Raw genomic sequence first — 57,671 nt, 5'->3', positions numbered from 1 at the left:
TGGACACCCCGTTCTGGGACAAGCGCGGCGGCACCCCCGAGGCGGCGCCGTCGATGACCGCCGAGCAGGTCGCCGACACGATCGTCTTCGCCGTCAACCAGCCCGCGGGCGTGGACATCAACCACATCACCCTGCGGCCGGCCGGGCAGGCCGGCTGACGCCGCGCTCCCGGCAACCGTACGAGAAGGGTCCCCCGGCCCGCGCCGCGTGGCTACGCGGTGCGGGCCGGGGGACCCTTCCGTCGTCCGCGTGGCCGCGCGGCGTCAGGCGGAGAGGTGGGCACACCCGGGAAGGACCACCCCGGACCGCTCGAAGCCGGCCACGGTGGGTGCCCCCATCAGGGCCATGACCTCCTCGAACTCCCCCGTCAGCAGCCGCAGGACGTCCGCGGCGCCCTCCGCGCCGGAGTGGGCTAGCCCCCACAGGACCGGGCGTCCGACCATCACCGCGTCCGCGCCCAGGCACAGGGCCTTGGCGATGTCGGCGCCGTGCCGGACGCCGCCGTCCAGGACCACCGCGCACCGCCCCGCGACGGCGTCCACGATCTCGGCGAGGGCGTCGGGGGCGCTGCGGGAGAAGTCCAGCTGGCGGCCGCCGTGGTTGGAGACGACCAGCCCCGAGACGCCGTGCTTGACGGCCAGTTCGGCGTCCTCACCGGTGAGCACGCCCTTCAGCACCACGGGCAGGGAGGTCACTTCGCGCAGCCAGGCGAGGTCCTCCCAGGTGATCGAGGCGTCGAACTGCTCCCTGGAGTGCCGGGCGATGGCCGACTCCCCGTCCCGGCCGCCGTGCGAGGCGGCCATCACGTCGTGCGCCACGTTGACCGCCCGGATGCCCGGGGGCACCGCGAACCCGTTGGCGGCGTCACGGGGGCGATACGCCACCCTGGGCGCGTCGACGGTGAGGACCAGCGCGCGGAAACCGGCGGTCTCGGCCCTGCGGATCAGGTCCACCAGGAGGTCGCGGCGCTTGAGCCAGTACAGCTGCAGCCACAGCGGACCGGTGGCCGCGGCGGCGATGTCCTCCAGTGTCCGGCTCGCGAACATGCTGACCGTGAACAGGGCGCCGGTCCCACCCGCGGCCCGCGCCGTCGCCACCTCGCCCTCCTCGTGGGCGAGTCGGTGGTACGCCATGGGGGCGATGCCCAGGGGGGCCGCGAGGTCCGCCCCGAGCAGCTCGGTGCGGGGGTCGCAGTGGGAGACGTCGACGAGACAGCGCGGCCGCAGCCGGATCCGGTCGAGGGCCTCCCGTCCGGCCGTGAGCATCGACTCGGTGCCGCTGCCGCCCTCGAAGAAGTCCCACACCGGTCTCGGCAGCCGCTCCTTGGCCGCTGCCTCGTACTCGCGCAGCGCCAGCACCACATCTTCTCCGTTCGCCGTACTGGTCAAGGGGGTTGGGGACACCGGACGTCAGACGGCGGTGCCGGTGCTCAGCGCGGTGATGAAGGCGGCCAGTCTGGCCATGCCCTCGATGATGGACTCCGGGCTCTGCGCGCTGCACGACAGGCGCAGCTGGTGGGTGCCGCCGCCGTCCAGGTGGAAGTCGCTCATCGGAGTCCACAGCACGCCGTAGCTGCGCGCGGACAGCTCCAGGGCCTTGTGGTCGGCGGCGAAGGGCACGGTGACGACGGTGAAGAAGCCGCCGTCCGGGCGGTTCCAGGAGATGCCGAGCTCGGCCCGGCGCTCCGCGGGGAAGTGCCGCTCCAGCTCGTCGAGGAGCGTGTCCATGTTCGTGCGGTAGTACGCGATGGCCCCGGCGTTCGCCTCGCGCAGGCGGCAGCCGTTCTCGACGAGCAGTCCGCCGATGACGGCCTGGCTGACGGCCGAGGTGTTGACGGTGGTCATGCTCTTGATCTTGGACAGCTCGTCGGCGAGCAGTGAGCGCCGGCCGCCCGGGCCGATGACCTCCTGGTCGGCGATGACGTAGCCCACCCGGGCTCCGGGCAGCGCCGTCTTGGCGAAGGAGCCCAGGTGCACCACGCGGCGGCCCGTGTCGAGGGCCTTGAGCGTGGGGCGGGCCGAGCCGGTCCGTACGAAGAAGCCGTAGGGGTCGTCCTCCAGGACGAGCAGGTCCTCCTCCTGGGCCGTCCGCAGCAGGCGCTCGCGGTCCGGGAGGCTCATGCTGGTGCCGGACGGGTTGGCGAAGTCCGGGACGACGTAGAAGGCCCGAGGGCGTTCGCCGGCTTCCCTGGCGGCGCGCACGGCAGCCGACACGGCCTCCGGGTCAGGACCGGCGGGGCCCTCGGGCACGGGCCGCACGCGGATGCCCAGGAGCCGGGCCACGCCGGTGATGCCCACGTAGCACGGCGAGCTGACCAGCAGCGTGTCCTCGGGAGCGGCGAAGAGCGCCCGCAGGACGAGGAGCATGGCCTCCTGACAGCCGGTCGTCACGACGACGGCCTCCGCGGGGACCTCGATCCCCTCGTCGTGGGCGACCGTCCGGGCGATCAGCTCGTGGATGATCCCGTTGGTGCGGCCGTACTGGAACAGCTGGGTGCGCACCCGGTCGCGCGACCAGCCCAGGGTCTGTTCCAGGTGGCTGGTGTACGTGTGCAGGTGGCGCGCGAGGTCCTCGGGCTCGAAGTCGCCCTCGGTGGGCCGGCCGGGCGCGAAGGAGATGGCCTGGGGGAAGCGGCCGACGACCTCGTTGAGGAAGTTCATGGCGTCGAGGACCGGGTCGCTCAGCGATCCGTGCAGCTCGTCGAGCGACAGGGCCCGCGGGGACGGCAGGGCGGCTTGGGTCACCGCTCAGACTCCTCTCGGCGCGGCCGCGTAGGCCGTACTCAGGGTGGGGGCCGTGGTGCGTGCGGGAATCCGGGCCCGGCCCTGTATCCCGCGGACCAGGGCCGTGGTGAGCCGGTCCGTGTGGACGCGCTGCTGCTCCGGCTCCTGGGCGGTGCCCAGGCCGTGCAGGGCGTCGACCACCTGGTGCAGGTCCCGGGCGAAACCGGCGAGGACGTCGGCGACGGCCACGGCGTTGGAGCCGAGGATGTCGGTCCACAGGTCGGCGTTGCCCGCGGCGAGGCGGGTGATGTCCTGCAGTCCCTGCCCGGCGAGCCCCAGCTGGGACGCGTCGCCGTCCAGTAACTGCCCCGCGATCAGACTCGACACCAGGTGCGGGGCGTGCGAGGTGAGTGCCACCGCGCGGTCGTGCTCGGCGTGGGCCATCACCACCGGCCGGCCGCCGCACAACTCGGCGAGGTGCCGGGCGCGTTCGACGGTCTGCGCCCGGGTGTGCGCGGAGGGGGTGAGCACCCAGGGCCGTCCGTGGAACAGGTCGGCCCGGGCGGCGAGCGGGCCGGACTGCTCCCGGCCGCCCATGGGATGCCCGCCCACGAAACGGGTCAGGTCGCAGCCGGCCTGGTCCGCTTCCCGCTGGGGCAGTTCCTTGATGCTGGCGGCGTCGGTGAAGTCATGGGCGAGCTGCCGCAGTTGGTGTTCCTTCAGTGCCGTCGCGACGTGCCGCGGAGGTACCGCGATGACGGCCATGTCGACCGGGCCACGAGGTGTTCCCGCGATGCCGGCCCCGAGGTCCTCGGCGGTGCGCGCCGTTTCCGGGTTCGCGTCGATCAGGTACGTGGTCACGCCCCGGCCCCGAAGGGCCAGGGCGATCGAGGTACCGATCAGGCCGGTTCCGACCACTGCGGCACTGCGCATCAGTGGTGGCTCCACAGGAGGGGCAGGTACTCGGGGTCGCTGTAGTCGGGGGTGCCCTCGGCGGTGCGCCGCACGAGCACGTCGTGGTTGTAGTGGACCTGGGTACCGTCCGAGCGGAAGAAGTCGCGGTAGCGGTTCTCGCCGTCCTGCAGGTGGAAGGAGATGGCGCGGCGCGGGCGGTCGCTGACGTTCGCACCGCTGCCGTGGTAGGTGCGGCAGTGGTGGAAGTTGACGTGGCCCTTGGGGATGAAGACCGGGATCTTCTTGACCTCGACCCCGTTGTAGGCCGCGTTGTCCTCCAGCATCTGCTCCAGCTCGGAGCGGTCCCGCTCGGCGAAGTGCAGGGAGGTGGCGTCGTTGTCGGCCGTCTCCTTCCACAGGTGGCTGCCGTCGACCATCGTGATGGTGCCCATCTCCTCACCGCAGTCGTGGAAGGGGATGAACGCGGTCAGCATCCGCTCGGAGGTCGACGTGGACCAGTAGTGGCGGTCGAAGTGCCAGGGCACGATGTTCGACTGCTCCTGCGCCACCGGGGGCTTGTAGATGAGCGTCGACTGGAACACCCGGATCTGCTCGGCCTCGGCCAGGCGCGCGGCGACGGCGCCCAGCAGCGGCTTGCGCAGGATGCGGCCTATGGTGTCGTCCTCGTAGTGGATGTAGTCGTTGTGCCGCTGGATGTCGCCCTTCTCCGGCTCCCAGTAGGCCAGCTTGGGCGGGCGCACCGGCAGGGTGCGGTCGCGGTGGCCGGCGTAGAAGCGCTCGCTGGCGGCCTCCAGCTGCTCGATCTCCTCGTCGGTGAACAGCTTCTTCGACAGGTACCAGCCGTGCTCGGCGTAGAAGACGACGTCCTCGTCGGTCGGGAGCAGCGCGCGCTCCTCGTCGGTGAGGGTGAACTTCTGGGTGTCCTCGATGGTCATGCTCTTCCTTACAGGTGCGTGGTTCGGTGCGGGGACGGCGCGCTGAGCCGGGTCAGGAGACGACCTTCTCGCGGGCGACCGCCTCGTAGAGCGCCTTGATGTTGCCGCTGCCGAAGGTGCGGGCGCCGTGCCGGTCGATGACCTCCCAGAAGTACGTCTTCCGTACGTGCTGGGACTGGGTGAAGATCTGGAACACCTGGCCCCAGTGGTCCTCGTCGATCAGGACGTTGGTCCGGCGCAGGTCCTCGACCTGGAGGTTCGGGCGCTCGAAGCGCTCCTGGAGCTGTTCGTAGTACGAGCCCGGGGTCTGCAGGAAGGTGACGCCCCGCTTCTCCAGGGTCTGCACGGTGCCCACGATGTCGTCGCAGAGCAGCGCCAGGTGCTGCACGCCGGCGCCGCCGTGGCGGGCGAGGAAGGTGTCGATCTGGCCGGGCTCGCGGTCGGTGACCGGCTCGATCAGGGTGAAGGTCACCTTGCCGGACGGGCTCTGGACGACCTTGGAGTCCATGGCCTGGGTGCCGACCTCGATGAACTCCTCGAAGATCTGCGAGAAGCCGAAGACCTTCTCGTAGAACTCGACCGTGGGGCCCAGCAGGCCGGCGGGCAGGCAGATCGCCGCGTGGTCCACGGTGCTGAGCAGCTCCTCGCCCGCCTCGGGGTCGGCGGCGATGATGTCCATCACGCCCGGCAGGAACTGCTCGCGGTCGCCGGTGCGCTGGACGAACCGATGGGCCACGTCGCCGAAGCCCAGCACCGCGGCGGTGACCACCTCGGTGCCGTCCTTGCTGTGGACGGTGGGCTGTTCGACGGCGGTGGCGCCCCGCTCGACGGCCATCTCGAAGGCCTTGGCGGCGTCGCTGACCTCGAAGGCGATGTTGGCGACACCGTCACCGTGCTGCATCACGTAGGACGCGGCCGGGTGAGAGGGGTTGAGGGCGGAGGTGAGGACCACCTCGATGCCGCCCTGGCGCAGCAGCAGCGAGCGGTGGTCGGCCTGGCCGGTCTCGGGACCGGCCTGGCCGCAGAGACGGAAACCGAAAGCGGTGCAGAGGTAGAACGCGGACTGCTGGGCATCTCCGACGTAGAACTCGACGTGGTCTACGGCCCCGATATCCATGTAAAACCCTTCCGTTTTCATGTTCGAGCAGGAGAAAGTCGAGATGTTTCCGCGAGTGACGGGCGGGTGAATCGAGAGATTCGGCCGCGTGTGTCCCGCTAGAGAGTGGAGAACTCGTTCAGCGGCGACCAGACACCGTAGTCGCCCCGACGGTAGAGAAGCGGCTCACGGGGGAAGATTTCAGCACCTTCCACCCGGCCTATGACAAGCCAATGGTCGCTCACTTCGATCGCATTTTCAACCCTGCATTCCGCAAAGCCGAGAGAAACTTCGAAAAGCAGCGGCGCGCCTTCGGCAATAGCCGAGGGGCGCCATTCGACATGTGCGAACTTGTCCGTGGCCTTGCTCGCGAAGACCTGGGAGGCGTCGCGCCCGGACGAGGAGAGGAAGTTCACCGCGAACGCCTGCGACGAGAGGATCGCCGGCAGTGTGCGGGACTCCTTGCCGACAGACACCAGCAGCGTCGACGCCGCCGCCGACACGGCACAGACGGCGTTGCTGGTGAAGCCGTACGGCTCGCCCTGTCCATCCGTTGCCGTCACGATGGCGATCGGGGTCGGGAACGAGCCGAATAGTTCGCTGAAGCGTACAGAACCGACGTCCATCAAGTCCCTCCGCGGAACAGCTCGTGAATCGTTTTCGGGCAGGCCGAAGAAACCAACGGCCCGTGTTGGTATTTCTGGAACCGCCGTCGCCTCTTTGCGGTGGCGGTTATTCCACGGTCGCCGGCACGAGATCCGCCTCACGTGCGGCGATCGCGCGGCCGAAAGCCCGGATCGTCAGCGGCAGCATGAGCGCACCGAACGCGGTGAGCGCCACGGCCAGTATCAGGACGAGTTGCTGCGGTCCCAGATTGGAACCGGAGCCGGCCACCAGAATTCCCGCGATGGGCATGGCCAGCATATTGAGCAGATAGAACGGCCCCATCACCTTGCCGAGGTGTTCCTGGGGAAGGACCTTGATGCGCTGCGTCCGGTTGAAGACGTTGAAGTACGTCACTCCGACCATGGCCGCCACGAACGCCGGGGCGTACAGCACCATGGAGGAGGCGAAGCCGATGAGCAGCAGACAGGAGCAGAGCAGGGCGAGGCCGAAGATCCCGAGCGTCCGCACGTCGACGTACCGGAGCAGGAACGGGATGACCAGGAGGTTGACGATCCCCAGCACGCCGATGCAGATGTTCAGCAGGGCGAACGACGACTCCGGGGCGCCGAACACACCCGTGACGAGTGCGGCGTTGGCGGCGAGCACCACGGCGAAGACCAGGTTGATCGAGAAGTTGAGCGAGGCCAGCAGGACCAGCGGCCGGCTGCGGACCAGCAGGGACCAGCCCAGCCGGAGTTCGGCGACGATCTCCGCGGCTCCTCCGCTGCTCGGGGTGCGCAGCCCGCGCGGCAGCGGCAGCCAGCAGACGGCGGCGATGGCGAAGACCGCCGCTGCGGCGCCGAGCAGCCAGACCTTGTCGATGAAGGCCACGCCCAGCATCGCCAGGGCGGGGCCGACGGCCATCGCCGAGACCTCCATGCTCTGCACCAGGCCCTGGATCTTGGCCACCTCGGTGCCCTTGGCCAGCTGGGGCACGACCTTCTCCACGGACATGCGCACCGGCGCCATCAGCAGCGAGAGCAGTGGCGCGGCCGTCATCAGGATGGGCGTCAGCAGTGAGGGCGCGGCCAGACAGCCGATGAGGGCGCCGCCGAGGACGACGGCCCGGCCCGCGGTGACGATGGAGAACAGCCGCGCCCCGCCGTCACGGTCGGCGAGGAGACCGGCGAAGGGGTACGCGAGGAGGGCCGGGAGCCACTCGATCGCGTAGGCGAGGCCGAGGGCGGACACGTCCTTGGTGTCCTGGAAGATGAGCAGCGGGACGGCGAACATCACCATCTGCTCGGCGACGACGCCGAGCAGGACACCGCAGGCGAAGAGACGCTGGTGCAGCGCGGATCGTGTGGTCATAAGGTCGTTCGCTCCCTTGTGCTCGGCCGGTTCCGGCCCGGCCCGAGGCTCCTCACTGCGTCACCGGAACGGTCTCGATGCGGAATCCGTCGATGATCTTCCGGATGTCCTCCTCGACGGCCGGCTCGTCGCCGGTGAAGATGAACCGCCCGCTGTGCACCGCGTCATAGCTGCCGCCGGGCTCCATCACCTCGCCGGGTGCGGGCACCAGCTCCCGCCAGATCGTGGCGAAGCGGTCCCGCATGGAGGTCACCGAGACGACCTCGGCCGGCAGTCCGGCGGGCTTCGGGATGATCAGCCAGCCGCCGGACGGGTCGCCCGTCTGCGGCGGGACCGTCGCCCGTCCCTCGCACAGGGCGTCCAGCCAGAGCTCGAAGAGGTTGACCCCGAAGAGCTTGTCCATGAGGTACGGCACCTCGGCCCCGCCGATGCGGCCCGCGATCTCCAGGAACACCAGGTCCCCGTCGGGCGTGACGAAGAGTTCCAGGTGGAACGGCATGGAGGTCATGCCCAGACCCGACACGCAGCGCCGGGCGAAGTCGTGCACGCGGGTGCGCAGCGGGGAGTCCTGGACGACGACCGAGCCGAGCGGCTGCCCGCCGGCCTCGAAGGCCAGACAGTCGTTGATGTAGCGGGACACCGCCATGAACGGGATGCCGGCGTTCTCGTCCGCGAATCCGTCGACGTGGTAGATCGCGCCTTCGACGAACTCCTCGAGCTCGTGGTCGCCGAGGTCGACCTCCGCCAGCAGCGCGGTGAGCGCGGCCTCGTCCTCGACCCGGTGCACGCCCATGCTCGCGGCCCCCGACACCGGCTTGAGGATCAGCGGGAACCCGGTGGCGCGGGCGAACTCCAGCGCGGACTCGGCGCTGGTGCAGGCGTCGAAGCGGGGCACGCGGACGCCCGCCTTGGCGACGAGCTCCTTCATCCGCAGCTTGTTGCGGTAGACCGCGACGTCCTCCGGTCGGGGCCCGGGGATGCCGAGTGCCGCGCGGACCTCGGCCGCGACGCCGAGGGTGAACTCGGAGACGGCGATCAGCCGGTCGACCGGGCCGACCTCGTCGGCGACCCTGCGGACCGCGTCGCGCAGCGCCTCGAAGTCGTTGACGTCCTCGATCTGGACGGTGCTCGCGATCCGCTCGGGAGCGGCGAGGATCCCGGTGGCGCCGACCGCGTCGACGACGTAGCTGACGCGGTGCCGCTCATGGTCGATGAGTTCCTCGAAGCGGCCCATCGAGAAGTCCCAGCGCGGCCCTTCCGTGAACCGGGGCCAGCGGTTGACGACGACGATGTGCATGGCTCACTCCTCCGTCGCCACGGGAACCGTCTTGATCGACAGGGTTCGCCGGACGAACTCGATGGCTTCTTCCAGTTCCTCGCGCGAGTCCGCGGCGAGCACCGCGTACCCGGTGCGCTGCAGGGAGGAGGAGGTCCGCTGGACGGTGTCGCCGGCCTTCACCTTGGCGGTGGCGTCCACGACGGCGGGGTGCGCGCGGACCTCGTCGAGACCGTCGACGGCGATCACCTCGCCGGGGTCGGAGATCACGAAGAGGCTGGCGGAGAACTTCACCGGGCCCTCGGGCGGCGGCGGCAGCTCGTCACCGACGACGAGCCGCAGCACCAGCTCGAACCAGTCCATCCCGTACGCCAGGGAGCACAGCTCCATGATGTAGTCGCCGGGCGTGCGGACCGCGACCTCCATCACCGAGGGGCCGGAACTCGTCATCCGGAATTCCAGGTGCACGATGCCGGTGCGCATCCCGATGGCGGCGATGACGGACCGGCCCAGTTCGGCGACCTGCTCGGCCTCGGCGGGCGGCAGGGAGACCGCCGCCCGGTGCTCCAGTTCGACGAAGTGGGGCGCGCCCGTGGTGGTCTTGGCGGTCAGGTTCGCGAACCAGACCTCGCCGTCGCGGACCAGGGCCTCCCAGCTGTACTCGGGGCCCTCGACCGCGGTCTCCACCAGCAGGGGCCGCTCCGAGGCGCGTCGCGATGCCGCGGCGTCGAAGGCGGCGGCGTCGGCGACGAGTTCGACGCCGTCGCTGCCGGCCGACGACAGCGGCTTGATCACCACGGGGAGGCGGGCCTTGGCCCACTCGGCCGCCCCGGCCAACTCGTTGGTGAGGAGGTAGTCGGGCTGGCCGATGCCGTGGGCGCGGAAGCGCCCGCGCTGCAGTGCCTTGTTCCGCGAGACCACGGCCGCCCCCAGGGACGGTCCGGGCAGGCCGTGGGTCTCCTGGGCGAGGGCTGCGCCCAGGACGTGGCACTCGGTGAACCCGAAGATCCCGGCGGGGCGGCTGCGCAGGGCGGCGGCGTGGGCGGTCTCCGCCCACAGCTCGTCCAGCGAGCCGTACTGGCCCTGGCTCGGCTCCACGGCGTCGACCAGGCCCTCGATGCCCGCGGCCCAGTCCTGCGACTCGATACCGCGGACCCGCAGACCGAGCCGGCGGGCGGCCGCCACGTACGGGCGGCCCATGATCCCGACGCCGACGAGCAGCAGTTCGCGCTCCTCCCGCCCGCTCATGATCCCTGCTCCTCGAGGCGGCGGATCAGGGGAGCGACGTGGGTGAAGAAGTTCCGCATCTCGTCGCGGGTCGGCCAGCCGGAGAAGATGAACTCGCTGATGCCCGCGGCCTTGTAGCTGTGGATGTAGCGGGCGACCTCCTCGTGGCTGCCGACGATGCACAGCGCCGGACCGCCGCGGTAGGCCACCGCGCCGGTCCAGATGTAGGGCGAGAGCCACTCGTCCGTGGCGCTTTCCGCCAGCTGGTACGAGGACTTGACCGCCTCGGAGTCGGTGGTGTTCACCCACTGGCGGATCCACGCCGTGTGGTCCTCGTCCGGGTTGCGCATGAGGTTGGCGAGCTCCGCCACGGCCTCCTCCCGCGTGTCGCGGGACAGCACGTGCATGCGGGTGCCCACGCGGCGGCCGGCGTCGAGGAGCGGCTTGCTCGCCTTGGCCATGCCCTCGGGGGTGTCGCCGTAGCGCAGCCAGCAGTCGCCGGAGGCGATCGCCGTCTGCTGGGCGACGGCGGAGGCGCCGCTGATGTAGATCTCCGGGCGGCCGCCGTCCTTGTGACCGAGGCCGAGCGAGGCGTCCTTGAGGGTGTAGTGCTGCCCGTCGTAGCTCATGGGCGACTCGCCCTCCCAGAGGCCGCGGATGACCTCGAGGAACTCGTTGCACCGGGCGTAGCGCTCGTCGTGGCTGAGGAAGTCGCCGTAACCGGCCTGCTCCGCCGGGGAGATGCCGGAGACGATGTTGAGGGACATGCGCCCGTCCGTCATCCAGGACAGGGTGTTGACGACCTGTGCGAACAAGGTCGGCGACATCAGGCCCGGGCGGTAGGCCAGCATGAACTTGATCCGGTCCGTCACCTGCGAGAGGGCGCCGAGCACCGGCAGCGGGTCGGGCAGGTAGTTGGAGATGCCGAACAGCAGGCTGTCGACGCCGAGTTCTTCGGCTTCCTGGACGAAGTCCCTGACCTCGCCCATGTCCAGCTTGCCGATCTTGTACGTGTCCGTGGGCGTCGCCTGTCCCGTGTCGGGCGGCGAGCACCAGTGGAGGCGGAGGGGTTCCATCGTGTTGTGTCCTTCCGTTGCGGGCACCGGGCACGCGTCCGCATGTCAGGTGCCCGTCACACGTTGAGGTTTCAGACGCCGAGCACGCGGACGCGGTCGCCGATCTCCGACCAGCGCTCGTGGGCCTCTTCGGGTGAGTCGGCGGTGAAGACGACGGCGGCGATCCGGCAGCTGTAGTCCGCCTCGTCCGTCTTGATCCCGGCGCCGGGCTCGACGAGGACGTGGCTCGCCACCACCCAGGGTTCCGCGGCGAGTTCGTCCCAGCCGTCGAGCCGCGCGTACGAACCCGCCCCGCCGGCCGTCAGGAAGCGGATGCCGGCCGCCTTGGCGACGGGCTCGCGGTACGCCCCCGAGTCCTCCGGGTCGGCGCCGGTGATGTCCGCGAGGACCTTGCCCGGCAGTTTGAGGCCGGTGGCCATTTCCATCAGCTCGGTGATCTTGTCACCGGGCAGCCGCGCGGCCACCTCCATGAGGACCGGGCGGCCGTCGCTGAGGCGCAGTTCGCAGTGGAACGGGCCGGTCGTGATGCCCACGGCCTCGACGACACGGGTGGCGTACGACGCCAGCTCGTGGCGCGTGGCCTCGCCCAGCGGGGCGGGCGTGAGGTGTCCGAGTTCCAGGAACCGGGGCTCGGGGCCGAGCAGCTTCCGGGTCACCGCGACGACGACCACTTCGCCGTCGCGCACATATCCGTCGGCGCTGTACTCCGTACCGGGAACGTATTGCTCGAGGATCGCGTCGCGGGTGAGCGCCCGGTCGAATTCGAGCCCTTCCTCGGCGTGCATCGCGGCGAGCGCCGCGCGCGCCTCCTCGACGCTGTCGACACGCGACACGTGCACACTGCCGCCGGAATCGACGGGCTTGATGACCGCGGGGAATCCGACGTGCGCACAGGCCTCTTCGAGCTCTGCGGGTGCGCTCACGACCACGAACTTCGGAACTTCCAGGCCGGCATCGGCCACTGCTTGGCGCATTTTCCCCTTGTGCCGGACCTGGTCGACGGCTGTGGGGCTCAGAGCGGGCAGTCCGAGACGTGCCGACAATCGCGCGGCACCGGGTACGTAGTATTCACCGCCGGCCACCACGGCATGAATCGCGTTTCGCTCATGGGATTCCACGACTGCTGCCTCTAGGGCAGTGTTGTCATTGGTGTCCACCGTGATTATCTCGGTGGCGAGCGAGCGTACCGCGTCGGCGATTAAGCGGCCCCCTTTCTCACAGGAGGCGATGACGACATCCCAGCCGACGGAACGGGCATGTGTGACGTAGGCGTTCGCTGAGAACGCCGGCTGCACCACTAAGACACGACAAGACACAGAAGTTCCTCGAAATCTCACTCTGAGGTCGGCGATGGTTCATCTGGAGAGCGCTCGGACCGCGTCACGGCATGGCGAATTCAGCGACCGGACCAGGGCATGAGTAATGCCAGAAGGCGCGACAGGTCGTGGCCGCCGCAGTGGTCACTGAAAGTTGACGGGCGAACTTCCGCACGGGATCCGTGGGTCAGTCAGCCGTGGAATCACCTCGGGCAGGGCCCCTCAGGCACAGCAAATCCCAAGATAGAGAGAAGAACACAAGCAGCCGCCCCCCGCGTCGCTACCAGTCAAAAATTTCCCCGCAATGATCAAGATCCTAGGCGACAGCACGGTTCCAGTCAACCATTCCAGAATAGTTTGCTCATCTGCGGCGACTGGCACCCCTATGTCCGTTTTGGCAAAACATGATCGTGATTTACCGCCCGGCGCCGTCCGCGCCATTCCTGCCTTTGCCTGGAGTGGAAAGGCGCACCGTATGCGCGGTCCTTACGGCGCGTGCGCCAGGTGGCGCCCGGGGAGGAGCCAAGATCGGATTTCCGCGCCCCGCCGCACACACCGCCTCCCGGTGGTCCGCCTCCGGTGCGGGCGGCGGCGGGATGACCGCCACCCGGATTCGGCACTCGTACTAGGATCGGGCTGCCTTGCAGGCAGGGCCGTTGGGGCATTCTCGGGAAGGTGCCTACGGCATCTTTTCCGGAGGGAGCGGTGATGGCGGAGAGTCCGGCCGACGAGCGCAGGAGCGGCGGTCCAGGGGCCCCTCAGTTGCGGCTCGACGAGTTGCTGGAGGGCCTGCAGGCGCAGGTGGCCCAGGTGCGCGCGACGCGGGACCGGGTGCACACGCTGCTGGACGCGGTCCTGGCGATCGGCTCCGACCTGGATCTCGACGTGGTGCTGCGGCGCATCACGGAGTCCGCGGTGGCCCTGGTCGACGCCGAGTACGGGGCGCTGGGCGTCCTGGGCGGGGAGGGGCGGATCAAGCAGTTCATCACGGTCGGTATGGACGAGCGGACCATCAAGGAGATCGGGCACTATCCCGAGGGTCACGGCATCCTGGGGCTGCTGATCAGGGAGCCGGAGGCGCTCCGGCTGGCCGACCTCGGCGCGCACCCCGACTCGGTGGGCTTCCCCGAGGGGCACCCCCCGATGACGACGTTCCTGGGCGCTCCGGTGCGGGTGCGCGACCGGGTCTTCGGCAACCTGTACCTGACCGACAAGCGGGGCGGCGCACAGTTCGACGACGAGGACCAGGCCGTGCTCTGCACGCTGGCCGCCGCGGCCGGTGTGGCCATCGACAACGCGCGGCTGTACGAGGACACGCGCCGCAGGGAGCAGTGGCTGGCGGCGAGCAGCGACCTGACCCGGAGCCTGCTGTCGGGCACGGACCCGGACCAGGTGCTGCACCGGGTCGCCGCCACCGTCCGGTCGCTGGCGGAGGCGGATCTCGTGACGCTCGCCGTGCCTTTCGACGGCGGTGACGAGCTGGTGGTGGAGGCCGCCGACGGGGAAGGCGCCGAGCATGTGCGCGGGCTGGTGCTGCCGGCCACCACGCTGGCGGCGAAGGTCTACCACTCCGACGAGCCGGTCACCAGCGCCGCGCTGTCCCGGGAGCCGCAGGAGGGCGGCGGCTCCGCGGCCCGGGTGGAGCTGGGGCCGGGGTTCCTGCTCCCGCTGGGCGGCCGTGAGCGCCCGCGCGGGGTGCTGCAGGTCGCCAACCTGCCCGGCCGCGAGGCGTTCAGCGACGCGACCATGGCCATGATCAGCGGGTTCGCCGACCAGGCCGCGCTCGCCCTGGAGATCGCCGAGCACCGGCGCGAGGCGGAGCATCTGATGGTGCTGACCGACCGCGACCGCATCGCCCGCGATCTGCACGACCTGGCCATCCAGCGGCTGTTCGCCTCGGGCCTGACGCTGAACTCGGTGCTGGGCCGGCTGGCCGACAAACCGGAGGTGACCGAGCGGGTCCGGCGGGTGATCGACGACCTCGACGACACCATCAAGACGGTGCGCAGCACGATCTACGCGCTGGGCGAGCGCGACCGCTCCGACGGGCGCTCCGGACTGCGCGCCAGGCTGCTGTCCGAGACCGACCAGGCCGCCGAGACGCTCGGCTTCAGCCCCGCCCTGCGCATGACGGGCCTGCTGGACACGGACGTGCCCGCCGGTCACGCCGAGCACCTGCTGGCGGTGCTGCGCGAGGCGCTGTCGAACGCCGCCCGGCACGCGCACGCCACCGCCGTGGAGGTCACCGCGGAGACGGACGGCGCCCGGCTGCGCCTGCGCGTGTCCGACAACGGCCGGGGCATCGACCCCGACGTCACCCGCCGCAGCGGCCTGGACAACCTGCGCCGGCGCGCCACCGACCTGGACGGCACCCTCACGCTCACGGCGAACGACCCCGGGGGCACGGTCGTGGAGTGGACGGTCCCGCTGCCCCCGGCGGCGGACCGGACGGCGTAGCCGGGACTAGCGGTTGCGTTCCCAGCCGCGGCGCGGTGCGCGGACGCCGAGCCGCGCGTCGCGGCTGCGGTAGACGATGTAGGGCCGGGTGAGGTAGCCGACGGGCGCGGTCAGCATGTGCACCAGGCGGGTGAACGGCCAGGCGGCGAAGAGCAGCAGGGCGCTGACGGCGTGCAGCTGGAACAGCACCGGGGCGCCGGTCATCAGGTCCGGGTCGGGCTGGAGGTAGAAGATCGAGCGGAACCAGGGCGAGATCGTCTCCCGGTAGTCGTAGCCCCCGCCGACCAGGTTGGCGGCGACCGTGGCGGCCAGACCGAGGCAGATGGTCACGGTCAGCGAGAGGTACATCGCCTTGTCGTTGCGGGTGGTGGCCGAGAAGACCGGGCCGACCGTGCGGCGGCGGTAGATCAGGACGGCCAGCCCGCCGAGCGTGGCGACGCCGGCGATCGTGCCCAGGACGACCGCGCCCACGTGGTAGGTGTGCTCGCTGATCCCGGCCGCCTCGGTCCAGCTCTTGGGGACGAGCAGGCCGCCGACGTGCCCGATCAGGACGACGAGGATGCCGAAGTGGAACAGCGGGCTGCCGATGCGCAGCAACCGCCTCTCGTACAGCTGGGAGGAGCGGGTGGTCCAGCCGAACTTGTCGTAGCGGTAGCGCCAGAGGTGGCCGAGCGCGAACAGCGCGAGCGCCACGTACGGCAGGGCGACCCACAGCAGGATGCCGCCGGTGCCGGCCTCGACCGCCAGGGGCGCGGACTGCGCGGGTGCGGTCATCGGGGGCCTCCCACGACGGGGTCGGGCAGGAACTGCGGGGCCGCGTACGGATCGAGGCCGACCTGTTCCCCGGGCGGCCCCTCGGCGGCCATGCGCGCGACGGCGTCGTGTTCGTCGCCGCGCAGGGGCGGCAGGGTGGCGGACACGGAGTCCAGGACGTGCGTCCAGGGGGAGGCGGCGTCGCGCAGGGCCAGCCGCAGCAGCTCCAGGCCCGCGCGGTGCTCGGTGAGCAGCCGGGCTCCGGTGGCGGGCTCGGTGGCGGCGAACTCCAGGACGACGGCCAGGTGGTCGGGCAGTTCGTCGTCGGTGAGCCGCCAGCCGGCGTCGGCGTAGGTCTGTTTCAGGCGCAGCAGGGCGAGGCCGCGTTTCCGGGTGTCGCCGTGCGCGTAGTACGTCAGGAAGGGGCAGCAGCGTTTGCGGAGGTCGAAGGTGGCGACGTAGTCGGCGGTCAGCTCCGCGAGCCCGGTGCGGCCGGCGTGCTCGGCGAAGCGCACCAGGGGGTCGCCGACCGCCCTCGGCTGGGTGGCGGCTACCCGCAGGGCGAGGGTGACGCGGCCGGGGAGCTGCTCGTCGGGGCAGTCGAGCAGCAGGGACTGGGCCTGCCAGGCCGGGGCGTGGCGGGCGTCGGTGGTGCGGGGCTTCATGACCGGGAGTCCTTCCGGTCGTCCGCGGCGGGCGGGAAGAGGCCGGGCGGGGTGCCCTTGCCGTCCCAGTTGAGGAGGTTGACGCGGGTCTCCTTGCCGGTGGGGGCGGCAGGGGTGTCGGAGGTCTGGCGGTCGCGCAGGGCGTGGAAAGTCTCCACGGCGACGGGTGCGGCTCCGCCGGAGGCCTCGCCGAAGGGGCCGGAGCCTCCCATGCCCGGGCCGCCCTCGTAGTCCAGGCTGCACTCGGTGGCCAGTTCCTCCAGGCGGTGGGCCTGTTCGGCGTGGGCGGGCGGGATGACGTAGCGCTCGTCGTACTTGGCGAGCGCCAGCAGCCGGTACATGTCGTACATCTGCTCCTCCTGCATCCCGACCGCCCGGGGGATGGCGGCGTCGGGTTCCCGGCCGAGGTTGATGTCGCGCATGTAGGCGCGCATGGCGGCCAGCCGGCGCAGGACGGCGTCGACGGGCGCGGGATCGCCGGCGGTGAACAGCCGGGCCAGGTAGTCGACGGGGATGCGCAGGGCGTCGACGGCGGCGAAGAGGTTGCGGTGGTCCTCGGCGTCGCTGCCGGTGTCGCGGACCGCGTCGACGACCGGGGACAGCGGCGGGATGTACCAGACCATCGGCAGGGTGCGGTATTCCGGGTGCAGCGGCAGGGCCACCTCGTAGTCGCTGATCAGGGCGTGCACCGGGGAGCGCTGGGCGGCCTCGATCCAGTCGCGGGGAATGCCCGCCCGCTCGGCCTCGGCGACGACCCGCGGGTCGTTCGGGTCGAGGAAGACCTGCCGCTGGGCCTGGTAGAGGTCCTTCTCGTCGGGGGTGGAGGCGGCGTCGAGGACGCGGTCGGCGTCGTAGAGGACCAGGCCGATGTAGCGCAGCCGGCCGACGCAGGTCTCGGAGCAGACGGTGGGCAGGCCGACCTCGACGCGCGGGAAGCAGAAGGTGCACTTCTCGGCCTTGCCGGTGCGGTGGTTGAAGTAGACCTTCTTGTACGGGCATCCGGTCACGCACATCCGCCAGCCCCGGCAGCGGTCCTGGTCGACGAGGACGATGCCGTCCTCCTCGCGCTTGTAGATCGCGCCGGAGGGGCAGGAGGCCGCGCAGGACGGGTTGAGGCAGTGCTCGCAGATGCGCGGCAGGTAGAACATGAAGGTCTGCTCGAACTCCAGCTTGATCTTCTGCGAGACCTCGTTCAGCAGGACGTCCTTCTCGCCGGTGGCGGCCGATCCGCCGAGGTCGTCGTCCCAGTTCGCCGACCAGGAGATCCTGGTGTCCTTGCCGGTGATCAGGGACTTGGGGCGGGCGACCGGGGTGTGCTCCTGCAGCGGGGCGTTGGTCAGGGTCTCGTAGTCGTACGTCCACGGCTCGTAGTAGTCGTCGAGGGACGGCAGCACCGGGTTGGAGAAGATCTGGACGAGCTTCTTGAAACGGCCGCCCGCCTTGAGCGCCAGGCGGCCCCGCTTGTTGAGCTCCCAGCCGCCCTTCCAGGTGTCCTGGTCCTCGTAGCGGCGCGGGTAGCCCTGGCCGGGGCGGGTCTCGACGTTGTTGAACCAGACGTACTCGACGCCGGTGCGGTTGGTCCACGCCTGCTTGCAGGTGACCGAGCAGGTGTGGCAGCCGATGCACTTGTCGAGGTTCATCACCATCGCCATCTGGGCCATGACGCGCATGTCAGTACTCGACCTCCTGGTCGGCACGCCGGCGGATGACGGTGATCTCGTCGCGCTGATTGCCGGTCGGGCCCAGGTAGTTGAAGGCGTAGGACAGTTGGGCGTAGCCGCCGATGAGATGGGTCGGTTTGATCAGCAGGCGCGTCAGGGAGTTGTGGATGCCGCCGCGCCGGCCGGTGGTCTCGGTGCGGGGCACGTCGATCAGGCGGTCCTGGGCGTGGTGCATGTAGACGGTGCCCTCGGGCATGCGGTGCGAGACGACCGCGCGGGCGGCGACGACACCGTTGCGGTTGACCGCCTCGACCCAGTCGTTGTCGTGGACGCCGACCTTGGCCGCGTCCTGTGTGCTCATCCAGATCGTCGGCCCGCCGCGGGACAGCGACAGCATGAACAGGTTGTCCTGGTACTCGGAGTGGATCGACCACTTGTTGTGGGGGGTGAGGTAGCGGACCGTCACCCCGAGCTCTCCGACGTCCCCGAGCCCTGGTTCGTCGAACAGGGCGGCCATGTTCAACGGTGGCCGGTACACCGGTAGTTGCTCGCCGAGGGCGGCGATCCAGTCGTGGTCGAGGTAGAAGTGCTGGCGGCCGGTGAGGGTGTGCCAGGGCTTGAGGCGCTCGACGTTGACGGTGAACGGGGAGTAGCGGCGCCCGCCGGTCTCCGAGCCGGACCACTCCGGCGAGGTGATGACCGGCACGGGTGCCGCCTGGGTGTCGGCGAAGGTGATCCGCTTGCCCTCGTGCTCGGCGGCCAGGTCCGCGAGGGGGGTGCCGGTGCGCGCCTCGAGGGTGCGGAAGCCCTGGGTGGCGAGGTGCCCGTTGGTGGTGCCGGACAGGGCCAGGATCGCCTCGCAGGCGTGGACGTCGCGGGCGATCGAGGGCCGTCCGTCGGCGGCTCCGCCGCGCACGGTGCCGTTCTTGTGCCGCAGGTACTCCAGCTCGCGGTCCACGGTGAGGGTGACGCCCTTGGTGGTGGCGCCGAGGGTGTCCAGCAGGGGGCCGAGGGCTGCCATCTTGTCGGCGACCGCGCCGTAGTCCCGCTCGACCGTCACGAGTTTCGGCATCGTGCGGCCGGGGACCGGCTCGCACTCCCCCGCCTTCCAGTCGCGCACCCGGCCGTGCGGGTTGGCCAGTTCGTCGGGGGTGTCGTGCAGCAGCGGGGCGGCGACCACGTCCTTGCGCACGCCGAGGTGGCCGGCGGCCTGGCGGCTGAACTCGGCGGCGAGGGTGTGGAAGGCGTCCCAGTCGGTGCGGGTCTGCCAGGGCGGGGCGATGGCCGGGTTGAAGGCGTGCACGAAGGGGTGCATGTCCGTGCTGGACAGGTCGTGCTTCTCGTACCAGGTCGCGGCGGGCAGCACGACGTCGGAGAAGACGGTGGTGCTGGTCATGCGGAAGTCCAGCGTCAGCAGCAGGTCGAGCTTGCCGGCCGGGGCCTCCTCGCGCCACACGACGTCCTTCGGGCGGGCGTGCGGCGGCGCCTCGGCGGCCCGCACGGAGGCGTCGGTGCCGAGCAGGTGCTTGAGGAAGTACTCGTTGCCCTTCGCCGACGAGCCCAGGAGGTTGGCCCGCCACACCGTGAGCACCCTCGGGAAGTTCTCCGGCGCGTCCGGGTCCTCCGCCGCGAACCGCAGCCGTCCCGCGCCGAGTTCGTCGACGACGTGCTCGGCGACCGGGCGGCCCGCGGCCTCCGCCTCGTCGGCGAGGTCGAGCGGGTTGCGGTCGAAGGTGGGGTAGGACGGCATCCAGCCCATGCGCGCCGACTGCGCGATCACGTCCGCCGTGGACTTCCCGGCGAACGGGCCGCCCGCGCCGGCCGCCGCGAGGGTGTCGGCGGAGAACGGGTCGTAGCGGAACTGGTCGCTGTGCAGGTACCAGTACGCGGTCTGGATCATCAGCCGGGCCGGGCGGTTCCAGTCGGCGGCGGTCGCGATCGCCGAGTAGCCGGTGATCGGGCGCACCTTCTCCTGCCCGACGTAGTGCGCCCAGCCGCCGCCGTTCACGCCCTGGCAGCCGGTCAGCGTGGTCAGCGTCAGGAAGGCGCGGTAGATGGTGTCGGAGTGGAACCAGTGGTTCGTCCCGGCCCCCATGATGATCATCGAACGGCCGCCGGACTCCTCGGCGTTGGCCGCGAACTCCCGGGCGATACGGGCCGCGCGGGCGGCGTCCACCCCGGTGATCGCCTCCTGCCAGGCCGGGGTGCAGGGCTCCTCGGCGTCCTCGTAGCCCGCCGGCCAGATGCCGGGCAGTCCGTCGCGGCGCACGCCGTACTGGGCGAGCAGCAGGTCGTACACCGTGGTGACCAGGCGCCCGGCGATGCGGTGCACGGGGACGCCGCGGCGCAGCCGGCCCGCGCTGCCGTCGGGGGCGTCGAAGCGGGGCAGTTCGACCGTGACCGGGGCCTCGCCGCCGCCCTCGGCGGACAGCGCGGGCCGGATGCCGCCGAGGTCCAGGTTCCAGCGGCCGGCGCCGGCCTCGCCGTAGCGGTCGCCGAGCGTGCCGTTGGGCACCGCCGGCCGTCCCGTGGCCGCGTCGAGCAGCACGGTCCGGAAGGGGGCGTGCTCGGCCTCGCCGTGCGCCCCGCCGAGGTCGGCGGCGGTCAGGAACTTGCCGGGCCGGTAGGTGCCCGGTTCGCCGTCGGTCTCGTCGAGGGCGACCAGGAAGGGCAGGTCGGTGTACTTCTTGACGTAGTCGGTGAAGTACGGGGTGGCCCGGTCGACGAAGAACTCCTTGAGGATCACGTGTCCCATGGCCATCGCCAGTGCGCCGTCGGTGCCGGGCCGGGCGGCGAGCCACTCGTCGGCGAACTTCACGTTGTCCGCGTAGTCGGGCGACACGGCGACGACCTTCTGGCCGCGGTAGCGGGCCTCCGCCATCCAGTGGGCGTCCGGGGTGCGGGTCACCGGGAGGTTCGAGCCCCACATGATCAGATAGCCGGCGTCCCACCAGTCCCCCGACTCCGGCACGTCCGTCTGGTCGCCGAACATCTGCGGGGAGGCCACCGGCAGGTCGGCGTACCAGTCGTAGAAGGACAGCATGGCCCCGCCGAGGAGCGAGTAGAAGCGGGCGCCGGCGGCGTGCGAGACCATCGACATGGCCGGGATCGGCGAGAAGCCGGCGAGCCGGTCCGGCCCGTACTCCTTGATCGTGTGGACGTGCGCGGCGGCGACCATCTCCACCGCCTCGTCCCAGCTCGCCCGCACCAGGCCGCCCTTGCCGCGGGCCCGCTTGTAGCGGCGGGCGCGTTCCGGGTCGGAGACCACGTCCGCCCAGGCCGCCACCGGATCGCCGAGCCGCTGCCTGGCCTCCCGGTACATCTGCAGCAGCACCCCGCGCACGTACGGGTAGCGGACCCGGGTCGGCGAGTACGTGTACCAGGAGAACGCCGCGCCGCGCGGGCAGCCGCGCGGCTCGTACTCCGGGCGGTCCGGGCCCACCGAGGGGTAGTCGGTCTGCTGCGCCTCCCAGGTGATGATGCCGTCCTTGACGTACACCTTCCAGGAGCACGAGCCGGTGCAGTTCACCCCGTGCGTGGAGCGCACGACCTTGTCGTGCGACCAGCGGTCCCGGTAGAACGCGTCCGCCTCCCGGCCGCCCTTCCTGTGCAGGCTGCGCAGGTCCTCGGAGACCTCCGCCCGGGTGAAGAACCGGCGGCTGCGCAGCAGCGCCTCCGCCAGCTCGCCGTCCATGCCCGCTCGCGTGCGCTGCCCGCTGGTCCGCCTGCTCACCGTGCCGCTCCGCCCCGGGCACCGCAGCCCGTTCGCATCGAGATCGGTTCCGCTGCCGACGACTCTAGGACCACGGCCCCGGAAAAGGTCAACAGTCACACCACGCGCGCCGCGACGCGGCGCGGGTGAAGGAGGCGGTGCGGGGTGGAGGCGGTGGTGCGGGGGGGGGGGGGAGGCGGTGGTGCGGGGTGGAGGAGGCGGCGCGGGGTGGTGCGGGGTGAAGGAGGCCGCTGCCTCGTTCACCCCGCTCGCCGTCAGGCGGTGGTCCCCGCCGTGCGGTGGCGGCTGCCGCCGCCTGAGCGCCGCCGGGTGCCCTTGCCGCCTTCGGCGGCGGCGCGGACGCCGGTGAGGGTGTAGGCCAGGGCGGCGGCGGCCACGATCGCGAGCAGGGCGAGACCGGCCGCGTAGGTTTCGTACGCGCCGTACAGCGAGCCCATCACGAGCGGCGGCAGGAAGCCGCCCAGGCCGCCCGCGGCGCCGACGACGCCGGTGACCGAGCCGACCTGGCCGGCCGGGGTCAGCAGGGCCACCAGGGCGAAGGTCGCCCCGCTGCCCGCGCCGAGCGCGGCGGCCATGGACAGGAAGGCGATGGTGCCCAGCGGCGCCAGAGGCGGCGTGAACGACTGCACCACGGCCCCCGCGACCACCACGGCCAGCGAGCCGGCAAGCACCCGCACCGGGCCCAGCCGGTCCGACAGCCATCCGCCGAACGGCCGCATCGCCACGGCGAGGAGCACGAAGCCCGCCATCCGGTTGGCCGCGTCGGCCTGGGTGAGGCCGTAGCCGGTCTTGAGGTACGTGGGCAGGTAGACGGAGAAGGCGACGTAGCCGCCGAACGCGACCGCGTACAGCGCGGACGCCTGCCAGGTGATGCCGAGGCGGGCGGTGGCGGCCAGACGGCGGGTCAGGGGCTCGGTGGGCACGGTGCGGCCGGGCGCGTCACGCAGCAGCAGCGCGGCCACCGCGGCGTACACGGCCAGCATCACGGCGGTGATCAGGAACGGGGTGGACATGCTGCCGGCGTCGACCAGCTTCACGGTGGTCAGGGCACTGATCGCGGTGCCGCCCATGCCGGCGCCGAAGACGCCGATGGCCAGGCCGCGCCGCTCGGGCGGGAACCAGGCGTTGACCAGCGGCACTCCCACCGCGAAGGCGGTGCCGCCGATGCCGAGGAAGAAGCCGCCGATCAGCAGCGCGGCGAGGGAGGAGTGTCCGGCCAGGCCGAGGTAGAGCACCGGCACGATGGCGGCCGCCGACACGCACGGGAACATCACCCGTCCGCCGAACCGGTCGGTCAGCGCGCCGACCGGGATCCTGCCGAGCGAGCCGACCACGACCGGCACCGCCACCAGCAGCGACTGCTCGAACGACGACAGGCCGAGGTCGTCCTTGAACCGCGGGGCCAGGGGGCTCAGCAGCGCCCACGCCCAGAAGTTCACGGCGAACCCGACCGTGGCCAGGGCCAGCATCAGCCACGCCCGGCCGGACACCGGGGGGCCCGACGGCGAGCCGCCGCTCTTCGACTTCCTCGGCTGGACCATGTGTCCGTCCCTTTCGTCATCCCGGTGGTAACGCGCCACCGGGGCCGTACGCACGCCGCGGGCCTCCTGCCCTGCGGAACGGCGTCCCGTCACCACTGTCCGCATCCCGGCTCGGGGAGGGCATGGGCCTTAAGTCCCCGGTGGGGGGAGAGTGGTCCCGGGGCGCCGAGCCGTCCCTCCCGGTCCGGACCGGGGTAGGGCCGGTCGGCCCTTCCCCTGCGCCGCGCCCGCGGAGACGATGGGTCGATGTTCACGAACGACGCCTTTCGCGCTCTTGAGCGACAGGAGTGCCTCCGCCTGCTCGCCAAGGTGCCGGTCGGCCGGGTGGTCTACACCAGGCAGGCCCTGCCTGCGGTCCTGCCCGTCAACTTCGCCCTCGACGCGGACGCCTCCGTCGTGCTGCGCACCTCGCCGGACTCGGACCTCGTGGCCGCCGTCGACGGTGTCGTGGTCGCCTTCGAGGCGGACGAGTTCGACACGGCGGCCCGGTCCGGCTGGAGCGTGGTCGTCACCGGACGGGCCACCGTGGTGACCGACCCCGCCGAGCACGAGCGTCTGTCGCAGGCCGGCCCGGTGTCGTGGATGCCCCTGCGGGAGTCGGTGTTCGTGCGCATCGAGTCGACGATGATCACCGGACGGGAGCTCAGGGCACCGCTCGGGACGCAGTGAGGCGATGCGGTGGCGCGACGTGGAGGCGTCACACCGCGCAGGCGTCACACGGTGACCGGGCCGTGCCCGTCCCGGGCGGCGGGCTCGGGATGCGCGGCGGCGCGGGGGGTGCGGCCGCCGTCCGGGCCGTATCCGAAACGGATCAGCAGCTGCGGGAAGCAGCGGCGCCTCGATCCGGCCATCGCCGCCCGCAGGTCCGGCCACTCCATCGCCTGGTGCAGCATCGAGGTGCGCACTTTGTTCCGCGTCGCCGTGAGCAGCACGCTCTGCAGGGCCTGGCCCGCCCTCAGCCAGTCCTCCCGCCGGTTGCCGGACGTCCACAGCAGGGCCACCTGGGCGTGGCGTTCGAACCGGAGCGCGGGCAGCAGCGGCACGGGCAGGGCTCCGGTGAAGTCCCGCACCGGCATCCGCCCGGCGGCGTCCCGCGGCCCCAGGGCCGTGACGGGGATGCCGTAGGAGGCGTCCGTACCCGGAGCGGTGATCCAGGCGCGCGTCTCGGCCGTACGGGCGGGGTGGGCGGCGTTGCGCGCCTCGGCCTCCTGGGTCAGGCCCAGCAGGCGCCGGGTCCCCGGGATGCCGGGCACCTCCAGGTGGGCGCCCTCGGCCCGGGCCGCGTCGGTCATCCGGGCCACGACCGGATCCGGGACCGGACGGCCGGTGAACGGCATCCGGCTCGTGTGGCGCCGCTCGATCGCCTCGTACAGATCACGCGGGTACGGCTGCTGCGCGGCGGTCCCGGTCAGTTGCACGGTGGCCAGCAGATCCGGATCGTCGGCGGACGGCAGCAACCGCACGAGCGGGTCCCAGCCCAGGTGCGCCGCGGCCACCCGCAGGTTGAAGACGGCCGCTCCCACCGACAGGTGCTGTGAGCGCAGTTCGGGATCGGCCAGCGGAAGCCGTCGCCCCCGGTCGATCCGGACCTGGATCGACCGGCTGTCCGGGTCCAGGCCGAAGCGCCAGGGCTGCGTGTTGTGGATCGACGGAGCAGCCACGGCTGCGGCCAACAGCGCCTGTACCGCTGCGGCGTCGACTTCCCGGGTGTGCATTCACGGCTCCTTCGCAGGCTCGTTCCGTACGTCAACCCTGCGCCGTCGTCGCGGTCCGGAGGAGGGTTGCCCGGTCCAGACCGGTGGGCCGAAGGGCCCCAAGACCGAGCCGGGCGGTACGAGGGCGGCCGTTTGGCGAAGGGGTGTGGCGGAGGGCTGTGTGGGAGGGGGCTGTGTGGCAGGGGGTGTCTAGCGGAGGGCTGTGTGGCAGGGGGTGTGGCGAAGGATTGTGTGGTGGGGGGGCTGTGTGGCAGCCGGCCGTGTGTCACGGGGCTATGTGGCACGGGGCCATGGCAGGTGGCTATGTGGCACGGGGACCGACCCGCGTGCGGGCGCCTCCCAACGGTGAGCCGGAGAGTCTCACGAGCCGCCGGGCCGTTTAGACCGGCCCGGCGGTGACGAGCCGTCCTCAGCGCGTCGCGCGCCACCCCGCTGCCGGGCCCGGCGCGGGCGGGGCGGGGACGACGGGGTCACGGCCATGACGCGTGCGACCCGGTCCTGGTCCGCACGCGTCCGGGCGGGTCGCCGATGGCGAGCCCAAGGGCTCCATGACCGCTAGCGCCGCACCCTTCCTGGGCCCTGCGGCCGGGCCCGGACGGTGCCGGCCAGCAAGCCGTGCGTTGCATGACGCGCACCACCCGCCGGGGCCGGTCCGGCGACGCCACGGCCGTGGCGCACGGCCCCGTGCGAGCCGGCCCTCGTCCGGGTGCGCGTCCGACGGTCCAGCGACCACGTCCCGCTCCCGCTGCCGCTCCAGGAGCGGGCGACGCGCGGCGTCCGGCCGGCCCGTCGGTGTCAGTGGCCTTCCTGCCTGAGCCTGTCCTTGGCCTGGGTGGCGATGACGGCGGCCTGGATGCGCCGCTCGACGCCGAGCTTGGCGAGGAGGCGGGAGATGTGGTTCTTCACCGTCTTCTCGGCGAGGTAGAGCCGCTGGCCGATCTGGCGGTTGGTCAGGCCCTCACCGATGAGGGCCAGGATCTCGCGCTCGCGGTCGGTCAGGCCCGGCAGGGCGTCGGGCTCGGGCTCCGGCTCCTGGCCCTGGCGCAGGCGGGCCATCAGCCGGGCGGTGGCGCTGGGGTCGAGCAGGGACTGGCCGGCGGCCACCGTGCGCACGGCGGAGACGAGGTCGGAGCCCTGGATCTGCTTCAGCACGTATCCGGACGCCCCGGCCATGATCGAGTCGAGCAGCGCCTCCTCGTCGTCGAACGAGGTGAGCATCAGGCAGGCCAGGTCCGGCATGCGCGAGCGCAGCTCCCGGCAGACGGTCACGCCGTCGCCGTCGGGCAGGCGCACGTCGAGCACCGCCACCTGCGGGCGCAGGGCGGGCACCCGGATCAGGGCCTGCTCGGCGTTGGCGGCCTCACCGACGACGGTGATGTCCGGTTCGTCGTTCAGCAGGTCGTGCACTCCGCGTCGTACCACCTCGTGGTCGTCCAGAAGGAAGACCCGGATCGGGTTGTCGGGGCCGGGCTGCTCGCCGTCCGCCATCGCATGCTCCTCGTTCCGCACTGTCCGAAATACGCACCGGTGCCCAGTGGGCGTGACCGGTCCTGTCCACCGCAGATCATCAGCGATCGCGGGCGGAAGGGCCAGGGCCGGTCGGCCCTAGTGGCTCCAGATCGTCGTCTTCCCATGGACGCGAGGGCCTACCACCCGGATCCCCGGGCCGCTGCTCACAGGGCCCGCAGGCCGTGCTCGCGGAACTGCTCACGCACCCGCTCCGTCAGCCCGGGGCCCGGCGCGGGCGTGTCGCGGAGCGGGAAGGGGATGCCCAGCGCCTCGTACTTGGGCAGGCCGAGCCGGTGGAACGGCAGGACGTCCACGCGGTCGACGTTGCCCAGGCCGGCCAGGAACGCGCCGAGGCCGTCGACGGCCTCCGGGTCGTCGGTCCAGCCGGGCACCAGGACGTAGCGGATCCACACCGGCACGCCGAGCCGGTCGAGGCGGGTGGCGAAGGTCAGGGTGGGGGCGAGGTCTCCTCCGGTCAGTTTGCGGTAGGTCCGGATGTCGAAGGACTTGATGTCCAGCAGCACCAGATCGGTGTCGGCGAGCAGCGCGTCGCTCGCGCGGGCGCCGAGGAAGCCGGAGGTGTCCAGGGCGGTGTGCAGACCGGATTCCTTGCAGCGGCGGAGGATCTCGCCCGTGAATTGCGGTTGCAGCAGGGCCTCTCCGCCGGTGAGCGTCACGCCGCCCCCGGCTGCGGTGATGAAGGGCCGGTACTTCTCGATCTCGGCCATCACCTCGTCGACGGTGGCCGGTCTGCCGTCCCGCATGTGCCAGGTGTCCGGGTTGGAGCAGTACAGGCAGCGCAGGGGGCAGCCGCTGAGGAACAGCACGAACCGGGTCCCGGGGCCGTCCACTCCCGTGGACAGGTCCCAGGAGTGGATCCGGCCCGTCAGCGGCGCGGTGGTGGTGCTGGTGCTCGTGCTCACAGCGATCCGTGGAAGGTGCGGCTGATCACGTCGAGCTGCTGCTCGCGGGTCAGGCGGACGAAGTTGACGGCGTAGCCCGAGACCCGCACGGTCAACTCGGGGTACTTCTCAGGGTGTTCCATGGCGTCCTCGAGCGTCGCGCGGTCCAGCACGTTGACGTTCATGTGGAATCCGCCGGAGGCCGTGTACGCGTCCAGGATGCCCACCAGGTGCCCCGCGCGTTCGGCCGGGTCGTGTCCCAGGCCCTCGGGGGTGATCGTCGTGGTGAGCGAGACGCCGTCCCGGGCCTGCTCGTAGGGGATCTTGGCCACCGAGAGGGCGGAGGCGGCCACGCCGTGCCGGTCGCGGCCGTTCATCGGATTGGCCCCGGGTGCGAAGGGCTGTCCGGCGCGGCGCCCGTCGGGGGTGTTGCCGGTGTGCTTGCCGTACACCACGTTGGAGGTGATGGTCAGCACGGACTGGGTGTGCTCGGCGTCCCGGTAGGTGGGGTGCTCGCGCACCTTGGCCATGAACGACTCCACCAGGTCGACGGCGAGGGTGTCGGCGCGGTCGTCGTTGTTGCCGTACGCCGGGTACTCCCCCTCGATCCGGAAGTCGACGGCGAGTCCGGTGGCGTCCCGCAGGACCTTGACCCGGGCGTGCCGGACGGCGGACAGGCTGTCGACGGCGACCGACAGGCCGGCGATCCCGCACGCCATGAACCGGTGCACGGGGTGGTCGTGCAGGGCCATCTCGATGCGCTCGTAGGCGTACTTGTCGTGCATGTAGTGGATGACATTGAGCGCGTCCACATAGGTCGCCGCCAGCCAGTCCAGCATCCGGTCGTACGCCGCGGACAGCTCGTCGTAGTCCAGGTACTCGGCGGTGAGCGGGGGCGTCGCCGGGGCGACCTGCTCGCCGGTCATCTCGTCACGTCCACCGTTGATCGCGTACAGCAGTGCCTTGGCGAGGTTGACCCGGGCGCCGAAGAACTGCATCTGCCTGCCGACGGCCATCGCGGAGACGCAGCAGGCGATGGCCGTGTCGTCGCCGGTGCGCGGGCGCATCAGCTCGTCCGACTCGTACTGGATGGCGCTGGTGTCGATGGAGACCTGGGCGCAGAACCGCTTGAAGCCCTCGGGCAGCCGCGGGGACCACAGCACGGTCAGGTTCGGCTCGGGGGCCGGGCCGAGGTTGTACAGGGTCTGCAGGAAGCGGAAGGAGGTGCGGGTGACCAGGGGGCGTCCGTCGGCGCCGATGCCGCCGATGGACTCCGTCACCCAGGTCGGGTCGCCGGAGAAGAGGGCGTCGTACTCCGGGGTGCGCAGGAAGCGCACGATCCGCAGCTTGATCACGAAGTCGTCGATCAGCTCCTGGGCGCGCACCTCGTCGATCGTGCCCTCGTCCAGGTCCCGCTGGAGGTAGACGTCGAGGAAGGTGGAGGTGCGGCCGAGGGACATCGCGGCGCCGTTCTGCTCCTTCACCGCGGCCAGGAAGCCGAGGTAGAGCCACTGCACGGCCTCGTGCGCGGTGGCGGCGGGCCGGGTGACGTCGCAGCCGTAGGAGGCGGCCATGCCGGCCAACTCGCCCAGTGCCCGGATCTGTTCGGCCAGTTCCTCGCGGTCGCGGATGACGTCGGGGCTGGAGGGCCGGGCGTCGAGCAGGGCCCGCTCGGCGCGCTTGGCCTCGATCAGCCGGTCCGTGCCGTACAGCGCGACCCGCCGGTAGTCGCCGATGATGCGGCCGCGGCCGTAGGAGTCCGGCAGCCCGGTGATGATCCCGGCCTTGCGGGCCGCGCGCATCTCGGGGGTGTAGGCGTCGAAGACACCGTCGTTGTGGGTCTTGCGGTACGTCCCGAAGACCTTCGACACGAAGGGGTCGGCCTCGTAGCCGTACGCCGCCAGGCCGTTCTCCACCATGCGCAGCCCGCCGTTGGGCATGATCGCCCGCCGCAGCGGGGCGTCGGTCTGCAGGCCGACGATCAGCTCACGGTCCCGGTCGATGTAGCCCGGCCGGTGCGAGGTGATGGTGGACGGGGTGGCGGTGTCGACGTCGAGGATGCCCTTGCGGCGCTCCTCGGGGAACAGCCGGGCGACCTTGTCCCAGACGGCGAGCGTGCGCTCGGTCGGCCCGGCCAGGAAGCCCGCGTCGCCGTCGTAGGGCGTGTAGGCGGCCTGGATGAAGTCACGCACGTCGATGTGGTCACGCCAGCGTGTGCCCGCGAAACCCCGCCATGCCCCGGTCGTCTCGGTCGTCTCGGTCGTCGTCGTCCGGGGTCCGCCGGCCACTGTCGCCGTCATCGCGGGTCCTCTCCCTCGTGGTCGTGGTGGTGCGTGTGAGTCACCTGTCGGCACCTCGATGCTGGTCGCTCGCGGCGCCGGCCAGGAGGGTCCGCCGGTGCCTTCGGGGCTCGCCGTCGGTCCCTCCCCCGCCGGGACGTTCGGCCCGGCCGGCCCGGTCCGTACGGTGAGGGCGGACTTGCGGCACGGGCGGCGGGCACCCTTCGTGGGCCCACTTTCCTCATGCGCCCGCCCTCACCCCGTGGGCACCCTCAGCGCGTGGGCACCCTCACCGCGTGGGCACCAGCAGCACCGGGCAGTGGGAGTGGTGCAGCAGGACGTGCGCGACCGGGCCGACCGGGGCGCCGAGCCGGCCCGCGCGCCGGTGCGCGCCGATGACCACGACCCCGGCCTCGCGGGTACCGGCGAGCAGGGCGTGCGCCGGGCCGGTGCGGACCGTACGGACGTCGACCTCGACCCCGGGGTACTCCTCGCGCAGGCGGGCGACGCCGAACCGCGGCACGGCCTCCTCCGCCCGCTCCCTCAGCGCCCGGCGCTCCTGGCCGGGGCTCGTCGCGGTGATCAGCGGCGGCAGTTCGGGAGTGGTGTGCCGGTGCGACGCGGCGTGCACGACGCGCAGCCGGGCCCCGCGCAGCACCGCCTCCCGGAAGGCGTGGGCGGCCGCGTCGGCGTCGGCGTCGCCCTCCAGGCCCAGCAGCACCTCGCGCCCCTCGTCGTCGGCGCGGTCCCCGCGTGCGACCAGCAGCGGACTGTGCACCTGGGCGGCCAGCCGCCAGCTCACCGAGCCGGCCAGCAGACCCGAGACACCGCCGAACCCCCGGGTGCCCACGACCGTGAGGAGCGCGCTCTCGCTCTCCCGCGCCAGCGCCCGCACGGCGCCGCCCTCCACGGCCCTGGTCTCCACCGGCAGACCGGGGTGGCGCTCGCGGACGCGCGCGGCGGCCGACGCCAGGATCGGTGCAGCCTCGTCGCGGTCGGCCACCGCGAAGACGACGCGCAGCCCGGCGCCGCGGCGCAGCGCGTCCTCCGCGGCCAGGTCCAGCGCGCGCACGGCGACCAGCGAACCGTCCACGCCCACGACCACCTGCCCACCGGCGCCGGGGCCGGGGCCGGGGCCGTCAGCCCTCGACGCGTCGGGCATCGACTCCTCGAACACCGACTCCTCACGCATCGGTCCGTCAGTCGTCGATACGTCAGCCGTCGATACGTCAGCCGTGGGCTCGCCAGCCGTCGGTCCGTCGGTCATCGGTCCATCAGCCATCGGTCCGTCAGCCGTGGATCGGCCGGTCATGGGTCCGTCAGCCGTCGATCGGCCGGTCATCGGTCCGTCGGTCATCGGTCCGTCAGTCATGGTTCCTTCCCCTTCTGTTCCGTGCGCGGACGGCCCGCGCGGCGGCTCCGCGGAGGATGCTCGTCGTCCGCGGGGGCCGCGGGCAGGGGCCGAAGGAACCCACCGGCTCGCCGTACGGCCCCGGCGGGCTCAGGCCTCCTGTGCGGGATGGGGTACGACGGCCACCGGGCACGCGGAGTGGTGCAGCGCGGCGTGCGCGACCCGTCCGAGCCGGGGACCGAAGCGGCCCTCGCTCTGCCGGGTGCCGACCACCAGCAGGTCGCCCTCGTGCGAGGCGTCCATCAGCACGCGGCGGATGTCGCCCTCGACGGTGCGCCGCCGCACCGTGACGTCCGCCGGCACGTCGAGCAGGGCCGTGTCCAGTTCCCCGGCCGCCCGCTCCTCGTGCAGGCGGGCGGGCTCCCCGGCCGCCGTCGCCAGGTCGGTGCTCTCACGGGCGGGGCACTGCCAGGCCCGTACGGCTTCCAGGGGCACACCGCGCCGCCGCGCCTCCTCGACGGCGAACCGCACGACCGCGGAGCCCTTGGGCTCGCCGCCGACGCCCACCACGACACGGCCGCGCACCGGGGGCGTGGCCTGGTTGTCGTGACTGCCGCGCAGCACGATGACCGGGCAGTCGGCGTGGGCGGCGACGGACCGGCTGACGGAGCCGCGCAGCAGCTCCGCGACACCGCCGCGGCCGCGGGTGCCCGTCACCAGCGCGGAGGCGTGCCGCCCCTCGCGCACCAGGGCGTGCTCCGGATCGCCGAACACCAGGTCGGCGGTCACCCGCAGTCCGGGGTGCCGGTCGCGGGCGCGTTCGGCGGCGGCGCGGACGACGTCCTGGGCCGGCGGCAGCGCGGTCGGCCGCCCGATGTCCCCGGCCAGGGCGGCGCTCTCGTACCGCTTCCACGTGCAGGCGTACACCACCCGCAGCGGCACCTCGCGCAGCGCGGCCTCGTCGGCCGCCCAGTCGACGGCGCGCAGGCTCGGTTCAAAGCCGTCGACGCCCACGACCAGGGGGGCGAAGGGGTCTCGTTCGGCCGGTGCGTTCATGGTCCCAACTCCTTCGGACAGTGCGGTCAGTCGTGCGCGACCACGGCGACGGGGGCGGTGGCGTGGTGCAGCACCGCATGGGTGACGGAGCCGATGTGGCCACCGATCGGGCTGCGGCGGACCCGGCGGCCGACGACGACCAGGGACGCCTCGCGGGAGGCGTCGACCAGGTGGTGGGCGGGGCTGCCGGAGCGGGACTCCTCGACGACCTCGACGTCCGGGTACTTCTCCCGCCAGGGCCGCAGCACCCCGGCCAGGGCGGCGGCCTCCTGCCGGGCCAGGTCCGCGTCGAGCCGGGGGTCGGCGGGCAGGCCGTAGGCGAAGTACGGGGGCAGGGGCCAGCCGTGCAGGGCCGTCAGCCCGGTGCCGCGACGCGCGGCCTCCTCGAACGCGAAGGCGATCACCGCGTCCGCCGGGTGGCCCGCGTCGAGGCCGAGCACCACCGGCCGGTACGCGGTGGCCGCGGAGGGGACGCCCGCGGGGCCGGGCTCGTGCTCGTCGGCGGCCTGCTCCCCGGCGCGCACGAGGACCACGGGCGTCCCGGTGCGGGCGATCACCGCCGCGCCCACGGACCCGACGAGGAAGCCCCCGATGCCGCTCAGCCCGCGGGAGCCGAGGACCAGCAGTTCGGCGTCCCTCGCCGCGCCGGCCAGTTCGTCCCTCGGGCTGCCGGTGACCTGCTCGATCGTCACGTCCGCACCCGGATGGTTCCGGCGGAGTTCCGCGACCGCCTCGTGCGGGATCCGCTCGTTCCAGTGCTGCCGTGCCGGGACGCCGGGGAGCGTGGTGCGGGTCAGGTCGTCCAGGACGGGCTGCCAGACGTGCACCAGTCTCAGCCGCAGCCTTCGCAGCTCCGCCTCGCGGGCGGCCCACTCGGCGGCGGCACGGCTCTCGAGTGAGCCGTCGAAGCCCACGATGACGGTTCTGGACATCATGTCCACCTCCTGCGTCGGGTCCCGCTGTGACGGGTTCGGTTCACAGCGTGGTGGCGGGCCGCGGGCGGGGGCAGGGACCGCGAGTCCCCCGCCGGGGACCGACGGGCCCGCCGGCGGGGGGCGTTCCGGGGCCGTGCGGCCTCACGGCGGAGCCGGCCGGGGGGACCGATGTTCCCCAACCCATGGGGCCGTTCGGCCCCTCTTCGTCCAGCGGGGCCGAACTCCGCCGGAACGGGCCCGGGTGACTGCTACACAGGTGATGCCGCCCGACGCGAAGCGGCGTCCTTCCCCCTCCGTCCCCTGCCCGGGAGGCCTCATGCTGTCCGCAGAATCCGCCGCCGTGATCCGTGCCACCCTGCCCGCCGTGGCCGGCGCGCTCGACGAGATCACGACGCGCTTCTACGGTGCGATGTTCCGCGACCGCCCGGAACTGCTCGACGGGATGTTCAACCGCGGCAACCAGGCCAGCGGAGCCCAGCGGCGGGCGCTGGCCGGCTCGATCGCCGGGTTCGCGACCGCGCTGCTCGCCGATCCGGACACCCGGCCCGACACGCTGCTGGACCGGATCGCGCACAAACACGCGGCGGTCGGCGTCACCGACGACCAGTACACGATCGTGCACAAGTACCTGTTCGGTGCGATAGCCGAGGTGCTGGGCGACGCCGTCACCCCGGAGGTGGCGGCCGCCTGGGACGAGGTGTACTGGCTGATGGCCGGCGCCCTGATCGGCCGTGAGGCCCGCCTGTACCAGGACGCCGGTGTGGAGCCCGGTCAGGTGTGGCGGCAGTGGACGGTCGTCGAGCGCCGTACCGAGACCCCGGACGTGGTGTCCTTCCTGCTCCGCCCGGCCGACGGGCTCCCGGCGCCCCGGGCGCGGGCGGGCCAGTACGTGAGCGTGCGGGTCCGGATGGCCGACGGGGTGCGCCAGGTACGCCAGTACAGCCTGTCCTCGGACCCGGGCGGGGAGGTGCGGCGGATCACCGTGAAGCGGGTCGCCGGGCTGCCCGGCACGCCGGAGGGCGAGGTGTCGTCCCTGCTGCACGACCGGATCGGCGAGGGCGACGAACTGACGCTGTCCGCGCCCTTCGGCGACGTCTTCCTGGACGACCCGGCCGATGCCGCCGACCCCGTCGTCCTGGTCTCCGCGGGCATCGGCGGGACGCCCATGACCGGGATCCTGGCCCACCTCGCCGCCGTCGGCTCGACCCGCCCGGTGCTGGTCCTGCACGCCGACCGCTCCCCCGCCGCCCACGCGCTGCGCACCGAGACGGTCCGGCTGGCCGGGCTCCTGCCGGGCGCCCGCACCGTCTTCTGGTACGAGCGTCCCGGCCCGGAGGAGCCCGACGCCCGTGAGGGCCTGATGAACCTCGACGGCGTCGAACTGCCCGAGGGCGCCACCGTGTTCCTCTGCGGGCCGCTGCCCTTCATGCGCGACGTCCGCGCGGGGCTGCTGCGCGCCGGGGTCCCGGCCCGGCGCGTCCGTTACGAGGTGTTCGGGCCCGACCTGTGGCTGCCCGGCACGGCGGCCTGAACGACACCCCGACGCCCCGACCCTGCTTGTGGAAAGGAGCCGGCATGACCGGCAAGGACACCCCGGCCACCGTCCCCGACGTGGTGCTGCGTGCGGACGGCGAGGTGGACGAGGAGACGATGGAGTACGCCCGCGTGAAGATCGACGCGGTCGTGGGCCGTCCGGGGCTGCCCCCTGTCAGCGGGGAGGTACGCATCACGCGGGCGTCCGCGCACCACGGGGACCGTCCCTGGTCGGCGACCGCCACCCTCCGCGTCGGGCGGCGTGACGTGGTCGTGCTCGCCGAGGAGACCACCGGACGTGAGCTGATCGACCACCTGCAGGACCGGCTGCGCCGGCAGACCGACAAGGCCGCGGACGCCGCACACGGCGGACCCGACGGACACGGCGGTCGTCGCGCGGCGGCTCCGCCCTGGCGCGGCGGCTCGGCCTCCCCGCGTCCCGCCGGGGACGGAGGCGTCACCGCGGACCCTCGCCCGGCGTGAGTCCGCGGTGAGCACGGGCCCGGTCGGTGACGGTCCACCGGCCGGGCCTCCGGCAACTCTCCAGACGCCGCGCCTCCCGGGACGGTCCAGCGGCACAAGCCTGCGGCAAGGGTCCAGACGCCGGGCCTCCGGCAACGGTCCAGCGGCACAAGCCTCCGGCAGCGGTCCAGCCGCCGCGTCTTCGCCCTCCGCGCCGAGCGCGCAGGGCCGCCGCCGTTCCGTCAGGTCCGTCCCGCTCGCCTAGGGTTCGCCGGGCACACCGAGGCCCGTGAGCGCGCCGACCGGATCCAGGTCGGGGGTTCCCCGCGGCCACCAGTCGTCACGGCCCGGCTCGGACTCGTAGGCGTACCACAGGCCGTCCCGGCCGAGGCGGAGCTGGAGGTGGCCCCGGGGGTGGGTGAGGTGGTTGCGCCAGGGCCGGAAGGCGGGCAGGTCGGCCGCGAGGAGCAACGGCCGGGCCCGGTCGAACCGGCCGGCCGGCGGATCCCACGGCTCCTCCAGTACGGCGAGTCCTTCCAGTCCTCCCTGCCGCCAGGCGGCGACCGCCCGGGCCAGCTCGGACGGTGTGCGGCCCGCCGCTGCGGCCAGGGACGCGTAGAGCGCCCGGGTGCCCGCGGTGAGTCCCGAACCGGGGCGGGCCGCCGCCAGCCGGACCGCGTCCTGCCAGAGGCTGAGCTGCCCGACCGGGTCACGGCCCGTGGTGAGCAGGGCGTGAGCCCGGGCCGCGGCGTCGGTGGCCAGTTGGTCCAGGGCGAAGGGGTCCGGGCCGCCGGGGGACGCCGGGTAGGCCGGCGGCTGCTCGGGATGCGGGGGCGCGGGCAGCGGGGCGGGGAGAGGCGGCAGGGTGCGTGGCGCGAGGGCCTCGGAGGCCCTGACTCCGGGCAGCGGCGCCGGTTCCCTGTCCTGGGCGGCCCTGGCGGCGCGGGTCGCGCTCAGCCGGGACAGCGCGTCCAGCAGCTCGCGTTCGCCCCGCCCGCGCAGCAGCAGCAGGACGAAGGGGTCGGCGTCGAGCAGCCGGGCGGTCTGGTAGCAGAGGGCGGCGGCGTGTTTGCAGGGGTGTCCGCGGTCGGGGCAGCTGCACCTCGGCTCCAGGTCACCGGGACCGGGCAGCAACGGCACACCGCAGTCGGCGAGCGACTGGGGCATCTCCTTGTCGAGCAGCGCCGCGATGTGACCGGGCCGGTCGGCGGCGGCGTCCAGGAACCGGTCCCAGTCGGTGTCGTCCAGGGTGCGCAGCCGCACCTGGACGCGGTACGGGCGCGGACGGCTGCCCTGCACGTACGCCAGGACCAGACCGGGCGTCACCGTGATGGCGTCGACGTTCCCCTGCCCGGCGTACCCGCGCCCGCGCTCCAGCCGCTTGACGTCCAGCGCGCCCTGCTCCAGCGCGGTGACCCAGGCGTTGCCCCACCAGCTCTCGGCGAACGTCTCGCCCTTCCTGGGCGGGAAGCGCGGGAACGTGCGGCGCAGGTCGCTGTCGCGGCCGGGGGCGGCCATGGAGCGCGGAGACCGGGCAGGCCCGGGGGTCTCGGGGCTTCGGGGGGCGTGCTGGGTGGTGGGTGCGGCGGCGGCCGGGGACGGGGGCGTGGGGCGGTCGCCCCCGGGGTCCCGGACTGTGGCGTTCCAGGTCGCCGTCAAGTCGTCCGCCCCTGCGGTGGCATGACGGAACGTCACGTCACCAGCCCCGGGGGCGACGGCATGACGGGGCGTCACCTCAGGACCCCCGGGCGCGACTTCTCGCGGCAGGAGGCCTCGGGGCGTCGGGGCGGTGTCCTCGGCGGCGGGGGGCGAGGGGTCCGGGGCTCGCGCTGCCTCCGTGTCCGTGTCCTCCTCCTCCGACAGGCTCGGCATCCGGAAGGCGTCGGACAGCAACTGGCTCACCTCGCGCCCTCGTTCGCCTCCGGCACCGTCGCGCGCCCGTCGAGCGGCCGCGGCCCGCTCGTCGACCACGCCCGGCCTGGCCCGGCGCCGTCGCCGGGCGCCTTCCCTCTCGGCCTCCTCCCGGGCCCGCCGCGCGTCCTTCCGCGCCGCGCGCAGCGCCTCGCGCGCGACATCCGCCGCGCGCGGCCCGGACGCGGCGGGTTCGGGGGCAAGGGCCGGCGCGGGCGTCTCCTCGGCCGAGGAGTCCCGTTCCTGCCCCGTCCGGATGTCGTCGGCCGGGGCGTCCGGATCGGGCGTTCCGGCACCTGGCGCGTGACCGGACGGATCCGCCCCCGACGCCCCGGCGCCGGCCACGGCCGTCGAAGCATCACCGGACACACCGGTGCCCTCCCCCTCACTCCGGTCGGCCACCGTGTCCTCACCACCCCGGCCGCTCCCCCGCTGCTCGGACACCGCTCTGCGCAGCGCCTCACGCGCCACGTCCGCCGGTCTGGTGGGTGCCTGACCGGCAGCCGGAGCCGGCCCGGGTCGGGCAGCCGGAGCGGGGGACTGTTCGGGGCGGGCCGCCGCAGTCGCGTCGGGATCCCGGGCCGCCCGCTCCCTGGCCTCGCGCAGGGCCCGGCGGACCTCGTCGGCCGGGTTGCCGGTCATGGCGTCCTCCCCGGGAGCGGGAGGCCGGGCAGCTCGCGGCACCGGCAGGGCGCCGGGGCGCTGCCCGCAAGCGACGCACCGGACGGGCCCGCGCCCTGACACGGCGTCACGACGGCCTCCGCAGGGACACCAGGTCCGTCAGCTCCCGGTCGGTCAGTTCCGTCAGGGCCGACTCGCCCGTGCCGAGGATCGCCTCGGCCAGGGCCCGCTTGGCCTGGAGCATCTCGGCGATCCGGTCCTCGACCGTGCCCTCGGTGATGAGGCGGTGGACCTGAACGGGCTGGGTCTGGCCGATGCGGTAGGCGCGGTCGGTGGCCTGTTCCTCGACGGCCGGGTTCCACCAGCGGTCGAAGTGGACGACGTGACCCGCGCGCGTGAGGTTGAGGCCGGTGCCGGCGGCCTTGAGGGAGAGGACCAGGACCGGGGTCGAGCCGGCCTGGAAGCGGTCCACCATGCGCTCGCGCTCCGGGACCGGTGTGCCGCCGTGGAGGAGGTCGACCGGGACCGCGCGGGTCTCCAGATGGGAGGTGATCAGGCGGGCCATCCCCACGTACTGGGTGAAGACCAGGGCCGAGCCGTCCTCGGCCAGCAGCGTGTCCAGCAGCTCGTCCAGCAGGGCGAGTTTGCCGGAACGGGTGGCGAGCCGGTCGCCAGTAGGGGCGTGCTGCTCCTTCAGGAACAGCGCCGGGTGGTTGCAGATCTGCTTCAGCGAGGTCAGCAGCTTGAGGACCAGGCCGCGGCGCGCCATGCCGTCGGCCGTCTCGATGGCGAGCATCGACTCGCGGACCACCGCCTCGTAGAGCGCGGCCTGTTCGCGGGTGAGGGGGACGGGGTGGTCGGTCTCGGTCTTGGGCGGCAGCTCGGGCACGATGCCCGGGTCGGACTTCTTCCGGCGCAGCAGGAACGGCCGGACCAGGCGGGCGAGGCGCTGCACGGCCTCCTCGTCCTCGCCGGTCTCCACCGCCCGGGCGTGGCGCGCGCGGAAGGACTTCAGCGGGCCGAGCAGGCCCGGGGTCGTCCAGTCCAGCAGGGCCCACAGCTCCGACAGGTTGTTCTCGACGGGCGTGCCCGTGAGGGCGACGCGCGCGGGGGACGGGATGGTGCGCAGCGCCTTGGCGGTGGCCGAGTAGGGGTTCTTCACGTGCTGCGCCTCGTCGGCGACGACCATGCCCCAGGGCTGTTCGGCCAGGGTGGGGGCCGCCGAGCGCATCGTGCCGTAGGTGGTCAGGACGAAGCCGCCGTCCAGGCCGTCGAGACTGCGGTCGGCGCCGTGGAAGCGGCGCACGGGGACGCCGGGGGCGAAGCGGTGGATCTCCCGCTGCCAGTTGCCGAGCAGCGAGGCCGGGCAGACCACCAGGGTCGGTTCGCGGCGGGCGCGCTTGAGGTGCAGGGCGATGAGGGTGACCGTCTTGCCGAGGCCCATGTCGTCGGCGAGGCAGCCGCCGAGGCCGAGGGAGGTCATGAGGTCGAGCCAGGCCAGGCCCCGCAGCTGGTAGTCGCGGAGGGTGGCGTGCAGGCCGGGCGGCGGGTCGGCGGGGCGCACGCCCGCGGTCAGGCGGTCGCGCAGGGCGGCGAGCGCTCCGGCGGGGACGGCCTCGACGGTCTCGCCGTCCACCTCGGCGGTGCCGGTGAGGGCGACGGACAGGGCGTCGACGGGGTCGAGCAGGCCCAGGTCCCGTTTGCGGGCCTTGCGGACCAGGGCCGGGTCGACCAGCACCCACTGGTCGCGCAGCCGGACCACGGGGCGGTGGGCCTCGGCGAGGGCGTCCATCTCGGCGTCGGTGAGCGGGTCGCCGGCGAGGGCGAGCTGCCAGCGGAACGCGAGCAGGTCCTCGCTCTCGAAGAAGCCGGTGCCGTCGGTGGCCGAGCCGGGGGCGGGGCGGATCACCGCGGCGGCGGACAGGTCCTGTGCCAGGTCGCGCGGCCAGTGCACGGCGACCCCGGCCGCGGCGAGGCGGGTGGCGGCCACGCCGAGCAGGTCGTTCAGCTCGTCCTCGGTCAGCGCCAGGACGTCCGGCACGTCCTGGTCGCCCAGGCGGTCCAGGGGTGGCCAGACGCGGGCCGCGCGGCGGACGGCGAGGGCCGCGTCGACCCGCGCGCGGGGGCCGAAGGCGTCGTCGGCCTCGCCCGCCCACAGGGCGGCCGCGTCGGTCACGAGGGTGGGGTCGGCGAGGCTGTGCACCTGGACGATCGCGGCGCCGGCGCCGCGCGCGCCGCCGTCGGAGGCGCCGTCGAACAGGTCGTACGCCGACAGGTCCAGGCGGAGCGAGATGCGCACGCCCGCGTCCATGCCGGCGGCGACCTCGGCGGCCCAGTCGTGGGCGTCGGGCAGCCGCTGGGGTTCACGGGCGGCGAAGGGCCTGCCGGTGGCGTGGAGGGCGGCCGGGGTGCGGGGCAGGGTGTCGGCGACCGCGTCGAGGAAGGCGCGGACCAGCGCTTCCGGCTCGGGCAGGCGGATCGGGCCCGGGCCGGGCAGCGGGACGGCGTGCCCCTCGTGGGGCAGGGCGGCGGCCACCGCGCGCAGGTGGGCGATGTCGCCGGGGTCGAGCGGGCCCGCGCGCCAGGCGTCGTGGCCGGTGGCCGTGAGACCGGGGAGCAGGCGGCCGCGTGCGGTGATCCGCAGGGCGTGCAGGGCGGCCGCGCCCCAGCAGGCGGTGGCGGGGTGGGCCGCCGGGTCGTGCCGGGCGCGCACCAGGAGCGGCAGGGCGGTCTCCAGCGGCAGGGACAGCGCCGGGGTGGTGCGCCGCCGGACGCCCGCGCCGTGCCGTCGTACGACGGTCAGCTCGGTGTCCCCGGCGGGCAAGGGCTCGCCCTCGGGGTCCCAGAAGGCGATGCGCCCGTCGCGCGGGAGGGGGGCGGGCAGGAAGACGGCCGGGAGCCGGACCGGGGCCGCCGGGTCCTCCGCCCGCCCGGCCGGCGCAGCCGTGTCGGCCATACGTCTTGTCACCTCCCGCCGCCGAGTCGGATCAGTTGTCTCCGACTCTACGGGCGGGGTCTGACAATCGGCCCCGAGGCGGGTCAGGGCACGGTCCGGGCGACGACGTACACCCAGGGGTAGGCGGGGTTGGTGAGGTCCACGACCACGTCGTGCGTGGGGGCGGGGTTCTGCTGCCGGTGGACGAAGCCGTACCAGGAGCCGCCGCCCGGGAACCTCCAGCCGGTGATCTTCCGATCGCGGGCGCCGATGGTGACCGCGCCCTTCCTCAGGTCCTTCCGGGTCACCCCGAGGCCCGTGAGATAGGCGTCCAGTCCGGCCGAGTTGGTCTCGAACTGGGTGTACAGGCGGCTGGTCTTCCAGTTGTTGGTCTCGTAGTACGCCACGTGCCAGGCCGGGTGCGGGACGGGCACCTGGTAGATGCGGCGCTGCAGCTTGGAGGGCCAGCCCTCGGTGAGGCCGGTCGCCGAGTACTTCGCCTCCTTGTCCTTGCCGCTGTCGCGGCTCTGGTTCGCGGAGATCACCAGGTAGCCGGCCGGGATGCCGATGAGCAGGACGATGATCAGCAGGGTGAGCGCCCTGCGGCGGATCATGTGGCGGCGGTCCTCGGCGGGACGGTCCGGTCCGCCGGGCCAGGCGCCCTGGTGGGGCAGGGAGGCGGTCACAGCGTCTCCTGGGTGCTGCGGAGCGACTGCGTGTACCGCTCGTAGCGCTCGTGGCGCTCCACGCGGCGGCGCTTGGCGCGGCGGAAGCGGCGGGCGACGAGCCGGGCGAGGTCGGCGGCGCCGACCATGCCGGCCTCGGGGCCGAGCTGGGCACGGACGATGCGCGCCTCGGGGCGGTAGCCGCGGCCGGTGAGGTGCCGCTTGAAGGCGTCCCGGGCGGGGCCGATGAGCAGGTCGTCGGCGGCCGAGACGCCGCCGCCGATCACGAAGCAGGACGGGTCGAGGGCGGCGGCGAGGTTGGCGATGCCGACGCCGAGCCACTGGCCGATGTCCTGGAGCAGCTCGATGCACATGGCGTCGCCCTCGCGGGCCAGCTCGGTGATCATCGGGCCGGTGATGTCGCCGATGTTGCCCTTGACGTGCTCGATGATCCCGTAGGCCACCGGCGAGTCGGCGGCGGCCAGCTCGCGGGCCTCGCGGACCAGGGCGTTGCCGGAGCTGTACTGCTCCCAGCAGCCGCGGTTGCCGCACGGGCAGCGGTGGCCGCCGGGCACGACCTGCATGTGGCCGAACTCCCCGGCGACGCCGTACTTGCCGCGCTTGACCTGGCCGTCCTCCAGGATCGCGCCGCCGATGCCGGTGCCCAGGGTGATCATGACGAGGTGGTCCTCGCCGCGGCCGGCGCCGAAGCGCCACTCGGCCCAGGCGGCGGTGTTGGCGTCGTTGTCCACCAGGACGGGCACGGAGAGCCGCCCCGAGAGGCGGTCGCGGAGCGGTTCGTTGCGCCAGGACAGGTGGGGGGCGAACAGCACGCGGTTGCGGTCGGCGTCGACCCAGCCGGCCGCGCCGATGCCCACGGCGTGCACGTCGTGGCGGTCGGAGAGGTCCAGGACCAGCTCGGCGATGGTGTCCTCGACGACCTTGGGGCTCTTGGACTTGTCCGGGGTCTCGGTGCGGACCTTCTCCAGGATGTTGCCGTCGGCGTCCACGACGCCCGCCATGACCTTCGTACCGCCGATGTCGATGCCGACCGTCGGGACGCGGGGCGCCGTCAGGTGCGAGCGGCGCTCCCGGGTGCCGACCGTGCGCAGCACGGTGGCACGGCGGGAGCCGATGGGGGCGGTGAAGTCGCGGTAGGTGCTCATCGCGCCCGATTCTGCCTCACAGGGCGTCGGGGTGCGGAGCACAGGGGTGGTGCCGGGCACTGCCGGGTGCGGGCCTGCGGCGGCTCGTCGCGCCGGGGCGGGGCGGCCGCGCGCCGGCGCTGCCCCGCGCCCTTCAGCTGCGGACGAGCAGCTGGAACTCGAAGGAGTAGCGCGACGGCCGGTAGGTGTGGGTGCCGTACTCCACGGCGCGGCCCGTGTCGTCGAACGTGACGCGTTGCATGGTGAGCAGCGGTGCGCCCGGCTCCTCGGCCAGCCGGTCGGCTTCCTCCTGGGTGGCCGCCCGCGCGCCGATCGTCTGGCGGGCGCTGTGCAGGGTGATGCCGGCCGCGCGCATCAGGCGGTACAGGCCGGTGGTCTCCAGCTGGCGGGTGTCGAGGTCGATCAGGCCGGGGGGCAGGAAGTTGCACAGGTGGGCCATGGGTTCGCCGTGGGCGAGGCGGAGGCGTTCCACGCGGTGGACGTCGCTGTCCTCGGCGACCCCGAGGGCGGCGGCGACCTCGGCGGAGGCGGGGACGACCGTGTTGACGAGGACGGTGGTGGCGGGGCGCTGTCCCGCGGCCTCCAGGTCGTCGTAGAGGCTGCTGAGCTCCAGGGGGCGTTTGACCTGGCTGTGCACGACCTGGGTGCCCACTCCGCGGCGGCGGACGAGGAGGCCCTTGTCGACGAGCGACTGGATGGCCTGGCGGACGGTCGGCCGGGACAGGCCGAGCCGGGCGGCGAGCTCGATCTCGTTGCCCAGCAGGCTGCCGGGGGTCAGCGTGCCGTGCTCGATCGCGGCCTCCAGCTGCTGGGACAGCTGGAAGTACAAGGGCACGGGAGAGCTGCGGTCCACGCTGAGCTCGAGCTGCACGGTCGGGTCCACTTCTGGTTTCGGCACGGGCCGAGCGTAGCCCCGTGCGTTGTTGACGGGAAGTCGTGTAGTCACATTGTCAGGACATACAGATTGACAGCGGCGGGCTGGGCACGCACTTTGTTTCCATGCGCATCGGCGTCATCGGTACGGGCCGCATCGGCACGATCCACGCGAACACCCTCAGCCGGCATCGCGACGTGGGCTCGCTGATCCTCACGGACGCGGATCCGTCACGGGCCCAGGACCTGGCACACCGGCTGGGCGAGACGGCCGCGCCCGGGGTCGAGGAGATCTTCCGCTGGGGCGTCGACGCGGTGGTGATCACGACGGCGACCTCGGCCCACGCCGAACTGATCGGCCGGGCGGCCCGCTCGGGCCTGCCGGTGTTCTGCGAGAAGCCCATCGCGCTGGACCTGCCCGGTAGCCTCGCCGCGATCGCCGAGGTGGAGTCGGCCGGGACGGTGCTGCAGATGGGCTTCCAGCGGCGCTTCGACGCGGGCTACGCGGGTGCGCGCGAGGCCGTGCGGTCGGGCCGGCTGGGGCGGCTGCACACCGTGCGGGCGCTGACCAGCGACCAGAGCCCGCCGCCCGCCGCGTGGCTGCCGCTGTCGGGCGGCCTGTACCGGGACACGCTGATCCACGACTTCGACGTGCTGCGCTGGGTGACGGGCCGGGAGGTGACGGACGTGTACGCGGCCGGGTCCGACGCCGGGCCGGCGATGTTCCGCGAGGCGGGCGACGTCGACACCGGCGCCGCGCTCCTCACCCTCGACGACGGCACGCTCGCCACGGTCACCGGCGCCCGCATGAACGGGGCGGGCTACGACGTGCGCATGGAGCTCGCCGGGGAGCGCGACCAGATCGCGGTCGGCCTGGACGACCGGACGCCGATCGCGTCCACCGAGCCGACCGGGCCGCCGGCCGCGGACAAGCCCTGGACGGGCTTCCTGGAGCGCTTCGGACCGGCCTACGAGGCGGAGCTGAACGCGTTCGTCGAGGTCGTCCGGGGTGAGCGGGCCAACCCCTGTGACGGGCGGGAGGCCCTGCAGGCGCTGCGGATCGCGGAGGCGTGCGAGCTGTCGCGCCGGGAGCGCAGGCCGGTGCGGCTCGCGGAGATCGCCGGCGGGGCAGCGGCCGCCTTCGCGTGATGCTGCCGCTTTCCCGTGACGCTGCCGCTTTCCCGTGATGCGGCCGCCTTCGCGTGATGCCGCCGCCTTCGCCTGATCCGGCCTCCTTCGCTTGATCCGGCCTCCTTCGCTTGATCCGGCCCTTCGCGTGAGGCTGCCGCCTTCGCCTGATCCGCCCGTACGGCGCTCACCGCCCTTCCTGTTCCTCCTCCAGCAGGCCCGCGTCGTGGGCGAGCAGCGCGATCTGCACCCGGTTGTTGAGGCCCAGCTTGGCCAGGACGCGCGAGACGTGGGTCTTGACGGTGGCGACGCTCATGAACAGGCCGGTGGCGATCTCGGCGTTGGACAGGCCCCGGCCGACCGCGACGGCGACCTCGCGCTCGCGGTCGTTGAGGGCGGCCAGGCGCGCACGCGCGCGCGTGCGGCGGGCGTCGGCGGCGCCGTCGGCCGCGTGCCGCATCAGCTGCCGGGTGACCGCGGGCGACAGCACGGGGTCGCCGGCCGCGACCCTGCGCACCGCCGTGAGGATCTCGGCCGGCGGGGTGTCCTTGAGGACGAAACCGGCGGCGCCCGCGCACAGTGCCCGCAGCACCTGCTCGTCGGCGTGGAAGGTGGTGAGGACCACCACCTGCGGTGCCTGCCCGCGGCCGCGCAGCCGCTCGGTGGCCGTGAGGCCGTCCACCCCCGGCATCCGGATGTCCATCAGCACGACGTCCGGGTGGGTGCGGTCGACCAGGGCCTCCACCTCGGCGCCGTCGGCGGCCTCGCCGACGATGTCGATGTCGTCGGCGCCGCCCAGCATGAGCGACAGCCCGGCCCGCACCAGCGGATCGTCGTCGACGAGGAGCACTCTGATCGCAGTCATGGGCCCCAACCAATCACGGCCGGGGCGGGCGGCGGGCGCGGACGGCCGGCGGTCCGCGGCGGCGCCCGCACCGGAAGCGGACGTTCAGGCCTGCCTCAGGCCCGCAGGGTCACCCCGTGGCGGGAGCGCAGGCGGCTGATCTCCCACCAGGCCACCGCCGTCACCGATGCGGGCCCGCCGAGGACCGCGAGCACCTGGATCACCGGCGGGCCCGGCGGCAGCCCGCCCGCGAGCAGGCTGATCACCGTGAACTCCCACACCAGCGTGCCGGTCAGCAGGGCGGGCAGCGCGGCGTGCACGGCCGCGGTGTTGAAGCCGGTGCGCACGGCCGGGCCGGTCGCGAACACCAGGAAGAACAGCAGCCACACCAGCGGCAGGGCCAGCGCGATGATCAGCCAGGACGCGACGCCCCCCGGCCCCTCGGCAGCCGGCCGGCTCCGGTCGACGAGGTGGATCGCCCCGCCGACCAGGGGCAGCGCCGTCACGGCAGCGACGTACCACCCGGCCGACCGCAGCGCGGCCCGCACCCGCGTCCGCATGGCCGATCGGGTCGGTGCCGACGCCCAGCGGAACAGCACCGCGATCACCACGGGCGCGCTCAGCAGCAACAGGGGCGGGGTGACCGCGAGCCGCAGCACGTACAGCTCCCGCGCCTCGGCGACGTCCTCGGGACGGCCGTACACGCCGAGCAGCAGCAGGGACATGACGGCGGCGGTCCAGGCCCGGACCTTCTGCACCCGCGTCACCTGCCGGTCGTCGATCGTGCGGTGCGCGTGCGGCGGGAACAGGCGGTGGGCGCGGATGCGGGCCGAGCGCGCGACCGAGTAGCCCAGCACGAGCGGCACGATCGTGAACCAGGTGCAGGGGGTGAGCAGCACCAGCCACGCGCATCCGGAGATCCTGCCCCGTCCCCGCCGCAACAGCTCCCGCACCGACGGCCATTCGGCTCCGCGCAGACCGCCCCGGACCGGCCCCCGGGCTCCCGGCCAGGGGACGTAGGGGTGGGGCTGGGGGTACGGGGGGCCGTACGGTGCCGGGCCGGGTTGCGGCGGGCCGTACGGTGCCGGGCCGGGCTGCGGCGGCACGTAGGGGCCGGTGGCCGGGGGCGGCGGATGGGGTCCGCCGTTCGGCGGCCAGGGCTGGTACGGGTCGGTGGGTCCCCCGAAACTCACGTGGACGTTCCTTCCGTTGCTCGCGGTGCTGAAGGCCGCACAAACATCGGCCGTCGTCGCGGTCAAGTCAACTGCCGTGCGGACGTGAGGTCATGGGGTCGCGCGCGGGCGCCCGGCATGCGCCCCGGAAACGCCCTGCCCGCGCCCCGGCCCGCCTGGAAGGATCACCGCATGCGCACCGTGCACGCCCTGTTCGTGGGCATCGACGACTATCCCGGCCGGCCGCTGCGCGGCTGCGTCAACGACGTGCGGGCGGCGGAGAGCTGGCTGCGGAGCAGGAGCGGAACACGGTCGCGGATCGAGACGCTCCACGACGCGCAGGCCACCCGGTCCGCCCTGCTCGGAGGAATCCGGGAGCACCTCGGGCGCAGCGGCCCCGAGGACACCGCGCTGCTGTGGTTCAGCGGACACGGCAGCCAGGCCCCGACCGCCGACCCGGGTGAGCCGACCGGCTGGTCCCAGGCGCTGGTGTGCCACGACAGCCTCGTCCCGGGCGGGCAGCCCGTGCTGCGGGACACCGAACTCGGCGCGCTCCTGGACCGCGTCGCCGCCCGCGGCACGCATGTCGTGGCGGTGCTGGACTGCTGCCACGCGGGCGGTGCGACGCGGGAGCACGCGGGCTGCCACGCGGGCGGCGCGACGCGGGAGCACGCCGCGCGGGGCGTGCCCTGGATGCCGTGGTGGCACACGGGGACCCGCGCGGGCGGCGGGCAGGGTCCCGGGCGGGGAGCGCACGTCCTGCTCGCCGCGTGCCGTCCGCAGGAACTGGCGCACGAGAAGGTCATCGACGGGCGGCCCAGGGGCCTCTTCAGTCACGCGCTGCTGAGCACGCTCGGCCGGGTCGGCCCCACGGCCACCTACGGTGAGGTGCACGCGCTCACCCACGCGCGTGTGCGGGCCCTGAGCGGTGTCCAGCACCCGGAGCTGCGCGGACCGGAGAACGGCGTCCTGCTGTCCGGCGAGGCGGCGGCGGCCTCGCCGTTCCTGCTGCGGCACACGGCGTGGGGCTGGGAGGTCGACTGCGGCGCGGCGCACGGACTGCGGTCCGCGGGCGCCGAGTTCACCCTGCTCGGGGACCCCGCCGCCCGGGCGGTTGTGGTACGCGAGGTGCGGCCCGAGTCGGCACTGGTGGACCCGGCCGGCTGGCAGCCGACCGCCGGGGACGAGCAGCGGGCGCACGCCGTGACCCCGTCGGCGCTGGCCTTCCCGCCGGCCGTCGTGGCGCTCTCGGGCGGGGCGGAGGACGTCCGTCTGCTCACGAGGGCGGTGGCCGGGGAGCCCGCGCTGACGTCGGAGTCGGACGGAGTGTCCGCTCTGCGGCTGCGCGTGGATGCCGGGGGCGGCTGGGCGCGGGTGTCGGGCGGCGCCGGGCATCCCGTGCCCGACCTGCCCCTGCGGTCCCCCGCGGACGCGGCCCGTGTCGCCGGCTGCCTGGCCCACATCGCCCGCTGGCACCGCGTCCGGGACCTGGCGAACCCCGACCCGCTGCTGTCGTCACTGGTGCGGATCACCGTCGAGGAGACGCCCGTGGGGACCCTGCGGCACGCGGCGGACGGCGAGATCGTCTGCGCGTACACACCCGACGGCCGGGAGCCGCAGGTGCGGGTGGGCATCCACAACCACTCCGGGCGGGAACTGTGGGCGGTGCTGCTGAATCTGACGGACGGTTACGCCTCGTCCCCGCATCTGTTCGACGGCGACTTCATCGCAGACGGCAGGGTCGGCTGGGCCCGGCGCGGGCAGAGTGTGTGGCTGCGGCTGCCGCCGGGGCGTGCGCTGGTGCGGGGCGCGTTCACGCGGGACTGGCTGAAGGTGATCGTCGCGGAGGACGAGCTGAACCTCGCTCCCTTCCGGCTGCCCGCCTGGTCCGCCGCTCCCGCGGCCGGTGACCGCCTCGGCCCGGCACCGGCCGCGGGCGGCGCTGTGGTGCGGCTGGCCGCAGCCCGGGCCGACGGCGGCCGGGACGCCGGCGGCCCGGTGCACGGGCCGGGCCGGTGGGGGACGGCGCAGGTCGTCGTCCGCACCGAGGTGTGAGTCACCAGCCGAGGTGGGTGAAGCCCGCCCACGCCGTCAGGTCGTCGCCGCGGATGTCCCGGACCCGTGCGCCGAGCCGGGCAGGCATGCCCGGCGGTGCCTCGCGGCGGTCGTTCAGCATCCACGACTGGGCGCTGCGCAGCGCCGCTCCGGGCGGCAGGCCGTCGCGGCTCATGAAGTGGTGGGTCATGTACATCAGCAGCGACGTCGCCTCGTCGGGCACCGGCCACAGCGAGCCGATGACCGAGCGGGCGCCCGCGACGAGGAACGCGGTGGACAGGCTGTAGGCCTCGTCGTAGCCGTGCCCGGAGACGTTGGTGCGGCAGGCGGCCAGCACCACCAGGTCCGGGCCGGGGTAGCGGGCCGCCCCCTCGGTCAGCTCCTCGGCCGCCAACCGCCCGTCGGACAGGACGAGATGGGCGCTGTGCCGTGCGCCCTGACGGACGACTCCGTGGCAGGCCAGGTGCAGCACCCCGCCCCGCTCCCGGCGCAGCCAGCCGGTGACGGCGGCCGGGGTGGCGGTGCCGGGGCCGAGCAGGACGCCGTCCGGGTGGAAGACGCGGTGGACGGCTTCGGCCTCCTCGCCGGCGTGGTGCAGATCGCGGGTCGGGTTGCCGACGACCAGGGCCTGCCGCGCGGGGGCGGCGGGCCGGGCCGCCACCTCGCACAGGAGCCGGGCGGAGGGCGCGTAGGAGATGTCCGCCGACTCGCAGGCGTGTCCGCGGGTGCGGCGGCCGGTCAGCCGCGCCGCGTGCCAGGGCACGGCGCCCAGTTCCCCCATGGGGACGAGGACGACCGAGGGCGCCCGGCCGAAGCCGCGCGGAAGGTCCTTCAGCAGCGGTTCCATCACCGCCGTGCCGGCCCAGGCGCACAGCTGTTCCAGGGCGGCGCGGCCGGTGCCGGGGCCCGGGGCGGGTTCCGGGGCGGCCGTGGGGTCGGTGGGCGGGCCGCCGGCGTCGCGGCCGGGGCTGCCGGAGGCGCGGTAGGCGGCGAGCGCGGGCGCGCCGACGGTGAGATGGGGCAGGTCGAGGGCGCGGGCGGTGCCGTCGGCGGAGACGACGACGGCCGCGCCGGAGCCGTGCCGCGAACCGAGCGGTCCGGGCGCGTCGACGTCACCGGGGACCAGGTAGACCAGGGCCGTCGCTCCCATGGTGCGCAGCGCGCGGCCGATGTCGCCGGGGGTGGGCACGTCCAGCAGTCCGGCGTGCCGCGGGGAGCCGGTCAGGGCCTCGAGGACCCGTCGGCGCAGCCGGCTGGAGGGGCCGGCGACCGCGGCCTGCGCGGTGAAGAGCATCTCCTCGCCCACCTCGGGGACGCTGCCCGCGGCCCGCCATTCCCGGGCGAGTTCGGGCCGGCCGAGTTCCCGCAGCATCTCGGGCACGGTGGTGGCCACGGTCGCCGCGTGCAGGACGAGACCGCGCCCGGCGTCCAGGGCGCGTACGGCGTCGGCGTGGGCGCCGTCGGCCAGGCACCAGCGGGCCACGTCCAGGGCCTGGGCGCCCGCCGTACGGGCGGTCTCGGCGGCGTGGGCCGTGCCCGACTGCAGCAGGGAGCTCCAGGCGGCGGCGCGCAGGCATTCCAGGCCTGCGCGGCGGGCGGCGTCGTGGTTGAGGCGGCGCGCACGGGCGTCGCGCGCGTGGTCGCCGCGCAGGCGGTAGGCCCTGGCGAGGGTCATGCCGGTGCCGCCCCACAGCGGGTGGTGGGGGCCGCCGGTGAGCCTCAGGGTGTGCCGCAGCCAGGCGATGCCCTGGTCGAGGTGGAGTCCGTGCTCGGCGGGCGGCGCGAACCCGAGGTCGGCCATGACGCAGTGGGTGACGCCCAGCCCGCCCGTGACGCGGATCCACCGGTCGTCGTCGGGTTCGAGCAGTTCGAGTGCGGCCTCCCGCAGTTCCAGGGACTCCCGCATGCCCTGGTGGTCCATGGTCAGCAGGGCCCGCTGCCCCACCGCGAATCCGGCCTCGACGAGCTTGTCGGCCTGGGCGTCGGGCGGCAGCGCGGCGATCCGGCGGCGGATCTCGTGCGGGGGCGTCGCGGCGGCCGCCCCTTCCGCCGCGGGTTCGAACCTGCCCGTGCGCTGGGCCCGCAGGAGCGTCAGGGAGCCCCGGGCGGCTTCCAGGTGCGACTCGAACGCGAAGCGGTCCATGTGGTCGGCGGGCAGCCGCGTCAGGGTGCCCTCGAGCACCCGGATCTGCTCGGCGAGGGCCGGTTCGTCCGCGCGCCGGGAGGCCTGGTGGATGCGGAACAGGGCGACCTGCGCGTCCATCACCAGGCGCTGTTCCGGCCGCAGGTCCGGGGACTCGGCGAGCCGGGCCATGTCGTCGACGGCGGCGTCGAAGTCGTCCTCGCCGCCGCCGAGTTGGCCCAGGTAGGTGCGCAGCCCGGCGTGGACCATGTCGAGGTTCTCGCGGATCCGGGTGCCGGGCGGGTGGGCGGCGCGGGCCTCCTCGGTCCGGGCCAGCGCCGCCTCCAGCCGCGCGGGGTCGGTGAGGTGCCTGAGGCCCCACGCGCCGTGCTTGATCACGACGTTCGCGCGCCAGGTCTCGTCCGCCGGCCCGTGGTCCCTCATCGCCTGCCACAGTTCCTCCTCGCGCCGCGCGTCGAGGAGCGGGCCCTCCAGCCGCAGCAGCGGCAGCACACTGAGCACCTGTCCGGCCCGCAGCCCGGACGCGACACCGCCCCGGGGCAGCAGCGCCCAGTCCGCGTACAGGCGGTCGTAGGCCTGCCGGGCCGTCGTGCAGCCCAGCCGGTCCAGCACCAGCTCGCTCATCCCGGCGAGGTCCGCGCCGGTGACGGCGCCCTGGGCCCGCTGCTCGATCTCCCACAGCAGCGCCTGGAGGTCGTAGGGGGTCGTCATCTCATCTCCCCCGCGGTGAGGTCCGCGTGCGGTCTCGAACTGCGGTGCACCAGACGCCATATGCCCATGATCCGCCGGTCGCGGCGGCGGTTACAAGGGCTTTGGGAACACACCGGCGCGCCCCGGGCCCGCGCGCCGGGCGGGTCACCCCCAGGGCAGCCAGGCCCGCACCTCGAACCCGCCCTCGGGCGTGGGGCCGTGTTCCAGGCGGCCGCCCGCGAGGACGGCCCGTTCCGTCAGGCCGATCAGGCCCTGTCCGGAACCGGGCACGTGCGGCACCTCGCCCTCGGGGGCCGGGTTGCGCACGGCGACGGTCAGGCCCGTGCCGGGTGCGCCGGTGACGGACACCGTGACGTCGGTGCCGGGCGCGTGCTTGCGGGCGTTGGTCAGCCCTTCCTGGACGATGCGGTAGGCGGTGCGGCCGACGGAGGAGGGCACGGCGGCCGGGTCGTCGACGCGGTGGTCGAGGGAGACCTTCATACCCGCCTGCCGGCACTCCGCGACCAGTGTCTCCAGCCCTCCGAGCGTCGGCTGCGGCCGGCCTGCGTCATCCGGCTCGCCCGCCCGCAGCACGCCGATGATCTCCCGCAGGTCCTGCAGCGCCTCGTGCGCGCTCTCCCGGATCACGCCCGCCGCCCGTGCCGTCTCCGCCGGGGGCGCGTCGGGCCGGAACTCCAGGGCGCCCGCGTGCACGCTCAGCAGCGTGAGCCGGTGGGCGAGCACGTCGTGCATCTCCCGCGCGATGGCCTCGCGGGCGAGCCGCTGCGCCTGCTCGGCCCGCAGCCGCGCCTCCGTCTCGGCCCGCCGGGCCCGGTCCCTGATGCTCAGCATCAGCTGCCGCTTGGACCGTACGAACATGCCCCAGCCGACGGTCGCCACGGTGAGCAGCACGGCGAACAGCACACTCGCCGGATAGGGGAGGTCGGGCTCGGGGCGCAGCCAGTAGTAGAAGGGCGTCAGCGCGGCGTTGACGCCGCCCACCCAGGCCACGTACCGGAAGGGGCGGTGCACGGCGAGGCTGAACAGGGCGATCAGGCCTGCCCCGCCCGCGGTCTCGGAGACGAAACCGGCGACCGTCATCGCCACGGCCAGCCCCAGCGGCCGGCGGCGCCGCAGCCAGACCGCCGCGCAGGCCAGTGCGCCGATCACCTGGTCGGCGACGACCAGTCCGGGCGGGAGACCGGGTTTGCCGGCGAGCGAGTCGACGGCGATCAGGCCCACCGCCACGGCCAGCAGGAAGCAGGAGACGTCGACGACCCAGTCGCGGGCGGTGCGCCGGGGGCGGCGGCCGGGGCGGGTGGCGTCGGGGTCGAGTTCGTGGAGCAGGGCGGACGGGATGAACCAGCGGGGACCCGTGAAGAGCGCGGGTGTCTCCTGCGCCGGCATCGCGGGGGCCGGCCGCGTCCTCTCACCACTCACGGTCGGCAAATCTACGCAGCGGCGGGCTATCCCACGTCCGGGTGAGCGGAATCGTCGACGAAAGTCGCGGGATCGGAGACTTTCGGTGCGGAGGTGCGGAGGCGCGGAGGCGCGGAGGCGGAGAGGCGCAGATGGGCGGGGGGGGCAGATGGGCCGGGGGGACGGAGAGGCGGAGAGACGGAGAGACGGCGGGGCTGGTGCCGGTGCGAGCGTCGCCTTCTCTCCGCGATGGCCGGAGGCCGGAGGTGAGGGGGCCCGAGATGGGGGGCCGGAGGTGAGGGGGCCGGAGGGCCGCCCGAGCGTCCGGGCGGACCTCCGGCCGGCGTGCGCCGAGGGGCCGCCCGGCTCAGCAGCCGTAGTCGACCAGGTCGAACGACTCGTAGTGGTCGGCCGTGTAGTAGTCCTCCTGGCTCCGCTCACCCGTGACGATGCGGCGGGCACCGCGGGTGGAGGAGCCGGGGGTGATGACCGTGTACTCGTGGTAGTAACCGGTCGACTGGCTGGGCAGGATGCCTTCCCGGTTCTGGAAGACCGTGCCGTCCTGCTCGAACGGGTAGGGGCCGCCCTGCTCGATCAGGTCCAGGGTGTCGTGGGCCTGGGACGGCAGGGCGCTGTAGCAGATGTCACCGACGGCGGTGGGGGCGGCGTCGGCCGTGGTGGCGGAGACGGTACCGCCGACGAGGAGCGCGGACAGAAGGGCGGCTGCTGCGCCGAGCCGCGAGGCGCGTGGGGGGAAATTCATGCCGCTCATGATGACGCGCGTAGAAGGTGGCATGTCAATGACAAGCCCGGAGAATTTCCCGTGAGGACCCCGCTGTTAACGCGGAATCAACCTGACCCCGCGTCCTCCGGCAGCCCGTACTCGCCGTACTCGGGGCGGCCCTTGGGGTGGTAGGTCCCGATCGAGACGCCCGCGCCGGTGACGCTCCCTCCGGTGTGCTCGAACGCCGTCGGTACGGCGCCCTCCGGGAACAGCCGGAAGCCGGAGCCGAGCACGACCGGGAAGGTCAGCAGGTGGAGGGTGTCGACGAGGTCGAGCGCCAGCAGGGACCGGACGAGGGCGCCGCTGCCGTGCACCTGCACCTCGCCGTCTGTGCCCTCCTTCAGGGCGGTGACCTCCTCGGCGAGGTCGCCGGACAGCACGGTCGTGCCCGCCCATCCGGGGTCCTTCAGCGTCGAGGACGGCACGTACTTGGGCAGGGAGTTGAGCCGGGAGGCGACCGGGTCGCCGGGGTCGGTCACCTTCGGCCAGAACGCGGCGAAGATGTCGTACGTCCGGCGGCCGAGCAGGAAGGCGCCGGAGCGGGTGAAGACCTCGCCGACGAACCGGCCGAAGTCGTCGTCGGCGTACGGGAAGCTCCAGCCGCCGTGGGTGAAGCCCCCGCGCGGATCCTCCTTCGGCCCGCCGGGGGCCTGGTAGACGCCGTCGAGGGTGACGAAGAGGGTGGAGACGAGCTTGCCCATGGCGGGTGCCTTCCTTCCGGTCTCGGGGGATCGCGGGGATCGCTGCAGTCGTCTTTCATCAGGTACGACCCCTCGGGCACCCGCAACTCATCGCTCGCCCGGTCGCCTGCTCGGTCGCTCGCTCGGTCGTGAAGTCGACGTCCGTTCGCCGCCAGCGCCGGGAGCGGGCAGCGGCTGGGATGGACGCATGACCACTCAGGGAAATCTGCACGGCAAGGTGGCTCTCGTGACCGGCGGGAGCCGTGGCATCGGCGCGGCGACGGCGCTGCGTCTGGCCCGGGAGGGCGCGGACGTGGCGGTCGGCTATGTGAACGGCAAGGAGGCGGCGGAGGACGTCGTACGGACGGTGGAGGCGCTGGGGCGCCGGGCGGTGGCGCTGCGCGCGGACGCGGCGGACCCGGCGGAGACGGCCGGGCTGGTGGACGCGGCGGCCGGGGAACTGGGCGGGCTCGACGTCCTGGTGAACAACGCGGGCGTGGGCCTGCTCGGGCCGCTCGACACGCTGTCGCTCGCGGACGTGGACCGCGTCCTGCAGGTCAACGTACGGGGGGTGTTCCTGGCCTCCCAGGCCGCCGCCGCGCGCATGGTGGAGGGCGGGCGGATCATCACGGTCGGCAGTTGCCTGACGCAGCGGGTGCCGGGGCCCGGCGGGACGCTCTACGCGATGAGCAAGGCGGCGCTGATCGGCCTGACGAAGGCGCTGGCCAGGGAACTGGGCGGGCGCGGCATCACCGCGAACCTCGTGCATCCCGGCCCGATCGACACCGACATGAACCCCGCGAACGGCCCGCACGCACCCGGCCAGGCGGCCATGACCGCCCTGGGCCGCTTCGGCACGGCGGACGAGGTGGCGTCGACGGTGGCGTACCTGGCGGCGGCGACGTACGTGACGGGGGCGGAGTTCGCCGTGGACGGGGGGTACGCGGCGTGACGCGCGGGGCGCACCGGCGCGGTCGGGCCGGTGCGCCCCGGGGCGCGGGCGGGGTGGGTGACTCAGCCCGGGGGCACCCCTACTGCTGTCGGCCGGTGGGCCCCCACGACGGGCAACCCGCCCTCCGCGGCACGCCGGTGCCACAACCGGTGCGTCCCGCGGGCCCGGCGCGGTGGGCGGCCCGGCCCGGGGTACACCGGCACCGATCCCGTCGGGTCGCTGTGCCCCGCGGGTCCTTTCCATCCCCGGGACGCACCCCCGCCGCCGGCCGAGGCGCCCCGAAGCCGACGGGGGCCTCAGCCGCCCAGTTCCTGGTGCCGTGCCGTCAGGTGGGCCGTGGCCTCATCGGTCAGGGAGCCGTACAGGCGCAGGCGGGAGATGCCGCCGTCGGGGAAGATGTCCACGCGCGCGTGCGTGCCGACCGCCGGGGACGGCAGGACGAAACGGTGGTTGGTGTCGGGCTGGAGGCGGGTGCGGGGCAGGATCTCCCGCCAGTCGCCGTCCTCGCCGTCCTGGACGGAGACGGACGCCCACCCGGCGCTGTTGCCCTTGAGGTACGCGGTGTCGATCTCCAGGGCGCGGATCTGCGCCTGCCCCGCCAGCCGGTAGCGGATCCAGTCATGGCCCTGGTCGCGGCGGCGGCGCGTCTCCCAGCCGTCGTCCATCTTGCGGGAGCGGCCCGGCTGGATGGTGTTGCCGGCGGGCGAGTAGAAGAGGTCTGAGGCGTCCTCGACCCGGCCGCCGTTCTCCAGCGCGACCACGTCGAAGGTGCCGAGCGCGGCCAGCCACCCGGGGTCCGGCACGACCTCGCCGTGCACCCGGAGCCGGGCGATGCCGCCGTCGGGGTGCTGGTTGACCCTGAGGTGGGTGAAGCGCTGCTCGGCCGCCACCTCGAAGCCGTTCGCCGCGTGGCCGCCGACCGCGGTGCGCGGGACGAGGGTGGTCCACTTGACGTCGTCCCCGAGGAGTTCCTCCGGCGAGGGCGAGCCCTCGACGCAGGTGCCCTCGACGGAGACGGCCTGCGGGTAGTTGCCGCGGAAGTGCGCGGTGTCGACGACGATCCCGCGGACGACGCCCGGGGCGCCGAGGCGGACCAGCGCCCAGTCGTGGTCCTCGGCGGCCGGCCAGGGGTGATCGGCACCGGCGCCCCGGCGGCGGCGCGTCTCCCAGCCGTCCATGATCTTGCCCTTGTGCCCGAAGTGCTCCGGGTCGAACGCGGCGCGCTCGGGCACCAGCAGGTTCTCGCGCTGGGCGAAGAACTCGTCGTTGGCGGCGATGACACCGGCACCCAGGCGCCGGTCGGCGAGGTTGGCGTACCGGGTGAAGGGGAAGTCGGCGGTGCGGTAGTCCGCGTAGGGGTCGCCGCCTCCGTAGGGGTGCGCGTCGCCGGTGAAGCGGGGAATCGCCGTCACGGTGATCAGATCTGCCTTTCGGGGTCTGGGATGGGACTCAGTGGCTTCGGGTGAGGAGCTGCCCCTTCGGTGCGGTGAACTCGCCGTCCGCGACGATCCGCTGCCCGCGCAGCCAGGTGGACTTCACCACGCCGTACAGGGTCCGGCCCGCGTACGCCGTGACGTGGTTGCGGTGCTGGAGGGCGGCCGGGTCGACGGTGAAGGTCTCGTCGGGGGCGAGGACGGCGAAGTCGGCGTCGCGGCCGGGCGCGATGGCGCCCTTGCGGTCGTCGAGGCCGACCAGTTCGCTGGTCTTCGCGGACATCCAGCGCACCACGTCCTCCAGTCCGTGCCCGCGCCTGCGGGCCTCGGTCCACACGGCCGGGAGGCTCAGCTGGAGGCCGGAGATGCCGCCCCAGGCCGTGGCGAAGTCGTCGGTCTTGAGGTCGGCGGTGGACGGGGAGTGGTCGGTGACGACGCAGTCGACGGTGCCGTCGGCGAGCGCCTGCCAGAGCAGGTCCTGGTTGGCGGCCTCGCGGATCGGCGGGCAGCACTTGAACTCGCTGGCGCCGTCGGGGACTTCCTCGGCGGTGAGGGTCAGGTAGTGGGGGCAGGTCTCGACGGTGAGACGGACGCCCTCGGCCCTCGCCTCGGCGATCATCGGCAGGGCGTCGCTGGAGGACAGGTGCAGTACGTGCACGCGCGCGTCGAGGGCCTTCGCCTCCCGGACGAGCCGGGCGATGGCGGTGTCCTCGGCGTCCCGGGGGCGGGAGGCGAGGAAGTCGGCGTACTTCGGGCCGGGTCGCTGCGGGGCGGAGGCCAGCAGGTGCGGGTCCTCTGCGTGCACGATGAGCAGGCCGTCGAAGGCGGCGATCTCCGCCATGGCGCGGGTGAGCGCGTCCCGTTCGAGGTGCGGGAACTCGTCGACGCCGGACGGCGACAGGAACGCCTTGAAGCCGAAGACGCCGGCCTCGTGCAGCGGGCGCAGGTCCTTGACGTTGTCCGGCAGGGCGCCGCCCCAGAAGCCGACGTCGATGTGCGCCTTGTCGGCGGCGACCCGCTGCTTGGTGCGCAGGTGCGCGACGGTCGTGGTCGGCGGCAGGGAGTTCAGGGGCATGTCGACGAGGGTCGTGATGCCCCCGGCCGCCG

At 73.4% G+C, this 57,671-nt stretch carries 44 protein-coding genes (2 of these 44 cut by a window edge); 8 read left to right on the top strand and 36 right to left on the bottom strand.

From position 1 onward, the window contains the following. Positions 1-158, top strand: partial view of an SDR family oxidoreductase gene (locus ABZY20_RS11290; protein WP_356439918.1) — the 3' portion only. 541 nt of this gene lie to the left of the window's left edge; only the last 158 of its 699 coding nucleotides appear in the window; the start codon falls outside the window, past its left edge; the stop codon is at positions 156-158. A 105-nt stretch (positions 159-263) separates the two neighbouring features. Here ABZY20_RS11290 and ABZY20_RS11285 read toward each other — a convergent pair whose 3' ends face one another. The 11 genes from ABZY20_RS11285 to ABZY20_RS11235 form a co-directional block, all read right to left on the bottom strand. After that, positions 264-1,388 carry an alpha-hydroxy acid oxidase gene (locus ABZY20_RS11285; RefSeq protein ID WP_356439915.1) on the bottom strand — a complete coding sequence of 375 codons (1,125 nt, stop codon included), beginning with the start codon at positions 1,386-1,388 and terminating at the stop codon, positions 264-266. Between the two features lie 21 nt (positions 1,389-1,409). Beyond that, positions 1,410-2,744, bottom strand: a complete 1,335-nt coding sequence (locus ABZY20_RS11280; RefSeq protein ID WP_356439912.1) for a PLP-dependent aminotransferase family protein — start codon at positions 2,742-2,744, stop codon at positions 1,410-1,412. 3 nt (positions 2,745-2,747) lie between these two features. Next, positions 2,748-3,656 (bottom strand): prephenate dehydrogenase, encoded by a 909-nt coding sequence (locus ABZY20_RS11275; protein ID WP_356439909.1) that lies wholly within the window; start codon positions 3,654-3,656, stop codon positions 2,748-2,750. Next, positions 3,656-4,573 carry a phytanoyl-CoA dioxygenase family protein gene (locus ABZY20_RS11270; RefSeq protein WP_356439906.1) on the bottom strand — a complete coding sequence of 306 codons (918 nt, stop codon included), beginning with the start codon at positions 4,571-4,573 and terminating at the stop codon, positions 3,656-3,658. Before ABZY20_RS11270 ends, ABZY20_RS11275 begins: the two co-directional genes overlap by 1 nt. A gap of 52 nt (positions 4,574-4,625) precedes the next feature. Further along, positions 4,626-5,690: a 4-hydroxyphenylpyruvate dioxygenase gene (hppD, locus tag ABZY20_RS11265; protein ID WP_356439903.1), complete on the bottom strand. Its 1,065-nt coding sequence runs from the start codon at positions 5,688-5,690 to the stop codon at positions 4,626-4,628. A 98-nt stretch (positions 5,691-5,788) separates the two neighbouring features. After that, complete coding sequence (locus ABZY20_RS11260) at positions 5,789-6,295, bottom strand: flavin reductase family protein (protein WP_356439900.1); 507 nt, start codon at positions 6,293-6,295, stop codon at positions 5,789-5,791. Between the two features lie 106 nt (positions 6,296-6,401). Further along, positions 6,402-7,646, bottom strand: a complete 1,245-nt coding sequence (locus ABZY20_RS11255) for an MFS transporter (RefSeq protein WP_356439897.1) — start codon at positions 7,644-7,646, stop codon at positions 6,402-6,404. A 52-nt stretch (positions 7,647-7,698) separates the two neighbouring features. Beyond that, positions 7,699-8,943 (bottom strand): ATP-grasp domain-containing protein, encoded by a 1,245-nt coding sequence (locus ABZY20_RS11250; RefSeq protein WP_356439894.1) that lies wholly within the window; start codon positions 8,941-8,943, stop codon positions 7,699-7,701. A gap of 3 nt (positions 8,944-8,946) precedes the next feature. Further along, positions 8,947-10,170, bottom strand: a complete 1,224-nt coding sequence (locus tag ABZY20_RS11245) for an ATP-grasp domain-containing protein (protein WP_356439891.1) — start codon at positions 10,168-10,170, stop codon at positions 8,947-8,949. Beyond that, positions 10,167-11,225 (bottom strand): LLM class flavin-dependent oxidoreductase, encoded by a 1,059-nt coding sequence (locus tag ABZY20_RS11240; RefSeq protein WP_356439888.1) that lies wholly within the window; start codon positions 11,223-11,225, stop codon positions 10,167-10,169. Before ABZY20_RS11240 ends, ABZY20_RS11245 begins: the two co-directional genes overlap by 4 nt. A gap of 71 nt (positions 11,226-11,296) precedes the next feature. Continuing rightward, the gene (locus ABZY20_RS11235; protein WP_356440717.1) at positions 11,297-12,520 is read right to left on the bottom strand and encodes an ATP-grasp domain-containing protein; all 1,224 of its coding nucleotides are present in this window, start codon (positions 12,518-12,520) and stop codon (positions 11,297-11,299) included. 729 nt (positions 12,521-13,249) lie between these two features. Between ABZY20_RS11235 and ABZY20_RS11230 the strand changes: the two genes are divergently transcribed. Beyond that, complete coding sequence (locus ABZY20_RS11230; protein ID WP_356439885.1) at positions 13,250-14,998, top strand: GAF domain-containing sensor histidine kinase; 1,749 nt, start codon at positions 13,250-13,252, stop codon at positions 14,996-14,998. Positions 14,999-15,004: 6 nt separating this feature from the next. Here ABZY20_RS11230 and narI read toward each other — a convergent pair whose 3' ends face one another. The 5 genes from narI to ABZY20_RS11205 all read right to left on the bottom strand — a co-directional run bounded on the left by narI (position 15,005) and on the right by ABZY20_RS11205 (position 23,279). Beyond that, positions 15,005-15,772 carry a respiratory nitrate reductase subunit gamma gene (gene narI / locus ABZY20_RS11225; protein WP_356439882.1) on the bottom strand — a complete coding sequence of 256 codons (768 nt, stop codon included), beginning with the start codon at positions 15,770-15,772 and terminating at the stop codon, positions 15,005-15,007. Further along, the gene (gene narJ, locus ABZY20_RS11220; protein WP_356439879.1) at positions 15,769-16,416 is read right to left on the bottom strand and encodes a nitrate reductase molybdenum cofactor assembly chaperone; all 648 of its coding nucleotides are present in this window, start codon (positions 16,414-16,416) and stop codon (positions 15,769-15,771) included. The genes narI and narJ overlap by 4 nt, the downstream gene beginning before the upstream one ends. Next, positions 16,413-18,086 carry a nitrate reductase subunit beta gene (narH, locus tag ABZY20_RS11215; protein WP_356439876.1) on the bottom strand — a complete coding sequence of 558 codons (1,674 nt, stop codon included), beginning with the start codon at positions 18,084-18,086 and terminating at the stop codon, positions 16,413-16,415. The genes narJ and narH overlap by 4 nt, the downstream gene beginning before the upstream one ends. Before the next feature lies 1 nt (position 18,087). Continuing rightward, positions 18,088-21,771 carry a nitrate reductase subunit alpha gene (locus tag ABZY20_RS11210; RefSeq protein ID WP_356440714.1) on the bottom strand — a complete coding sequence of 1,228 codons (3,684 nt, stop codon included), beginning with the start codon at positions 21,769-21,771 and terminating at the stop codon, positions 18,088-18,090. A 293-nt stretch (positions 21,772-22,064) separates the two neighbouring features. Next, positions 22,065-23,279 carry an MFS transporter gene (locus ABZY20_RS11205; protein ID WP_356440712.1) on the bottom strand — a complete coding sequence of 405 codons (1,215 nt, stop codon included), beginning with the start codon at positions 23,277-23,279 and terminating at the stop codon, positions 22,065-22,067. Between the two features lie 318 nt (positions 23,280-23,597). On the opposite strand from ABZY20_RS11205, the gene ABZY20_RS11200 reads away from it, so the two are divergent. Beyond that, complete coding sequence (locus tag ABZY20_RS11200) at positions 23,598-24,020, top strand: pyridoxamine 5'-phosphate oxidase family protein (protein ID WP_356439873.1); 423 nt, start codon at positions 23,598-23,600, stop codon at positions 24,018-24,020. A gap of 44 nt (positions 24,021-24,064) precedes the next feature. Here ABZY20_RS11200 and ABZY20_RS11195 read toward each other — a convergent pair whose 3' ends face one another. From ABZY20_RS11195 to ABZY20_RS11165, 7 genes are all read right to left on the bottom strand, one after another. Then, complete coding sequence (locus ABZY20_RS11195) at positions 24,065-25,066, bottom strand: hypothetical protein (protein ID WP_356439870.1); 1,002 nt, start codon at positions 25,064-25,066, stop codon at positions 24,065-24,067. A gap of 795 nt (positions 25,067-25,861) precedes the next feature. After that, positions 25,862-26,554, bottom strand: coding sequence for a response regulator transcription factor (locus ABZY20_RS11190; protein ID WP_356439867.1), 693 nt, complete (start codon positions 26,552-26,554; stop codon positions 25,862-25,864). A gap of 185 nt (positions 26,555-26,739) precedes the next feature. Beyond that, entirely contained in the window at positions 26,740-27,498 is a 759-nt protein-coding gene (gene pflA / locus ABZY20_RS11185) for a pyruvate formate-lyase-activating protein (RefSeq protein ID WP_356439864.1), read from the bottom strand. After that, the gene (gene pflB, locus ABZY20_RS11180) at positions 27,495-29,777 is read right to left on the bottom strand and encodes a formate C-acetyltransferase (RefSeq protein WP_356439861.1); all 2,283 of its coding nucleotides are present in this window, start codon (positions 29,775-29,777) and stop codon (positions 27,495-27,497) included. Before pflB ends, pflA begins: the two co-directional genes overlap by 4 nt. A 268-nt stretch (positions 29,778-30,045) precedes the next feature. Next, on the bottom strand, positions 30,046-30,861 hold the full coding sequence (locus ABZY20_RS11175; protein WP_356440709.1) for a universal stress protein: 816 nt from the start codon (positions 30,859-30,861) through the stop codon (positions 30,046-30,048). 396 nt (positions 30,862-31,257) lie between these two features. Then, entirely contained in the window at positions 31,258-32,163 is a 906-nt protein-coding gene (locus tag ABZY20_RS11170) for a universal stress protein (RefSeq protein WP_356439859.1), read from the bottom strand. Between the two features lie 26 nt (positions 32,164-32,189). Beyond that, positions 32,190-33,095, bottom strand: coding sequence for a universal stress protein (locus ABZY20_RS11165; protein ID WP_356440706.1), 906 nt, complete (start codon positions 33,093-33,095; stop codon positions 32,190-32,192). Between the two features lie 319 nt (positions 33,096-33,414). On the opposite strand from ABZY20_RS11165, the gene ABZY20_RS11160 reads away from it, so the two are divergent. Both ABZY20_RS11160 and ABZY20_RS11155 read left to right on the top strand, forming a co-directional pair. Then, positions 33,415-34,629, top strand: a complete 1,215-nt coding sequence (locus ABZY20_RS11160) for a globin domain-containing protein (protein WP_356439857.1) — start codon at positions 33,415-33,417, stop codon at positions 34,627-34,629. Between the two features lie 44 nt (positions 34,630-34,673). Continuing rightward, entirely contained in the window at positions 34,674-35,114 is a 441-nt protein-coding gene (locus tag ABZY20_RS11155) for a hypothetical protein (RefSeq protein WP_356439854.1), read from the top strand. 240 nt (positions 35,115-35,354) lie between these two features. Here the strand turns inward: ABZY20_RS11155 and ABZY20_RS11150 are convergent, their stop codons facing one another. From ABZY20_RS11150 to ABZY20_RS11130, 5 genes are all read right to left on the bottom strand, one after another. Further along, positions 35,355-37,646, bottom strand: coding sequence for an SWIM zinc finger family protein (locus tag ABZY20_RS11150; RefSeq protein ID WP_356439851.1), 2,292 nt, complete (start codon positions 37,644-37,646; stop codon positions 35,355-35,357). Positions 37,647-37,752: 106 nt separating this feature from the next. After that, entirely contained in the window at positions 37,753-40,581 is a 2,829-nt protein-coding gene (locus tag ABZY20_RS11145; protein ID WP_356439848.1) for an SNF2-related protein, read from the bottom strand. A gap of 83 nt (positions 40,582-40,664) precedes the next feature. Further along, positions 40,665-41,246, bottom strand: coding sequence for a sugar kinase (locus ABZY20_RS11140; RefSeq protein WP_356439845.1), 582 nt, complete (start codon positions 41,244-41,246; stop codon positions 40,665-40,667). After that, positions 41,243-42,391 (bottom strand): ROK family glucokinase, encoded by a 1,149-nt coding sequence (locus tag ABZY20_RS11135; RefSeq protein WP_356439842.1) that lies wholly within the window; start codon positions 42,389-42,391, stop codon positions 41,243-41,245. Before ABZY20_RS11135 ends, ABZY20_RS11140 begins: the two co-directional genes overlap by 4 nt. A 133-nt stretch (positions 42,392-42,524) precedes the next feature. Continuing rightward, on the bottom strand, positions 42,525-43,262 hold the full coding sequence (locus tag ABZY20_RS11130) for a GntR family transcriptional regulator (RefSeq protein WP_356440703.1): 738 nt from the start codon (positions 43,260-43,262) through the stop codon (positions 42,525-42,527). Positions 43,263-43,390: 128 nt separating this feature from the next. Here ABZY20_RS11130 and ABZY20_RS11125 point away from each other — a divergent pair, with 128 nt between their 5' ends. Continuing rightward, complete coding sequence (locus ABZY20_RS11125; protein WP_356439839.1) at positions 43,391-44,413, top strand: Gfo/Idh/MocA family oxidoreductase; 1,023 nt, start codon at positions 43,391-43,393, stop codon at positions 44,411-44,413. 166 nt (positions 44,414-44,579) lie between these two features. Here ABZY20_RS11125 and ABZY20_RS11120 read toward each other — a convergent pair whose 3' ends face one another. After that, complete coding sequence (locus tag ABZY20_RS11120; protein WP_356439836.1) at positions 44,580-45,257, bottom strand: response regulator transcription factor; 678 nt, start codon at positions 45,255-45,257, stop codon at positions 44,580-44,582. Between the two features lie 95 nt (positions 45,258-45,352). Next, complete coding sequence (locus ABZY20_RS11115; RefSeq protein WP_356439833.1) at positions 45,353-46,429, bottom strand: hypothetical protein; 1,077 nt, start codon at positions 46,427-46,429, stop codon at positions 45,353-45,355. A 171-nt stretch (positions 46,430-46,600) separates the two neighbouring features. Between ABZY20_RS11115 and ABZY20_RS11110 the strand changes: the two genes are divergently transcribed. Beyond that, the gene (locus ABZY20_RS11110) at positions 46,601-48,463 is read left to right on the top strand and encodes a caspase family protein (protein WP_356439830.1); all 1,863 of its coding nucleotides are present in this window, start codon (positions 46,601-46,603) and stop codon (positions 48,461-48,463) included. Position 48,464: 1 nt separating this feature from the next. Here ABZY20_RS11110 and ABZY20_RS11105 read toward each other — a convergent pair whose 3' ends face one another. The 4 genes from ABZY20_RS11105 to ABZY20_RS11090 all read right to left on the bottom strand — a co-directional run bounded on the left by ABZY20_RS11105 (position 48,465) and on the right by ABZY20_RS11090 (position 54,200). Continuing rightward, complete coding sequence (locus ABZY20_RS11105) at positions 48,465-51,317, bottom strand: CHAT domain-containing protein (protein ID WP_356439827.1); 2,853 nt, start codon at positions 51,315-51,317, stop codon at positions 48,465-48,467. Positions 51,318-51,461: 144 nt separating this feature from the next. Further along, positions 51,462-52,703, bottom strand: a complete 1,242-nt coding sequence (locus ABZY20_RS11100; protein ID WP_356440700.1) for a histidine kinase — start codon at positions 52,701-52,703, stop codon at positions 51,462-51,464. 379 nt (positions 52,704-53,082) lie between these two features. Continuing rightward, positions 53,083-53,478 (bottom strand): ribonuclease domain-containing protein, encoded by a 396-nt coding sequence (locus tag ABZY20_RS11095; RefSeq protein ID WP_356439824.1) that lies wholly within the window; start codon positions 53,476-53,478, stop codon positions 53,083-53,085. A gap of 86 nt (positions 53,479-53,564) precedes the next feature. Then, the gene (locus ABZY20_RS11090; protein WP_356439821.1) at positions 53,565-54,200 is read right to left on the bottom strand and encodes a dihydrofolate reductase family protein; all 636 of its coding nucleotides are present in this window, start codon (positions 54,198-54,200) and stop codon (positions 53,565-53,567) included. A gap of 187 nt (positions 54,201-54,387) precedes the next feature. Between ABZY20_RS11090 and ABZY20_RS11085 the strand changes: the two genes are divergently transcribed. After that, complete coding sequence (locus tag ABZY20_RS11085; protein WP_356439818.1) at positions 54,388-55,131, top strand: 3-oxoacyl-ACP reductase family protein; 744 nt, start codon at positions 54,388-54,390, stop codon at positions 55,129-55,131. A 296-nt stretch (positions 55,132-55,427) separates the two neighbouring features. Here the strand turns inward: ABZY20_RS11085 and alc are convergent, their stop codons facing one another. Both alc and allB read right to left on the bottom strand, forming a co-directional pair. Beyond that, positions 55,428-56,543: an allantoicase gene (gene alc, locus ABZY20_RS11080; protein WP_356439816.1), complete on the bottom strand. Its 1,116-nt coding sequence runs from the start codon at positions 56,541-56,543 to the stop codon at positions 55,428-55,430. Between the two features lie 37 nt (positions 56,544-56,580). Then, positions 56,581-57,671, bottom strand: partial view of an allantoinase AllB gene (gene allB, locus ABZY20_RS11075; RefSeq protein ID WP_356439813.1) — the 3' portion only. 250 nt of this gene lie beyond the right edge of the window; 1,091 of the gene's 1,341 nt are visible here — the last part of the coding sequence; its start codon lies off the right edge, out of view; its stop codon occupies positions 56,581-56,583.

Source organism: Streptomyces sp. NPDC006624 (assembly GCF_040611555.1).
Classification (GTDB): domain Bacteria; phylum Actinomycetota; class Actinomycetes; order Streptomycetales; family Streptomycetaceae; genus Streptomyces.
The sequence above is the reverse complement of the archived record's forward strand: the minus strand, read 5'-3'. Positions and strand labels throughout refer to the sequence as shown.

Excerpts from the sequence above, each read along its gene's own strand:
- ABZY20_RS11270 (WP_356439906.1), bottom strand. The coding sequence starts at position 4,573 with ATGACCATCGAGGACACCCAGAAGTTCACCCTCACCGACGAGGAGCGC.
- pflB (WP_356439861.1), bottom strand. The coding sequence starts at position 29,777 with ATGACGGCGACAGTGGCCGGCGGACCCCGGACGACGACGACCGAGACG.
- ABZY20_RS11125 (WP_356439839.1), top strand. The coding sequence starts at position 43,391 with ATGCGCATCGGCGTCATCGGTACGGGCCGCATCGGCACGATCCACGCG.
- ABZY20_RS11150 (WP_356439851.1), bottom strand. The coding sequence starts at position 37,646 with ATGACCGGCAACCCGGCCGACGAGGTCCGCCGGGCCCTGCGCGAGGCC.
- ABZY20_RS11275 (WP_356439909.1), bottom strand. The coding sequence starts at position 3,656 with ATGCGCAGTGCCGCAGTGGTCGGAACCGGCCTGATCGGTACCTCGATC.
- ABZY20_RS11195 (WP_356439870.1), bottom strand. The coding sequence starts at position 25,066 with ATGCACACCCGGGAAGTCGACGCCGCAGCGGTACAGGCGCTGTTGGCC.
- ABZY20_RS11245 (WP_356439891.1), bottom strand. The coding sequence starts at position 10,170 with ATGAGCGGGCGGGAGGAGCGCGAACTGCTGCTCGTCGGCGTCGGGATC.
- narH (WP_356439876.1), bottom strand. The coding sequence starts at position 18,086 with ATGCGCGTCATGGCCCAGATGGCGATGGTGATGAACCTCGACAAGTGC.
- ABZY20_RS11160 (WP_356439857.1), top strand. The coding sequence starts at position 33,415 with ATGCTGTCCGCAGAATCCGCCGCCGTGATCCGTGCCACCCTGCCCGCC.
- ABZY20_RS11145 (WP_356439848.1), bottom strand. The coding sequence starts at position 40,581 with ATGGCCGACACGGCTGCGCCGGCCGGGCGGGCGGAGGACCCGGCGGCC.
- ABZY20_RS11240 (WP_356439888.1), bottom strand. The coding sequence starts at position 11,225 with ATGGAACCCCTCCGCCTCCACTGGTGCTCGCCGCCCGACACGGGACAG.
- ABZY20_RS11100 (WP_356440700.1), bottom strand. The coding sequence starts at position 52,703 with ATGCCGGCGCAGGAGACACCCGCGCTCTTCACGGGTCCCCGCTGGTTC.
- ABZY20_RS11135 (WP_356439842.1), bottom strand. The coding sequence starts at position 42,391 with ATGAGCACCTACCGCGACTTCACCGCCCCCATCGGCTCCCGCCGTGCC.
- ABZY20_RS11205 (WP_356440712.1), bottom strand. The coding sequence starts at position 23,279 with ATGCTGGCCCTGGCCACGGTCGGGTTCGCCGTGAACTTCTGGGCGTGG.
- ABZY20_RS11090 (WP_356439821.1), bottom strand. The coding sequence starts at position 54,200 with ATGGGCAAGCTCGTCTCCACCCTCTTCGTCACCCTCGACGGCGTCTAC.
- ABZY20_RS11190 (WP_356439867.1), bottom strand. The coding sequence starts at position 26,554 with ATGGCGGACGGCGAGCAGCCCGGCCCCGACAACCCGATCCGGGTCTTC.
- narI (WP_356439882.1), bottom strand. The coding sequence starts at position 15,772 with ATGACCGCACCCGCGCAGTCCGCGCCCCTGGCGGTCGAGGCCGGCACC.
- ABZY20_RS11105 (WP_356439827.1), bottom strand. The coding sequence starts at position 51,317 with ATGACGACCCCCTACGACCTCCAGGCGCTGCTGTGGGAGATCGAGCAG.
- ABZY20_RS11095 (WP_356439824.1), bottom strand. The coding sequence starts at position 53,478 with ATGAATTTCCCCCCACGCGCCTCGCGGCTCGGCGCAGCAGCCGCCCTT.
- narJ (WP_356439879.1), bottom strand. The coding sequence starts at position 16,416 with ATGAAGCCCCGCACCACCGACGCCCGCCACGCCCCGGCCTGGCAGGCC.
- ABZY20_RS11210 (WP_356440714.1), bottom strand. The coding sequence starts at position 21,771 with ATGGACGGCGAGCTGGCGGAGGCGCTGCTGCGCAGCCGCCGGTTCTTC.
- ABZY20_RS11170 (WP_356439859.1), bottom strand. The coding sequence starts at position 32,163 with ATGAACGCACCGGCCGAACGAGACCCCTTCGCCCCCCTGGTCGTGGGC.
- ABZY20_RS11250 (WP_356439894.1), bottom strand. The coding sequence starts at position 8,943 with ATGCACATCGTCGTCGTCAACCGCTGGCCCCGGTTCACGGAAGGGCCG.
- ABZY20_RS11110 (WP_356439830.1), top strand. The coding sequence starts at position 46,601 with ATGCGCACCGTGCACGCCCTGTTCGTGGGCATCGACGACTATCCCGGC.
- ABZY20_RS11230 (WP_356439885.1), top strand. The coding sequence starts at position 13,250 with ATGGCGGAGAGTCCGGCCGACGAGCGCAGGAGCGGCGGTCCAGGGGCC.
- ABZY20_RS11260 (WP_356439900.1), bottom strand. The coding sequence starts at position 6,295 with ATGGACGTCGGTTCTGTACGCTTCAGCGAACTATTCGGCTCGTTCCCG.
- ABZY20_RS11200 (WP_356439873.1), top strand. The coding sequence starts at position 23,598 with ATGTTCACGAACGACGCCTTTCGCGCTCTTGAGCGACAGGAGTGCCTC.
- ABZY20_RS11085 (WP_356439818.1), top strand. The coding sequence starts at position 54,388 with ATGACCACTCAGGGAAATCTGCACGGCAAGGTGGCTCTCGTGACCGGC.
- ABZY20_RS11165 (WP_356440706.1), bottom strand. The coding sequence starts at position 33,095 with ATGTCCAGAACCGTCATCGTGGGCTTCGACGGCTCACTCGAGAGCCGT.
- ABZY20_RS11155 (WP_356439854.1), top strand. The coding sequence starts at position 34,674 with ATGACCGGCAAGGACACCCCGGCCACCGTCCCCGACGTGGTGCTGCGT.
- ABZY20_RS11120 (WP_356439836.1), bottom strand. The coding sequence starts at position 45,257 with ATGACTGCGATCAGAGTGCTCCTCGTCGACGACGATCCGCTGGTGCGG.
- hppD (WP_356439903.1), bottom strand. The coding sequence starts at position 5,690 with ATGGATATCGGGGCCGTAGACCACGTCGAGTTCTACGTCGGAGATGCC.
- ABZY20_RS11255 (WP_356439897.1), bottom strand. The coding sequence starts at position 7,646 with ATGACCACACGATCCGCGCTGCACCAGCGTCTCTTCGCCTGCGGTGTC.